This is a genomic window from Methylopila henanensis (assembly GCF_042681025.1).
GTDB lineage: Bacteria > Pseudomonadota > Alphaproteobacteria > Rhizobiales > Methylopilaceae > Methylopila > Methylopila henanensis.
This window is the reverse complement of record NZ_JBHUER010000003.1, coordinates 112,872-168,382: the sequence shown is the minus strand read 5'-3', so window position 1 is coordinate 168,382 and position 55,511 is coordinate 112,872. Positions and strand designations below refer to the sequence as shown.

51 protein-coding genes (2 of these 51 cut by a window edge) are annotated in these 55,511 nt (G+C 70.5%); 22 read left to right on the top strand and 29 right to left on the bottom strand.

Annotated features, from left to right (window positions below):
* The 5 genes from ACFSCV_RS05435 to ACFSCV_RS05415 all read right to left on the bottom strand — a co-directional run.
* Positions 1-136 carry the 5' portion of an AAA family ATPase gene (locus ACFSCV_RS05435; protein ID WP_378797759.1) on the bottom strand. The gene continues 929 nt to the left of window position 1, outside the view, so the window shows 136 of its 1,065 coding nt (coding positions 1-136); its start codon is at positions 134-136; its stop codon lies off the left edge, out of view.
* 251 nt (positions 137-387) lie between these two features.
* Positions 388-699: a methanol dehydrogenase gene (locus ACFSCV_RS05430; RefSeq protein ID WP_378797758.1), complete on the bottom strand. Its 312-nt coding sequence runs from the start codon at positions 697-699 to the stop codon at positions 388-390.
* A gap of 103 nt (positions 700-802) precedes the next feature.
* Positions 803-1,381, bottom strand: a complete 579-nt coding sequence (gene moxG, locus ACFSCV_RS05425) for a cytochrome c(L), periplasmic (RefSeq protein ID WP_378797756.1) — start codon at positions 1,379-1,381, stop codon at positions 803-805.
* A gap of 47 nt (positions 1,382-1,428) precedes the next feature.
* Positions 1,429-2,271, bottom strand: a complete 843-nt coding sequence (gene moxJ / locus ACFSCV_RS05420) for a methanol oxidation system protein MoxJ (protein ID WP_378797754.1) — start codon at positions 2,269-2,271, stop codon at positions 1,429-1,431.
* A gap of 158 nt (positions 2,272-2,429) precedes the next feature.
* Positions 2,430-4,322, bottom strand: a complete 1,893-nt coding sequence (locus ACFSCV_RS05415; protein ID WP_378797752.1) for a methanol/ethanol family PQQ-dependent dehydrogenase — start codon at positions 4,320-4,322, stop codon at positions 2,430-2,432.
* A gap of 466 nt (positions 4,323-4,788) precedes the next feature.
* Between ACFSCV_RS05415 and ACFSCV_RS05410 the strand changes: the two genes are divergently transcribed.
* From ACFSCV_RS05410 to ACFSCV_RS05375, 8 genes are all read left to right on the top strand, one after another.
* Positions 4,789-5,295 (top strand): hypothetical protein, encoded by a 507-nt coding sequence (locus ACFSCV_RS05410; protein ID WP_378797750.1) that lies wholly within the window; start codon positions 4,789-4,791, stop codon positions 5,293-5,295.
* Entirely contained in the window at positions 5,292-6,725 is a 1,434-nt protein-coding gene (locus tag ACFSCV_RS05405) for a histidine kinase (protein ID WP_378797748.1), read from the top strand. The genes ACFSCV_RS05410 and ACFSCV_RS05405 overlap by 4 nt, the downstream gene beginning before the upstream one ends.
* Complete coding sequence (locus ACFSCV_RS05400) at positions 6,722-7,363, top strand: response regulator transcription factor (protein ID WP_378797746.1); 642 nt, start codon at positions 6,722-6,724, stop codon at positions 7,361-7,363. Before ACFSCV_RS05405 ends, ACFSCV_RS05400 begins: the two co-directional genes overlap by 4 nt.
* Before the next feature lie 135 nt (positions 7,364-7,498).
* Positions 7,499-8,545, top strand: coding sequence for an acyltransferase family protein (locus tag ACFSCV_RS05395; protein WP_378797744.1), 1,047 nt, complete (start codon positions 7,499-7,501; stop codon positions 8,543-8,545).
* A 141-nt stretch (positions 8,546-8,686) separates the two neighbouring features.
* Complete coding sequence (locus ACFSCV_RS05390; RefSeq protein ID WP_378797742.1) at positions 8,687-9,079, top strand: c-type cytochrome; 393 nt, start codon at positions 8,687-8,689, stop codon at positions 9,077-9,079.
* A gap of 163 nt (positions 9,080-9,242) precedes the next feature.
* Complete coding sequence (polA, locus tag ACFSCV_RS05385) at positions 9,243-12,215, top strand: DNA polymerase I (protein ID WP_378797740.1); 2,973 nt, start codon at positions 9,243-9,245, stop codon at positions 12,213-12,215.
* Between the two features lie 122 nt (positions 12,216-12,337).
* Positions 12,338-13,447 carry an asparaginase gene (locus tag ACFSCV_RS05380; protein WP_378797738.1) on the top strand — a complete coding sequence of 370 codons (1,110 nt, stop codon included), beginning with the start codon at positions 12,338-12,340 and terminating at the stop codon, positions 13,445-13,447.
* Between the two features lie 759 nt (positions 13,448-14,206).
* Complete coding sequence (locus ACFSCV_RS05375; RefSeq protein ID WP_378797736.1) at positions 14,207-15,454, top strand: hypothetical protein; 1,248 nt, start codon at positions 14,207-14,209, stop codon at positions 15,452-15,454.
* Positions 15,455-15,463: 9 nt separating this feature from the next.
* On the opposite strand, the gene mscL is transcribed toward ACFSCV_RS05375, so the two are convergent.
* Positions 15,464-15,892, bottom strand: coding sequence for a large conductance mechanosensitive channel protein MscL (gene mscL / locus ACFSCV_RS05370; protein WP_378798072.1), 429 nt, complete (start codon positions 15,890-15,892; stop codon positions 15,464-15,466).
* Between the two features lie 149 nt (positions 15,893-16,041).
* On the opposite strand from mscL, the gene ACFSCV_RS05365 reads away from it, so the two are divergent.
* Complete coding sequence (locus ACFSCV_RS05365) at positions 16,042-19,536, top strand: hybrid sensor histidine kinase/response regulator (RefSeq protein WP_378797734.1); 3,495 nt, start codon at positions 16,042-16,044, stop codon at positions 19,534-19,536.
* Between the two features lie 194 nt (positions 19,537-19,730).
* Positions 19,731-20,624, top strand: a complete 894-nt coding sequence (locus ACFSCV_RS05360) for a sulfotransferase family protein (protein WP_378797732.1) — start codon at positions 19,731-19,733, stop codon at positions 20,622-20,624.
* Here ACFSCV_RS05360 and ACFSCV_RS05355 read toward each other — a convergent pair.
* Positions 20,614-21,279: a response regulator transcription factor gene (locus ACFSCV_RS05355; protein WP_271200679.1), complete on the bottom strand. Its 666-nt coding sequence runs from the start codon at positions 21,277-21,279 to the stop codon at positions 20,614-20,616. The two genes, ACFSCV_RS05360 and ACFSCV_RS05355, sit on opposite strands and share 11 nt — an antisense overlap.
* Positions 21,280-21,430: 151 nt before the next feature.
* Positions 21,431-21,865: a secondary thiamine-phosphate synthase enzyme YjbQ gene (locus tag ACFSCV_RS05350; RefSeq protein WP_378797729.1), complete on the bottom strand. Its 435-nt coding sequence runs from the start codon at positions 21,863-21,865 to the stop codon at positions 21,431-21,433.
* 148 nt (positions 21,866-22,013) lie between these two features.
* Between ACFSCV_RS05350 and ACFSCV_RS05345 the strand changes: the two genes are divergently transcribed.
* Complete coding sequence (locus ACFSCV_RS05345; RefSeq protein WP_378797727.1) at positions 22,014-22,973, top strand: alpha/beta hydrolase; 960 nt, start codon at positions 22,014-22,016, stop codon at positions 22,971-22,973.
* Between the two features lie 7 nt (positions 22,974-22,980).
* Here the strand turns inward: ACFSCV_RS05345 and ACFSCV_RS05340 are convergent, their stop codons facing one another.
* From ACFSCV_RS05340 to ACFSCV_RS05325, 4 genes are all read right to left on the bottom strand, one after another.
* A complete protein-coding gene (locus ACFSCV_RS05340; protein WP_378797725.1) occupies positions 22,981-24,033 on the bottom strand; it encodes a sensor histidine kinase in 1,053 nt (350 codons plus the stop codon).
* Positions 24,030-24,461 carry a response regulator gene (locus ACFSCV_RS05335; protein WP_378797723.1) on the bottom strand — a complete coding sequence of 144 codons (432 nt, stop codon included), beginning with the start codon at positions 24,459-24,461 and terminating at the stop codon, positions 24,030-24,032. Before ACFSCV_RS05335 ends, ACFSCV_RS05340 begins: the two co-directional genes overlap by 4 nt.
* Positions 24,458-25,957 (bottom strand): sensor histidine kinase, encoded by a 1,500-nt coding sequence (locus ACFSCV_RS05330; RefSeq protein WP_378797721.1) that lies wholly within the window; start codon positions 25,955-25,957, stop codon positions 24,458-24,460. The genes ACFSCV_RS05335 and ACFSCV_RS05330 overlap by 4 nt, the downstream gene beginning before the upstream one ends.
* A 165-nt stretch (positions 25,958-26,122) precedes the next feature.
* Positions 26,123-26,854 (bottom strand): lytic transglycosylase domain-containing protein, encoded by a 732-nt coding sequence (locus ACFSCV_RS05325; RefSeq protein ID WP_378797719.1) that lies wholly within the window; start codon positions 26,852-26,854, stop codon positions 26,123-26,125.
* Between the two features lie 199 nt (positions 26,855-27,053).
* Between ACFSCV_RS05325 and ACFSCV_RS05320 the strand changes: the two genes are divergently transcribed.
* On the top strand, positions 27,054-28,334 hold the full coding sequence (locus tag ACFSCV_RS05320; RefSeq protein ID WP_378797717.1) for a hypothetical protein: 1,281 nt from the start codon (positions 27,054-27,056) through the stop codon (positions 28,332-28,334).
* A 12-nt stretch (positions 28,335-28,346) separates the two neighbouring features.
* Here the strand turns inward: ACFSCV_RS05320 and ACFSCV_RS05315 are convergent, their stop codons facing one another.
* The 3 genes from ACFSCV_RS05315 to ACFSCV_RS05305 form a co-directional block, all read right to left on the bottom strand.
* Complete coding sequence (locus ACFSCV_RS05315) at positions 28,347-28,676, bottom strand: DMT family transporter (protein WP_378797715.1); 330 nt, start codon at positions 28,674-28,676, stop codon at positions 28,347-28,349.
* 77 nt (positions 28,677-28,753) lie between these two features.
* Positions 28,754-29,203, bottom strand: coding sequence for a GtrA family protein (locus tag ACFSCV_RS05310; protein WP_378797713.1), 450 nt, complete (start codon positions 29,201-29,203; stop codon positions 28,754-28,756).
* A 7-nt stretch (positions 29,204-29,210) separates the two neighbouring features.
* Positions 29,211-30,698, bottom strand: a complete 1,488-nt coding sequence (locus ACFSCV_RS05305; RefSeq protein WP_378797711.1) for a UbiA family prenyltransferase — start codon at positions 30,696-30,698, stop codon at positions 29,211-29,213.
* Between the two features lie 197 nt (positions 30,699-30,895).
* Between ACFSCV_RS05305 and mprF the strand changes: the two genes are divergently transcribed.
* Complete coding sequence (gene mprF / locus ACFSCV_RS05300; RefSeq protein WP_378797709.1) at positions 30,896-33,649, top strand: bifunctional lysylphosphatidylglycerol flippase/synthetase MprF; 2,754 nt, start codon at positions 30,896-30,898, stop codon at positions 33,647-33,649.
* Entirely contained in the window at positions 33,646-35,025 is a 1,380-nt protein-coding gene (locus tag ACFSCV_RS05295) for an AcvB/VirJ family lysyl-phosphatidylglycerol hydrolase (RefSeq protein ID WP_378797707.1), read from the top strand. Before mprF ends, ACFSCV_RS05295 begins: the two co-directional genes overlap by 4 nt.
* A 10-nt stretch (positions 35,026-35,035) precedes the next feature.
* On the opposite strand, the gene ACFSCV_RS05290 is transcribed toward ACFSCV_RS05295, so the two are convergent.
* A complete protein-coding gene (locus ACFSCV_RS05290) occupies positions 35,036-36,235 on the bottom strand; it encodes an acyl-CoA dehydrogenase (protein WP_378797705.1) in 1,200 nt (399 codons plus the stop codon).
* A gap of 145 nt (positions 36,236-36,380) precedes the next feature.
* Between ACFSCV_RS05290 and ACFSCV_RS05285 the strand changes: the two genes are divergently transcribed.
* On the top strand, positions 36,381-37,643 hold the full coding sequence (locus ACFSCV_RS05285) for a glycosyltransferase family 4 protein (protein WP_378797703.1): 1,263 nt from the start codon (positions 36,381-36,383) through the stop codon (positions 37,641-37,643).
* A gap of 152 nt (positions 37,644-37,795) precedes the next feature.
* Complete coding sequence (locus ACFSCV_RS05280; protein ID WP_378797701.1) at positions 37,796-38,266, top strand: PEGA domain-containing protein; 471 nt, start codon at positions 37,796-37,798, stop codon at positions 38,264-38,266.
* 78 nt (positions 38,267-38,344) lie between these two features.
* On the opposite strand, the gene ACFSCV_RS05275 is transcribed toward ACFSCV_RS05280, so the two are convergent.
* The 6 genes from ACFSCV_RS05275 to ACFSCV_RS05250 all read right to left on the bottom strand — a co-directional run bounded on the left by ACFSCV_RS05275 (position 38,345) and on the right by ACFSCV_RS05250 (position 43,114).
* On the bottom strand, positions 38,345-39,793 hold the full coding sequence (locus ACFSCV_RS05275) for a KpsE/RkpR family capsule polysaccharide export protein (RefSeq protein WP_378797699.1): 1,449 nt from the start codon (positions 39,791-39,793) through the stop codon (positions 38,345-38,347).
* Positions 39,790-40,404 carry an ATP-binding cassette domain-containing protein gene (locus ACFSCV_RS05270; protein WP_378797697.1) on the bottom strand — a complete coding sequence of 205 codons (615 nt, stop codon included), beginning with the start codon at positions 40,402-40,404 and terminating at the stop codon, positions 39,790-39,792. Before ACFSCV_RS05270 ends, ACFSCV_RS05275 begins: the two co-directional genes overlap by 4 nt.
* Positions 40,405-40,474: 70 nt before the next feature.
* Positions 40,475-41,257: an ABC transporter permease gene (locus ACFSCV_RS05265; RefSeq protein WP_378797695.1), complete on the bottom strand. Its 783-nt coding sequence runs from the start codon at positions 41,255-41,257 to the stop codon at positions 40,475-40,477.
* Between the two features lie 117 nt (positions 41,258-41,374).
* A complete protein-coding gene (locus ACFSCV_RS05260) occupies positions 41,375-41,761 on the bottom strand; it encodes a response regulator (protein ID WP_378797693.1) in 387 nt (128 codons plus the stop codon).
* A gap of 10 nt (positions 41,762-41,771) precedes the next feature.
* Positions 41,772-42,314 carry a hypoxanthine phosphoribosyltransferase gene (hpt, locus tag ACFSCV_RS05255; RefSeq protein WP_378797691.1) on the bottom strand — a complete coding sequence of 181 codons (543 nt, stop codon included), beginning with the start codon at positions 42,312-42,314 and terminating at the stop codon, positions 41,772-41,774.
* A gap of 17 nt (positions 42,315-42,331) precedes the next feature.
* Entirely contained in the window at positions 42,332-43,114 is a 783-nt protein-coding gene (locus ACFSCV_RS05250; RefSeq protein WP_378797689.1) for an MJ0042-type zinc finger domain-containing protein, read from the bottom strand.
* Between the two features lie 178 nt (positions 43,115-43,292).
* Here ACFSCV_RS05250 and ftsE point away from each other — a divergent pair, with 178 nt between their 5' ends.
* The 5 genes from ftsE (at position 43,293) to ACFSCV_RS05225 (ending at position 47,102) form a co-directional block, all read left to right on the top strand.
* On the top strand, positions 43,293-43,952 hold the full coding sequence (gene ftsE / locus ACFSCV_RS05245; RefSeq protein ID WP_378797688.1) for a cell division ATP-binding protein FtsE: 660 nt from the start codon (positions 43,293-43,295) through the stop codon (positions 43,950-43,952).
* Positions 43,949-44,920 (top strand): cell division protein FtsX, encoded by a 972-nt coding sequence (locus ACFSCV_RS05240; protein ID WP_378797686.1) that lies wholly within the window; start codon positions 43,949-43,951, stop codon positions 44,918-44,920. Before ftsE ends, ACFSCV_RS05240 begins: the two co-directional genes overlap by 4 nt.
* Positions 44,921-44,996: 76 nt before the next feature.
* Positions 44,997-45,704, top strand: coding sequence for a YdcF family protein (locus tag ACFSCV_RS05235; protein ID WP_378797684.1), 708 nt, complete (start codon positions 44,997-44,999; stop codon positions 45,702-45,704).
* Positions 45,705-45,721: 17 nt separating this feature from the next.
* The gene (locus ACFSCV_RS05230) at positions 45,722-46,507 is read left to right on the top strand and encodes a lysophospholipid acyltransferase family protein (RefSeq protein ID WP_378797682.1); all 786 of its coding nucleotides are present in this window, start codon (positions 45,722-45,724) and stop codon (positions 46,505-46,507) included.
* 100 nt (positions 46,508-46,607) lie between these two features.
* Complete coding sequence (locus ACFSCV_RS05225; protein WP_378797680.1) at positions 46,608-47,102, top strand: hypothetical protein; 495 nt, start codon at positions 46,608-46,610, stop codon at positions 47,100-47,102.
* Here ACFSCV_RS05225 and ACFSCV_RS05220 read toward each other — a convergent pair.
* Positions 47,003-47,545 (bottom strand): gamma-glutamylcyclotransferase, encoded by a 543-nt coding sequence (locus tag ACFSCV_RS05220; RefSeq protein WP_378797678.1) that lies wholly within the window; start codon positions 47,543-47,545, stop codon positions 47,003-47,005. The two genes, ACFSCV_RS05225 and ACFSCV_RS05220, sit on opposite strands and share 100 nt — an antisense overlap.
* A 172-nt stretch (positions 47,546-47,717) precedes the next feature.
* Here ACFSCV_RS05220 and ACFSCV_RS05215 point away from each other — a divergent pair, with 172 nt between their 5' ends.
* Positions 47,718-48,770, top strand: a complete 1,053-nt coding sequence (locus ACFSCV_RS05215) for a DUF2125 domain-containing protein (protein WP_378797676.1) — start codon at positions 47,718-47,720, stop codon at positions 48,768-48,770.
* 4 nt (positions 48,771-48,774) lie between these two features.
* On the opposite strand, the gene ACFSCV_RS05210 is transcribed toward ACFSCV_RS05215, so the two are convergent.
* The 6 genes from ACFSCV_RS05210 to ACFSCV_RS05185 form a co-directional block, all read right to left on the bottom strand.
* Positions 48,775-49,719, bottom strand: a complete 945-nt coding sequence (locus ACFSCV_RS05210) for a prephenate/arogenate dehydrogenase family protein (protein ID WP_378797674.1) — start codon at positions 49,717-49,719, stop codon at positions 48,775-48,777.
* Positions 49,712-50,842, bottom strand: a complete 1,131-nt coding sequence (locus ACFSCV_RS05205) for a pyridoxal phosphate-dependent aminotransferase (protein ID WP_378797672.1) — start codon at positions 50,840-50,842, stop codon at positions 49,712-49,714. Before ACFSCV_RS05205 ends, ACFSCV_RS05210 begins: the two co-directional genes overlap by 8 nt.
* Before the next feature lie 77 nt (positions 50,843-50,919).
* Complete coding sequence (locus ACFSCV_RS05200) at positions 50,920-51,681, bottom strand: chorismate mutase (protein WP_378797670.1); 762 nt, start codon at positions 51,679-51,681, stop codon at positions 50,920-50,922.
* Positions 51,682-51,795: 114 nt separating this feature from the next.
* Positions 51,796-52,875, bottom strand: a complete 1,080-nt coding sequence (locus ACFSCV_RS05195; RefSeq protein ID WP_378797668.1) for an alpha/beta hydrolase — start codon at positions 52,873-52,875, stop codon at positions 51,796-51,798.
* A gap of 231 nt (positions 52,876-53,106) precedes the next feature.
* Entirely contained in the window at positions 53,107-54,654 is a 1,548-nt protein-coding gene (locus ACFSCV_RS05190) for a L,D-transpeptidase family protein (protein WP_378797666.1), read from the bottom strand.
* A gap of 113 nt (positions 54,655-54,767) precedes the next feature.
* A protein-coding gene (locus tag ACFSCV_RS05185) for an acetyl-CoA carboxylase carboxyltransferase subunit alpha (RefSeq protein ID WP_378797664.1) crosses the window boundary here: on the bottom strand, positions 54,768-55,511 show its 3' portion. It continues 210 nt past the right edge of the window; only the last 744 of its 954 coding nucleotides appear in the window; its start codon lies beyond the right edge, outside the window; it ends in the stop codon at positions 54,768-54,770.

The following is a 55,511-nucleotide window of genomic DNA, read 5'->3' as shown; positions in this document are numbered from 1 at the left end:
CGTGCGGCTGGCCGACCACCGCGCGGGACACCTCGGCCTCGAACGCCAGCGCCTGGTCGCGCCAGGCGTCGAGCCCCTGGCCGTTGATCTCCGTCGCGCCGGCTCGGCGCTCGGAGGCGATCGTTGCAGCCGCCATGGATGAACCTCGAACTTCCGTGTCCTCGACAGGCGGCCTTTCGAAAAAGGCGGTCGCCGCGACGGGCTCCGGCATGCCGACGCCGGCCGCAGCGACCGCTGAGGTGCGTGTCGCCATCCCGTGGGGCGTTCGGAAGACATCCGCCCCGACGACGAGAGGGAGCGATCCGACAGCGATCGAACCGCGCGGGATTGCTGATCAGCGGGCGGGGCGCGCGGCCGCAGCCGCTACGCCCCGCCCGCCGTCGAGGATTACTTGGCGCCGATCTTCGACACGTCGTATTCGAACTTGCCGGTCTTGGCGAAGTTGTCGGCGCGCTTCTTGTTGCGCTCTTCCATCGCGGCGATCGAGGCCGACTGCTTGCCGATTTCCTTCGGGTCGTGCTTCGGGTCGTACTTCGAACCCTTGATCTCGTTCTTCGCGGGGTAGCCCGGCTTCGGCTCCCAGCACACGCCCGGCTCCTTGCACTTGGTGCCGTCATAGGCGAGCGCCGGAGCGGCGAGCGCGGCGACGGCGAAACCGGCGGCGGCGAAGAGGCGACCGTAGGCGGCGATCTTGGACATGGGCATTCCTCCTTGAGGCGTTGTCATTCGGGCTTTCCAACCGCGGACCGCGCGTCTTGGGCGCGCGCGTCCGTCCCGCGCCGGTCGTCGGCGGAGATTCGCGTCATTCCGAAACCTTGCAGGCCTCGGGGGTCTTGGCCGGGTCGGGCTTCGGGGCATGGCTGTGGCCGTCGTAGGGCTTGAAGTTCGCCTTCTGGGCGTCGTCGAGCCACTTCGCGTCTTCCACGCCGTCCTTGTAGAGGTGCCGGACCCACGCCATGATCTGGAGCATCTGGTCGGGGTTCACGGCGCCGTACATCGGTCCCATCTGGCCGCTCGCGCCGCCGAAGATGGTTTCGAACAGACCCTTGTCCGTGTTGTTGTCCGGATAGGTCCAGTAGTTGTCGTTGAGGCCGGGTCCGATCTTGCCTTCGGCGACGTGGCCATGGCAGCCCGAGCACATGCCGAGATAGAGCTGCTCGCCGTTGGCCAGGCAGTTCGGCTCGTTGTTGTAGGGGTTCTTCCCCGTCTCGATGAAGGACTTGAACGCCTCGGTGTCGCGGCCTTCCGGGCCGGCGTCGTCGAGGTTGAGCGGCTCGCCGGTCACGGTGTTGTGCAGCTCGATAGCGGCCTGCGTGGTCGCCGGGCCGCCGAGAAGGGCGAACGCGGCGACGCCGGCGGCCAGAACGATGCGATTGATCATCGAGAAACTCGCTTGAACGGTTGAGGACGGATCCCCGATCGCCACGCTCAGCCGTTGGGCTCGAGCGTCGGGATGCCTTCCGCGGAAAGCGTCTCGTCGATCTGGGACTTCGCCTTGTCGATCGCGGCGTTCAGCTCGTCGCGGAGCTTCGCATCGTCCTTGCGGACGCCGATCGCCTGGTCGAAGTGGAGTGGAATCTTCATGCCGTCGGAACGGGCGAAGTCGTCGCGGATCATGGTCATCCGCAGCGGCTTCGACGCCGACTTCACATAGCGCGCGACATCGGAGGCGAAGGCGATCGCCATGTCCGCGTCGCCGTTGACGACCTCGTTGACGAGCTTGTCGGCCGGAACCTGGGTGTACTTGTTCCGCTTGTCCTCGAAGTTCACCATCGAGAGGTTGTAGGAGAGGTTCTCCTCGTACTTGCCGGCGTACTTCAGGATCTGCTCGGCCGGAGTGCTGAACCTCACCGCGAAGCGGCTGTATTCGGGCTTGGCGGCGTCTTCCCAGCTCGACCCGATCTCGGGGCCGTCGGCGGGAGTGACGAACACGTAGCCGGTGCGGAAATAGGGCTTGGTTGCGAGCACCCGCTCGTCGTCGGAATCGACGCCGAAGACGACGTCGCAGGCGTTCTTGTCGAGATAGTCGCGGACCAGGTAGATCGCCGGCTTGTCGCTCCAGACGAACTCGGCCTCACGGCCCATGGCCTGGGCGACGGCGATCGCGATCTTGTTCTCGAAACCCTGGGCCTTGGCCTGGGAATAGGGCGCTTCCACGCTCGAGGCGCAGATGCGGAGGGGTTCGGCGGCCTCAGCCGCGGCGTACGGAGCGAGCGAAAGGGCTGCGGCTCCAAACAGCGCGGCGCGCGCGCGCGTCTTAAACACAGTCATCAACGTCGTCTCCCTGCGGCCCGGGTCGCTTCTCCACCGCCGGGGGCGTGCGGGGGGCGATCCCTTGGGACCTACGTCGTCATCGTCTGGGAACTGATCCCGCCGGCGGCGTCGCCGCCGGCGGGATCGTCATCGTGTCGGAATCGGAGATCCGGCGATCAGTTCGCCTTGCCGACCCACTCGCCGACGTTCGGATCGTCGTAGGGGTTCTTGCCGTTGAGCGAGAACACCTGAACGCCGCCGCCCATCTGGGTGTAGTGCTGCAGGTTCTTGAACGCGCCCACCGCGCCGAGACCGGCCGTCGGATCGGTCAGGTCGAACACGAGGCCCACGCCCGCCCAGCCGCCGACGCCGTAGTAGATGGCGACGTACTGGGTGCCGTCATGCGTGTAGGTCATCGGATGACCGATCACGCCCGAAGGCAGGCGGTACTTCCAGAGCAGGTCGCCGGTCTTCGAGTTGCGGGCCTTCAGGAAGCCGTCCAGCGTTCCGTAGAACACCAGGTCGCCGGCGGTCGCGAGCGTACCGCCCCAAACCGCGAAGCGCTCCATCTTCTCCCAGGCGTACTTGCCGGAGATCGCGTTGTAAGCCTTGATCTGGCCAAGGCCCTCGTAGTTCTGGCGATCGCCCTTCGGGCCGGGGTACATCCACAGGGTCGCGCCGACGAAGAACTGACCGGCGCGGTACGGGAGCATGAAGGGCTCCCAGTCCATGCAGATGTGGTTGATGCCCATGAAGAACAGCTGCTTCTCGGGATCGTACGAGTCGTGGCCCTGGTTGTGGTAGCCCATGGCCGACGGGCAGATCTCGGTCGCCTTGTGGTCCATGCGGGTGGCGAACTCGGGATCGCGGACCGGGATGCCGGTCTTCAGATCCACCTGCTTCACCCAGTTGACCGTGTCGTCGAGCTTGTCGGCCGAGATGAGCGTGCCGTCTTCGCGGTCGAGCGTGTAGACGATGCCGTTGCGGTCCGGATGGGTCAGCAGCTTGCGCAGCTTGCCTTCCTTGTCCTTCTGCTCCGACAGCATCATCACGTTGACGCCGGCGTAGTCCCACTCGTCGTGCGGGGTCTTCTGGTAGCCGAACTTGGCCTCGCCGGTGTCGATGTCACGACCCCAGATGGTCATCGTCCACTTGTTGTCGCCCGGACGCATCGTCTCGTTCCACGGCGCCGGGTTGCCCGAGCCGTAGTAGAAGAGGTTGGTGTCCGGATCGTAGGCGTACCAGCCCCAGTTCGTGCCGCCGCCGATCTTCCAGGCGTCGCCTTCCCAGGTCTTGTTCGTGCCGAGGCCGAACTGACCGTAGTGCTTGTTCGCCGAGTTGAAGTCCTTGGCGAGCAGCAGCTCCTCGTCCGGGCCGGTGGCGTAGGCGCGCCACTTCTGGGCGCCGGTCTTGACGTCATAGGCGGTCACGTAGCCGCGCACGCCGAGCTCCGCGCCGGACGAGCCGACCAGCACCGAGTCCTTGATCACGTAGGGAGCGATCGTCAGGGTGGAGCCGACCTTGATGTCGGAGTTCTCCATCTTCCAGACGAGCTCGCCGGACTCAGCGTTCAGCGCCACGATGTGGCCGTCGAGCTGGGTCTTCAGGATGAGCGCCGGGGTCTTGCCGTCGCCCGGCCAGTAGGCCAGACCGCGGTTCACGACGTCGCAGCACGCCACCGCGCGGGCGGTCGGAGCCTGCTTCGGCTTGTCCATCCACTCGATCTTGCCCGGCTCCTTGAGGTCGAGCGCGAACGTGATGTTCGGGAACGGGGTGTGGACGTACATGCGGTCGCCGATCACGAGCGGGGTGCCCTCGTGGCCGTGCAGCACGCCGGTCGAGAACGCCCAGGCCGGCTTCAGATCCTTGACGTTGTCGACGTTGATCTGCTTCGACGTCGAATAGTTCTGCGCGCTGTAGTTCTTGCCGGTCATCGGCCAGTTGGCTTCGCTCTTCGACAGCTCGACGAGCTTGTCGTTGGCGAACGCCGGGAGGCCCGTCGCGGCCACGCCCATCGCCGCCGTCGCGGCAAGCGTGAACGCCGAAACGGACGTTCGAAGGTTGATCATGTGGAACCCCTTGCGTTTCCCGTTCTTGTGGTGCTGGCGCCGACGTCCCTGAGGGCCGGCGCCTGCGGCGCGCTGCGACGCTGGACGGAATAACCGTGGCGAATGATCCGTCATTTTAATTGGCGCCTGACGCGCTTCTTGCGTTCTGCAGCGGCGCAACTCTTTCCGAAGACGTGACGACTGTCTCGGGCCAAAATGGAAAAATGGACCGGGAACATTTCCCCATTTATTTTCCATGTCATGGCGCCGCGGCGCACAAGCGTCAAAATTCGAGAAAATTCAATTCGCTCAGTTCTCTAAGGGAACCGCACCGAAGCGGCGCCGCGACGGCGGCGCCGGCTTTCGTCGGGGATGCGCGCCCTCTCGCCATCCATTAGACCAACGTTTATGAGCGGTTTCAGACCCTTCGCGACAGTCAAAAATCACCATGTCTCAATATTCACTTATTAAGAGAATTGGTTCGGCAATGATGTTGCCGGCGCTCTTCTGTCTCGCCGCCTGCGACGATCCTGCGCCGCCGGAGCCGCCCCACGACGTGGTCGCGACGCTCACCACGGAGACGCCGCTCGCGGAGCGGCGCTGGCTCGAGCTCAAGGACAAGGTCTCGCCCGCGCTCTGGCTCGCCAGCCGCGAGGCCGGCCGCGATCTGGACGAGCGCGCGCCGGAGGTGGACCGCATCCGCGCGTCGATCGCGACAGCGGACGCGCGCTTCACCGAAGGCCCGCGCATGATCGCGAACCGCGCCGTGCAGGTGCAGGAGATGCTGGCGGAGAACGGCGTGAAGGAAGCGCCGAGCGTGGTGATCGAATCGCTCGCCTCGCTCGCGACCGAGGCGGACGGCGAGCGCGCCGGATTCGGCGAAACCTGCCAGCACTACGTCACCTCGCGCATCTCCGGCCTGTCGCGCGAGGACACCCTCGCCGCGCTTCGCCGCACGCCGCTGCCTACCGCCAAGCCCGGCGACGAACGGTGACGGATCTCGCCTTGGCCGCGGCGTCGACGCCAGCCGAGGACGCGCCGGCGGCCGCTCCCCGGCCGGCCCGGTCCCTGCGGCTGCGGATTCTCGCCGTCGTCGCGGCGATCGACGTCGCCTGCTGCCTCGCCGCGGTCGCGGTGACCGTGTTCAACGCGCGCGAGGCCACGCGGGTCGAAATCGCGGCCTCGCTGGAGCTGGCCGAGCCGTTCGTGCGCGAGACGCTGCTTAGGCTGCAGCGCGACGTCGGCCGGGTCCGCTCGATCGAGGACGTGCAGCTCACCTTGCCCGGCATGCGCCATGTAAGGATCTCCGTGCTCGACGCCTCCGGCGCGCTCGTCGCCGCGCGCGAGCCGGAGCCGCTCCGCGCGCATGGTGAGGACGACGCGCCCGAATGGTTCGCGGGGCTGATCGCCTCCGCGCCCGAGCGCCGCGAGATTCCCGTGGTCATCAACGGCGAGGCCGCGGGAAGCGTCGTCATCCATGGCGAGGCCTCGGACGAGGTCGCCGAGGTCTGGGAGGACCTCGTCTCGCTCGCGGTCCTGTTCGCGATCCTCAACGTGCTCGCGCTCGCGATCTTCGCGGTCGCGCTCGGCCGCGTGCTCGCGCCGCTGGGCGCGCTGGCGGAAGGACTGTCCGAGCTTGAGCGCCGCAAGCTCGACCGCCGCCTGCCCACGCCGCCGAGCCTCGAACTCGCGGCGCTGGCGGAACGCTTCAACGCGCTCGCCGACGCCCTCGCCGCCGAGCGCGCCACCAACGCCCGGCTCTCCCGCCGCATGGTGACGCTGCAGGACGACGAACGCCGCCAGATCGCGAACGAGCTTCACGACGAGCTCGGCCCCTGCCTGTTCGGCCTGCGCGCGAACCTGGCCTCGCTCGAACGCGACGCCACGGCGCCGGCGGCGCGCGACCGGGTGCGCTCCATGATCGAAATCTCGGAGCGGCTGTCCGACGCCAACCGCCGCCTGCTGCGCCGGCTGCGCCCGATGGCGCTCGGCGAGGCGCCGCTCGCCGACGTTCTCGCCGGCCTGATCGCCGACTTCGAACGGCACCACCCCGAACGGACGTTCACCCTCGCGTCGGACGGCCTCGCCGACGGCTATGGCGAGGCGATCGACCTGACCGTGTACCGCTGCGTGCAGGAGGGCGTCACCAACGCGCTCCGGCACGGAGACGGCTCCCTCATCGAAGTCAGCGTCGCGATCGGCGACGACGACCAAGGAGATCCTGCGATCGTGCTGCGCGTGAAGGACGACGGCGACGGCGTGCCGGAGAAGACCCCGCCGGGATTTGGGCTCGTGGGGCTCGGCGAGCGGCTGCAGGCGCTCGGCGGGCGCTTCCGCCTCGAAGGCGCGCCCGGCGGCGGCGCGACCCTCGCCGTCACGGTGCCGCTCGACGGCGCGACGCCGCGCGGAGGACGCAGGCCATGAGCTCGGCGCTGATCATCGACGACCATCCGATCGTGCTCGAGGGCTGCCGCCGCGTTCTGTTCGACGCGGGCTTCGACAACGTGCTGGAGGCGGGCACGGTGCTCGCGGGCTTCCAGCTCTACCGCCGCGCCAAGCCCGACCTGATCATCGTCGACCTCGCCATCCGCGGCTCGGGACTCGCGGGGCTTTCGCTGATCAAGCGGCTCCGGGTGCGCGACGACCAGACGCCGATCCTCGTGTTCTCGATGCACGGCGACCCGGTGATCGCGAGCCGCGCGCTCAAGGCGGGCGCCACCGGCTTCCTCGCCAAGGACACCGGGCCGAAGACCTTCCTGGAGGCGATCGAGAAGGTGCGGCGGAGCCAGCCCTACATCGCCCACGACATGGCGGTTCAGGTCGCCCTGCTCGGCTCGCGCGCGAACCGCGACCGCAGCGACCTCACCGCGCGCGAGCTGCAGACGCTCGCGCTGCTCGGCGAGGGCAAATCCTACGCGCAGATCGCCGACGGCCTCGGCGTCAGCTACAAGACGGTCGCCAACACCTGCTCCAGCCTCAAGGAGAAACTGCGCGTCACCACGCTGCAGGATTTGGTGCGCAAGGCGGTGCTGAGCGGCGCGGGCCTCACCGACAACGCCTGACCGCGCCGGTCATGGTGAACGGTCCCTGACCGCGACGAGTCGGATTCTATCCGTCGTCGTTCACGGTTCCGAACGGCTTTTGCGGCATGATGGCCTGATCACGCACCGATCGGGCCGATCGCCGGGAGAGCCCCCATGCCCGCAGCCGCAGTATCCGCGAAGCCCCGCGTCGACTGGGTCGACGTCGCCAAGGGCGTCTGCATCGTCATGGTGGTGATGATGCACTCGACGCTCGGCGTCGAGAAAGCCGCCGGCGAGACCGGCTGGATGCACCACGCCGTCGCATTCGCGAAGCCGTTCCGCATGCCGGACTTCTTCCTGATCTCCGGCCTGTTCCTGGCGCTGGTGATCGACCGCGACTGGCGCACCTATCTCGACCGCAAGGTCGTGCACTTCGCCTATTTCTACGTGCTGTGGCTGCTGATCCAGGGCGCGTTCAAATGGCCCGGCCTCGCGCTCGAGGAGGGCTTCGGCGCGGTGGTCCACGCCTTCCTCATCGCGCTGATCGACCCGTTCGGCACGCTCTGGTTCATCTACCTGCTGCCGATCTTCTTCGTGTTCGCGAAACTGGTGCGGAAGCTGCCGCCGGCCGCCGTGCTGGGCTTCGCCGCGGTGCTGGAGATCGCGCCGATCGAGACCGGCTGGATGGTGCCGGACGAGTTCTGCGCGCGGCTGTTCTACGTGATGCTCGGCTGGTACGGCGCGCCCTACATCTTCGCGCTGGCGGAGAAGGCGCGCTCGCGCCGCGGCCTCGCCGTGGCCGGCCTCGTGGTCTGGGCGCTTGTGAACGGCGCGGCGGTGTATGGCGGCGTGTCGGAGCTGCCCGGCGTCGGCCTGCTCCTCGGCGTCGCGGGCGCCGTCGCGGTGGTCGCAGTCGCGGCGCTGATCGCGGGAACGACCGCGGCGGAGCCGCTGCGCTACGCCGGCGAGCGCTCGATCGTCGTCTATCTCGCCTTCTTCCTGCCGATGGCGGTCACCCGCACGCTGCTGCTGAAGCTCGGGATCATTCCGGACGTCGGAACGATCTCGCTTCTCGTGACGATCGCGGGCGTCGTGGCGCCGCTGATCCTTGAGTGGATCGTTCTGCGGACGGGCTGGGGAATGTTCCTGTTCCGGAGGCCACGGAAATTCCGCATCGACCGGCCGAACAGGAACGAAGGCCGCCTCGCGCCGGCCGAGTAGGACCAGAAACTCAATCCATCCGCGGCGAGAGGACGCACCGCTCCTTTTTAACTAGAAAAAGTTCACCTTCGAACCGCTCCGGATTGGTAAGAACGCCCTACCGTAGAGGTGAACTGCGTATCTAAGAAAAGGGAGATACCCATGAGGGCTTTCGGACTTCTCGCAGGCCTGATTGTCGGCGCCGCGGGCTTCGCCACCTCGGCTTCGGCCGCCGAGCCGGCGTTCACCCAGGCGCAGCTCGACAAGGGCACGTCCGAGTACAACACCCACTGCCGCACCTGCCACGCGGCCAAGGGCAAGGGCGCGCTCGGCCCGGCGCTGTTCGGCGACGTCTGGAAGGCCCGCTTCGGCGGCGGCACCGCGACCGACGCCCGCACGTGGATCCACGAGAACATGCCGCAGACGGCGCCGAAGTCGCTCAAGGACGAGCAGCTCGACCCGATCATGGCCTACATCTTGTCGCTGAACGGCTACACGGCCGGCGACAAGGAGTTCACCGCCGAGAGCGGCAAGGCGATCACCCTCGAGAAGTGACGGCTCCGCGCGCCGCGCGGAACCTTCGGAAACAGGCCGGACCGCCCCCGCGGTCCGGCCTGTTTCGTATCGCGCTGGCCTCCCGGGCGCGGCGTCGGGTTCCCTTCGGGCCGGCGGCGCTTATAGTCCCGGCCGCACCCTCCTCCGGGATCAGGCCGAACGCATGCCCAGCCGCCCCGTCGCCAAAGGCGACCACGTCGTCCTCGTGGACGGCTCGTCCTACATCTTCCGGGCGTTCCACGCGCTGCCCCCGCTGACCCGGCCGTCCGACGGCCTGCCGGTCGGCGCGGTCTCCGGCTTCTGCAACATGCTGTGGAAGCTGCTGCGCGACGCCGGCTGGGTCGACCCGACCCATCTCGCGGTGGTGTTCGACAAGTCGGAGACGACCTTCCGCAAGGAGGTCTACGCCGACTACAAGGCGAACCGCTCCGAGCCGCCGGAAGACCTGATCCCGCAGTTTCCGCTGATCCGGAACGCCACGCGCGCCTTCTCCATCCCCGCGCTCGAGCAGGCCGGCTACGAGGCGGACGACCTGATCGCGACCTATGCGCGGCTCGCCTCCGAGGCGGGCGCGGAGACCACCATCGTCGGCTCCGACAAGGACCTGTTCCAGCTCGTCGGCGGCGGCGTGACCATGCTCGATCCGGTCAAGGACAAGCGCATCGGGCCGGACGAGGTGTTCGAGAAGTTCGGCGTGCGCCCGGAGAAGATGATCGACCTGCAGGCGCTCGCCGGCGACTCGGTTGACAACGTGCCGGGCGTGCCCGGGATCGGCGCCAAGACCGCCGCGCAGCTGCTCGAGGAGTACGGCGACCTTGAGACGCTGCTGGAGCGGGCCCATGAGATCAAGCAGCCCAAGCGGCGCGAGAACTTGATCGCGAACGCCGAGCTCGCGCGCATCTCGAAGCGCCTCGTGACGCTCGACCAACACATGACGCTCGATGTGCCGCTGGAGGCGCTCGGCGTCGACGAGCCCAATCCGACCCGGCTCGTGGCCTTCCTGAAGGCGATGGAGTTCAACACGCTGACCCGCCGCGTGGCGGAGGCGACCGGCGTCGACATCGCGTCCGTCACGCCGGACGCGGAGATGATGTCGACCCGGCGCCCGGCGCCCTCCCCCTCCCCGGAGGCCGACGGCGCCGCGCTCGACGCCGAACCGGATTCGCCCGCAAGCCGCGCCGGCGAGATCGACCGGCTCGAGCGGGCCGCCGCGACGGCCGACGGCGCGACGCCGCAGGCGCTCGCCGAGAAGCTTCGGGCCGAGGCGGCGACCGTCGCCGTCGACCGCGCAGGCTACGACGTGGTGCGCGACCCGGAGCGTCTCGCCGAATGGATCGCGGCCATCCGCGAGCAGGGGCATGTCGCGTTCGGCCTCGAGGCCTCGTCGATCGACCCGATGCGCGCGGAGATCGTCGGCGTGTCGCTCGCCGTCGCGCCGGGGCTCGCGGCCTATGTCCCGCTCGGCCACGTCTCGGCCGGAGGCGACCTGCTGAGCGAGGGCGGGGCCGGGCCGGTCGAGGGCCAGATTCCGGAGGCGGAAGCCCTGACGCTGCTGAGCGACGTGCTGGAGGACGACTCGATCCTCAAGATCGGCCACGGCGTGAAGTTCGGCCTGACGCTGCTCGCGGAACGCGGCCGGGGCGTCGCTCCCTACGACGACGTGCTGCTGATGTCCTATGTTCTGGACAGCGGCCTCGGCGGCCAGGGCCTGGACGAACTCGCCCGCCGTCATCTCGGCCACGCGATGATCACGGCCGACGAGGTGACGGGAACCGGCCGCGCGCGGCTGCCGCTGGAGCAGGCGCCGATCGACAAGGTCGCGCCCTACGCCGCCGAGCGCGCCGATTCGAGCCTTCGGCTGTGGCGGCTGTTCAAGCAGCGGCTGATCGCCGAGCGCATGACGACCGTCTACGAGACGCTGGAGCGGCCTATGCCGGCCACGCTGTCGGTGATGGAGCGCCGCGGGATCGCGATCGACCGGGCGATGCTGTCGCGGCTGTCAGGCGAGCTCGCCCAGCGCATGGGCGCGCTCGAGGCGGAAATCCATTCCCGCGCCGGCGAGCCGTTCAACCTCGGCTCGCCGAAGCAGCTCGGCGACATCCTGTTCGGCAAGATGGGCCTGCCCGGCGCGAAGAAGACCAAGACCGGCGCCTGGGGCACGGCGGCCAACGTGCTGGAGGAGCTCGCCGCCGCCGGCCACGACCTCCCACGGCTGATCCTCGACTGGCGCCAGCTCTCGAAGCTCAAGTCCACCTACGCCGACGCGCTGCCGACCTACCTGCACCCGGACACGCGGCGGGTGCACACCAACTTCCAGCTCGCCGCGACCACGACCGGTCGGCTGTCCTCGACCGAACCCAACATCCAGAACATCCCGATCCGCACCGAGGAGGGCCGCAAGATCCGCCGCGCCTTCGTGGCGGAGGAAGGAAGGAAGCTGATCTCCGCCGACTACAGCCAGATCGAGCTGCGCGTGCTGGCCCATATGGCCGACATCCCGCAGCTGCGGCAGGCCTTCGCCGACGGCCTCGACATCCACGCCATGACAGCGTCCGAAATGTTCGGCGTGCCGGTCGAGGGCATGCCCGCCGACGTGCGGCGGCGGGCGAAGGCGATCAACTTCGGCATCATCTACGGCATCTCCGCCTTCGGCCTCGCGAACCAGCTCTCGATCGGGCGCGAGGAGGCCGGGCTCTACATCAGGACCTATTTCGAGCGCTTCCCCGGCATCCGCGACTACATGGAGGCGACCAAGGCGGCGGCGCGCGAGGACGGCTACGTCACCACCATCTTCGGCCGGAAGTGCCATTATCCGCTGATCAACGCCAAGAACCCGGCCGAGCGCGCGAACTATGAGCGTGCGGCCATCAACGCGCCAATCCAGGGCTCGGCCGCCGACATCATCCGCCGCGCCATGGCGCGCATGGAGGCCGCGCTGTCGGACGCCGGCCTGTCGGCGAAGATGCTGCTGCAGGTGCATGACGAACTGGTGTTCGAGGCCCCGGACGACGAGGTCGAGGCGACGCTGCCGGTGGTCGCCCGCGTGATGGAGCAGGCGCCGCTGCCGGCGCTCCAGCTCAGCGTGCCGCTCAAGGTCGACGCCCGGGCCGCGGAAAACTGGGACGAGGCGCACTGAGGCTTCGCCCGTTTCGCAGCCATGGCGCGCGTTCGGGCGCCGCGCCTCTCGCCTTGAGCCGCTCGCGGCCTAAACCCATGGGCTGAAGGCCGCGCCGCGGCCGCAGCACGGGGCCAAGGTTCATGTCCGCGACAATCGTCCGTTTCGCCGCCCCGCTGCTCGCCGCCGCGCTTCTGGGCGTCGCCCTCGCCGCTCCCGCCGTGGCGCAGGACGCCGGCGCGCCGGCTCCGCAGGCGCAGGCGACGGCGAAGCCGCGCATCGTGGTGATCGGCACCGGCGGCACGATCGCCGGCGCGGGCGCGTCGAGCGTCAACACCGGCGACTACGACAGCGCCAAGGTCGCGGTCGACAAGATCATCGCCGCCGTGCCGGAGATGAGCCAGGTCGCGGACGTCCGCGGCGAGCAGATCTTCCAGATCGGCTCCGAAAGCTTCAACGACGAACGGCTGCTGAAGCTCGCGAAGCGGGTGTCGGAACTGGTGAAGCAGCCGGATGTGGACGCCGTGATGATCACCCACGGCACCGACACGATCGAGGAGACCTCGTACTTCCTCAACCTGACGCTGAAGACCGACAAGCCCGTGGTGATCGTCGGCGCCATGCGGCCGGGAACCGCGCTGTCGGCCGACGGCCCGCTCAACCTCTACAACGCCACGGTGGTGGCCGCGAGCCCCGAGGCGAAGGGCAAGGGCGTGCTGGTGGCGCTGAACGACGAGATCCACTCCGCGCGCGACGTCACCAAGGGCCATGCGCTCAAGGTGGAGGCGTTCCGCTCGCTCTACGGGCCGCTTGGCGTGGTGGTGGAGAGCAAGCCCTATTTCTACCGCCTGCCGGCCCGCCCGCACACGACGGCGACGGAGTTCGACATCGACAAGATCGACAGCCTGCCGAAGGTCGACGTGTTCTACGCCCATGTGACCATGGACCCGAAGGCCCTGACGGCGATCGCCGATCTCGGCGGCAAGGCGCTCATCTACGCCGGCACCGGCAACGGCAGCGTGGCGGATTACATGGAGGCGCCGCTCGCCGAGGTCCGCAAGAAGGCGCTGGTGGTCCGCGCCACCCGCACCGGCGGGGGCATGGTGATCCGCAACGGCGAGGAGAAGGACGACGAGCAGGACTGGGTGACCGCCGGCGACCAGAGCCCGCAGAAGGCGCGTCTCCTGACGGCGCTGGCGCTCACCAAGACGGACGACCCGAAGGCCCTGCAGGAGATTTTCTGGAAGTACTGAGGCGCTTCGGGCCGCCGGCGGAGCCTCAGGCTTTCCGCGTTCGCGCCCGCCGCTTCGCCGGGGCCAGCTTCGCGCCGAAGGCGGCCCCGGACCAAAAGGCGACGCTCTGGCGCGTCGCTTCCTCGAACATGGCCGACTGCGCGCGCCGCATCTCGGCGGCTGTCAGGCCACGGGCGGCGCTCGCGAAAGCGTTGGCGCCGCTCAGCCACATGCTCATCCAGGGATTTTTCATGCCGCCTGCTCTCCGGGTTCGGATGTCAGGGGGCAAACGTTCCAGGCGCGGCTTCGTTGCAGCGCCCTTGGGCCGCTCAACGGCGGCGCTGGCCCTTCGCCTTCACGCGCACGGGCTGGGGACGCGGAGCGTTCGCGGCGGACCAGGCGAAAGCCATTGCGACCAGCAACACTCCAACGAAGGCGGACACTTCAAAACCCGTCACGGCGATGGCTCCTGAACTCGGTTCTACGCCAGTCCCAATCCAATGTAGGACTGAACCGCGAAAACGCAAACCGGCCCGCGCTCACCCTTGCGCCCAGAGCGCCGCGGGCGGGGCGTTCAGCCGCTCCCAATAGGCCGCGAAGCGCTCGGGTCCGGGCGTTTCGCCCCGCCATTCGTCCCGGAATCGAGCGGTGCGCGCGAAAATCGCTTCAACGCGTTCACGCGGCGCTCACCGTGCCGCGAGAATCCCGGCGGCCGGAAGCGCCGCGTTAAGCCGCGGCGCGCTTGGGTGAGGCCTTCGCATCAGCCGAGGCCAGCGACGGATGGCGCCGTCAACCGAGTTCACCCAGAAGCGCGGCGCGTTCCGCACGAGCTTCCGCTTCCGTCCCGACGCCCTCGAGCACACGCTCGAGCAGAAGCGGGAGCACGCCCGTCGCGTGAAGGTCCCGTGGCCGGAGATCGGCGCGCCCTCCAGCTACGAGCGCTTGATCCTGCCCGACGGCGCTTTGCGCTGGGTGATCCTCGTGCCGGCCGGGCTCGCGATCTTCGCCGCCTGGCGGGACGGGCCGCAGCCTGTCACGCTCGCCGTTCATGCGGCCGGGGCGCTCGTGCTGCTCGCGGGGGCGCTGCTCACCCGGCGATGGCGCGGCGGCGAGGTGACCCGCATCTTCGCCGGCGATCGCGTAATCACGGTGCTCGACGATCCGCAGCGCGCCACGCTGCTGGCGGAGATCGAAAGCCGGCGCGCGGGGGCCCTTCTCGCCGCCGAGGAGGACGACTCGCCGCAGACGGTCCGCGAGCGCCTGCGCCGGCTGGAACGCCTGACGCGCGCCGAAGCCATCTCCGCGGCCGAAGCGGAGGCGGAGCGCGCCCGGCTGATCGGCGCCGAGCCCGCGCCGGCGGCCGCGCCGGACCAGACCTTCCGCCAGCGCCGCGCCTTCGAGAGCGTGACGGTGACGCTCGCCCCGGACCGGCTCAGGTGGCGGGGAGACCATCTGTTCGAAGGCGGCCGCGAGATTTCGCTCGCCTACGCCGACCTGCCCGAGCCCGCCGCCGAGGACGACTACGACACGGGCCTCGATTTCGTGCTGGCCGCCGGCGCGATGCTGTGGACCTTCGCGATCGTCTCGGCGCTCGCCGCCATCGTCACCGCCGGCGTTCCGGCCGACCACTATGTCGGCGGGCCGGGGCTGCCGCGCGCGATCGCGGATTTCGGGCCGCTCGGCCTGATCCTGCTCGGCGGCGTCGCGCTTGCGAGCGTCGTGGCGCGCACCCGATACGCCGCGCCCTATCCGTGGATACGGCTGATCGCCGACCGGCAGGCGCAGACGATCGTGGCGGCGATCGACGCCCGGCGCCTCGCGGCGCTGCGGGCCTTCGCGCGGCCGAACCCCGCCCGGACCATCGAGGAACAGACCGACGTGCTCGACTGGCTTCGCCGCGACGGCGTCATCACGACGTCGGAGCACGCCAAGCTTCTGGAGGAGGCCCGCGGCGTCTGCGAGAACCCCGATCTCGACCGGCTGGTGGGGGAGCCGCCCGCCGCGACGGCGCGACGGGCGCTGCACTGAAGCCTCGCCTTAGAGGCGCGCCTGGGAGCCGGCCAGAAGGTCGCGGATCTCGCCGAGCAGCTTCACGTCCTGCGGCACTTCCGCGACCGGAGCCGGCTTCTCCTCTTCCTTCTTCTTCAGCCGGTTCACGGCCTTGATCACGAGGAACAGAATGAAGGCGATGATCAGGAAGTTGATGGCGATAGTCAGGAAGTTGCCGTAGGCCAGCACGGCGCCCTGCTTCTTGGCGTCGGCGAGCGACGTGGCCGTTACCGCCGACGACAGGCCGACGAAATAGTTCGAGAAGTCGAGGCCGCCGACGACCGCGCCGATGATCGGCATGAACACGTCGCCGACCAGGCTTTCGACGATCTTGCCGAACGCCGCTCCGATGATGACGCCGACCGCCAGGTCGACGACGTTGCCCTTCATCGCGAATTCTTTGAATTCCTGAATCATCGACATGTGACGCCCCGTAATGCATGGCCGGCCGAACCAACGGACAAATTGTCAGCCGAGCCGCCCGACGTTAACGAAGGATTGAAGCGCAAGGCAAGCAGCCCTCTCTCCGGTCGGCGCCGCGACGCCCGCGCGTGAGGAGCCGTTACGTGCAGTCCTGGGTCGTCGGCGCCGCCGCGCTTTATTTCGCCGTCCTGTTCGCGGTGGCCGTCTATGGCGACGCGCGCAAGCCCGCCTGGCTCACCGGCCGGCTGAGGCGCTGCTCCTACGCGCTCGGTCTCGGGGTCTACTGCACGGCCTGGGCGTTCTTCGGCGCGGTCGGCTACGCCGCCTCCGCCGGCTACGCCTATCTCGCGCTCGCGATCGGGCCGGCGCTGGCGATCGGCCTGTTCCACCCGCTGGTCGCGCGGGTGATCCGCGTCGCGAAGGCGCAGAACATCACCTCGGTCGCCGACTTCATCGGCGCGCGCTACGGCAAGAGCCAGCCGGTGGCCGGGCTGGTCGCGCTGGCGGCCATCGTCGGCGCGCTGCCCTACATCGCGCTGCAGCTCAAGGCGATCACCGCGGCGCTCGGCGTCGCGCTCGGCCCGCAGGCCTTCCAGTCGTTCGATCCCGCGCTCGCGGCGGCCCTCGGGCTCGCCTTGTTCGCCGCCCTGTTCGGCACGCGCCAGGTGGACGCGACCGAACGCCATGACGGGCTGATGCTCGCCGTCGCCACCGAATCCGTCGCCAAGCTCGCGGCCTTCGTCATCGTCGGCGGCTTCGTGCTGTGGGGCGCGTTCGACGGGCCGGCCGACCTGTTCGCCAGGGCGAGGGCAGCCGGCGTCTCGGCGCCGTTCGAGCAGGCGCCCGCCGCGGCGCCCTTCGCCGCCATGCTGGTGGTGTCGTTCTGCGCCGCGCTGCTGCTGCCGCGGCAGTTCCACGTCACGGTGGTCGAGGCGCGCGATCCGTCCGAGGCCCGCAAGGCCGCCTGGCTGTTCCCCGTCTACCTGCTGGCGATGGCGCTGTTCGTCGCGCCGGTCGCGCTGGGCGGCCTCGTCGTCTTCGCGCAGGCGCCCGGATCGCCGCCGCCCGATCTCTACGTCCTGGCGCTGCCGCTTGCGGTCGACGCGCCCGCGATCGCGGCGATCGCCTTTGTCGGCGGGCTTTCGGCGGCCACCGCCATGGTCGTGGTCGAGACGGTCGCGCTCGCGATCATGGCTTCGAACGACCTCGCCGTCCCCGCGCTGCTGCGGGGCGGCGGCTCCGCGCGGCGCGGCGACATGGTCCGCCGGCTGCTCACCATCCGCCGGGTCGCGATCGTCGCCATCCTGCTGCTGGCTTATGCGGCCCACCGGCTCGCCGGCGGGGCGGAGCTCGCGAAGCTCGGGCTGATCGCGCTCGCCGCCGCGGCCCAGCTCGCGCCGGCGTTCTTCGGCGGCCTGATGTGGCGGCGCGCGACCGCCCGCGGCGCAGTCGCCGGCCTGCTGGCCGGGCTCGCGGTCTGGGCCTGGACCCTGGTGATCCCGAACATCGCCTTCGCGGCGCGGCTGACGGCGGAAGGCCCGTTCGGCGTCGCCTGGCTGGCGCCTCAGACCCTGTTCGGCTTCGGGTTCGACGACCCCTTCGCGAACGGCGTGTTCTGGAGCCTCGCGCTCAACGCCGCGGCCTTCGTGCTCGCCTCGCTGAGCCGCGGTCCGAGCGCGATCGAACGCCAACAGGCGGAAAGCTTCGCCAATGACGGCGCGCCGCAGGATGCCGGCGTCTCGGCCGCGCCGTTCCGGCCCTGGCGAGCGCGCGTCACCACCGCGGACGTGAAGCACGCCGTCGCGCGCTACATCGGCGCGGAGCGCGCGGAGCGCGCCTTCCTCGGCTACGAGGCCGGCCGCGGCGGCGCCGTGGCCGAAGACGGCGAAGTGGACGTGCAGACGCTGCGTTTCGCCGAGCATCTGCTCGCGTCCGCGATCGGCGCCGCCTCGTCCCGGATGGTGCTGTCGATGCTGCTGAGCCGCCGGAACGTCACCACCCGGGACGCGCTCCAGCTGCTCGATGACGCCTCCGCCGCGCTGCAGTCGAACCGCGACGTGCTGCAGACGGCGCTCGACCATGCGCGCCAGGGCATCACCGCGATCGACAAGGACATGAAGCTCGTCGCCTGGAACCGCGAATTCCGCGAGCTGTTCGACCTGCCGGAGGAGATGATCTACCTCGGCGTCGGGCTCGACGACATCTTCCGCTTCAACGCCGCGCGCGGGCTGTACGGCCCGGTGCACGCCGAGGAGTTCGTCGCCGACCGCATCCAGCGCTTCGTGGTGCGGCTCGAGACCATGCGGACCCGCCTGCAGCCCTCGGGCCGGGTGATCGAGATCCGTTCGGCCCGCATGCCGGACAGCGGCGTGGTGACGACCTACACCGACATCACCGAAACGGTCGCCGCGCAGCAGGCGCTCGAGGTCGCGAACGAGAACCTCGAACGGCGGGTGCGCGAGCGCACCCGCGAGCTGACGCGCCTCAACCAGGAGCTCGCCCGCGCCAAGACCGTGGCGGACGAGGCCAACATCTCGAAGACGCGTTTCCTCGCCGCCGCGAGCCACGACATCCTGCAGCCGCTGAACGCGGCCCGGCTGTTCTCCACCAGCCTCATGGAGCGGATCGGACCCGACCGGGAGGAAGGCCGGCTGGCGCGCAACGTCGAGGCTTCGCTCGACGCGGTGGAGGAGATCCTGTCGGCGCTGCTCGACATCTCCCGGCTCGACACGGGCGCGATGCGGCCGGAGCTCTCGGCGTTCCGGCTCGACGACATCACCGCGCAGCTCGGCCGCGAGTTCGCGCCGGTCGCCGCGGAGAAGGGGCTGAAACTCAGCGTCATCGGGACCAGCCTCACCGTCCGGTCGGACCGCAAGCTGCTGCGCCGGCTGCTGCAGAACCTGATCTCGAACGCCATCAAGTACACGCCGCGCGGCCGCGTCATCGTCGGCGTCCGCAGGCTGAAGGGGCGCATCCGCGTCGAGGTCTGGGACACCGGCCTCGGCATCGCCTCGGGCCAACAGCAGCTGGTGTTCCGCGAGTTCAAGCGGCTGGAGCAGGGCGCGAAGGTGGCGCCGGGCCTCGGCCTCGGCCTCTCGATCGTGGAGCGCATCGCGCGCGTGCTCGACCACCCGCTGACGCTGCGGTCGCAGCCGGGCGTCGGATCGGTGTTCTCCGTCGAAATCCCGACCACCGTGGCGGCGCCTCCGGCGCGGGCCGTCGAAGGTCCCGCCGCCGCGAACAGCTCGCCGCTGTCGGGCCTCGTCGTGCTCGCGATCGACAACGAACCCTCCATTCTCGAAGGCATGTCGACGCTGCTGACGGGCTGGGGCTGCACCGCGCTCACCGCCGCCAGCCAGCGTGAGGGAGAACGCGTAGTCCACAAGCATAAGTTGACGCCTGATGTCCTGCTTGCGGACTATCACCTCGATGAGGCCGACGGCCTTGAGGCGATCGTGAACCTGCGATGGAAGCTGGGGACGCCGATACCGGCCGTGCTCATCACGGCGGACCGCTCGCCGGGGTTGCGGAATCTGGCGGCCGAGAAGGACATCCAGGTCCTGCCGAAGCCGATCCGGCCGGCGGCGCTCCGGGCGCTGCTGGCGCAGCTTCTCGCGCGGCGCGCGGCGGCGGAGTAGCCCGCGGCCGGGCGCCTCCGCCGCGCCGGATCGCGATCCACCCGCTGGCCGCCGCCGACCTGCGGATCGTCCGCTGGACGCTTCAGAACGACGACCGCTTCCGCCTGTCGCATCTCGGGCCCCTGCTCTGCTCCGCCCTCACGGAGCGGCTGCGGCGGCCCTGGATCGAGAAGGCGCAGGCGGCGGCCGCGGCCGTGCCCGACGACTGGAGCGTTACGCTGCCGCCGGTCCTCATCGTCGGGTTCTGGCGCAGCGGCACCACCCTGCTCCACGAGATGCTCGCGGCCGACCGGAGCTTCGCGGCGCCCTCGCTCATCGACGTGCTGTGCCCCGCGGACGCGCCTTATCTCCGCAAGGCCAAGCTGAGTCTCACCGGCGCGATCGCCACGCTGATGCCCGCGACGCGCGTGGTCGACAGCGTCGCCGTCACCCCGCGCAGCCCGCAGGAGGAGGAGGCCGCGCTCTGCCACCTCGGCGCGCCCTCGAGCTTCGCCGCGGCCTATTTCCCGAAGAGGCGTGAGGCGATCCTGGAGGAGGCGCTGTTCTTCGACGGCGCGCCCGACGCGCGCGAGCGCTGGCGCGCGGCGCACGACCACTTCATGCGCCTGTTGACGGTGAAGTATCCGGGCCGCCGCATCCTGTTGAAGAACCCGTCGAACTCGACGCGCATTCCCGACCTGCTGGCGCTCTACCCTCGCGCGCTGTTCGTGCGCATCGACCGGGACCCGGCCGAGGTCGTCCCGTCATTCCAGCGGATGACGGACGTGGCGAACGAGGCGTTCTCGCTTCAGGGCCGCGCGCCGCCGCTTGACCGCGAGGCCGCCATCCGCTTCCACGCGCGCGTCATGGCGAAGCTCGACGCGGACTGGCCGAAGATCACACCGGAACGGCGCGTGGAGGTGCGGTACGAGACGTTCGCGCCCTCGCCGCTGCGCGGCGTCGACGCAATCTACGAGAGTCTCGGCCTCGAACGGTCCGTGGAGGCCCGACGCCGGCAGAAGCGGTTCTGGCTGCGGCGCGGGCGGACCTGGAGCCCGCCGGCGATCGCCGCCGCTCAGGCCCGGCCGAGCCTGCCGCTCAGCCCGTGACGCGCTCCGGCCACTGGCCCGCCTCGATCTTCGAGGCCGCGATGACCGCCTGCGTGCGGCTCTCGACCCCGAGCTTGGCGAGAATCGCGGAGACGTGCGCCTTGACGGTCGCCTCCGACACGCCGAGCTCGTAGGCGATCTGCTTGTTGAGCAGACCCTGGCTCAGCATCATCAGAACGCGCACCTGTTGTGGCGTCAGCGAGCCGAGGCGGGACACGAGCTTCGCCGAGGCGTCGTCGCCGGCGCTGGAAAGATCGAGCTCCGGCGGCGTCCAGGTGTCGCCGGCGAGCACGGCGCGCACGGCGTCGCGCATCTTCTCGACGTCGAGCGTCTTGGGAATGAAGCCCGAGGCTCCGAAGTCCATGCAGCGGCGGATCGTGGTCGGGTCCTCGTTGGCCGAGACCACGACCACCGGCGTCGCCGGGTACTGAGCGCGCAGGTACATCAGCCCGGAAAAGCCGCTGACGCCGGGCATGGTGAGATCGAGAAGCACGAGGTCGAACGAATCGCCCTCAAGCGTCTTCGACGCGTCGTCGAACGAACCGGCTTCGACGATCTCCGCCGCTTCGCCCTTCACCGCCTCTTTGAGAGCGGTGCGGAAAAGCGGGTGATCGTCTGCGATGAGGAGGCGGAACGAGGATTCGGCTGTCGTCATGTAAACGTCTTAGCGCCCCGTCGATACCAAAGTCGATGCGTTAGAACGCCTCTCCGCGCAATGTTCAACACTTTACGCGACCAGAACCTAAAATTTCTACCCGATCGCAATTATGCAGGCTCCGCACCTTTGTTGCGCTGCAACGAAAGGCTTAGCCAAAGCCGTCCCGAAGGCCGTCATCGCGGGTTCCGATGAAGTGAATCACGATCTCCCGCTCGTGCGGACGGTCGCGATGCTCGACCAGATAGAGCGCCTGCCACTGGCCGAGCGCGGGCCTGCCGCCGAGAACGGGGACCGACAGCGACACTCCCGTCAGAACCGCCTTCACATGGGCCGGCATGTCGTCCGGGCCTTCGAGATCGTGCCGCCAGCCCGCGTCGCGCGGCGCGAGGCGGTCGAGGGCGTCGACGAGGTCGAGCCGCACCTCCGGGCTCGCGTTCTCCTGGATCGTCAGCGAGGCCGAGGTATGCCGCACGAACAGCGTCAGGAGCCCGTCGCCGGCCGCGCCCTCGCGCAGCGCCTCGGCGACCTGACGGGTGACGTCTGTGAGGCCGGGCCCGCGCGTGGCGACGACGACGCGGCGCATGACCTGATGCGGCGCCGGACCGGCCGCGACAGGATCGGACTGGGAAGATCGCTTCGACATGCGGCCAACATGGCGCGGTTCGGGCTTGCGGCGAAGCCCCCGCTCCGGGCTTGCTGCGGGGGAGCGACGAATCTCCCCGAAGGCCGCCATGACACGTCCGCTGATCATCGATCCCGCCCGCTTCGCGCCCGACGCCGCGCCTGCGGAGACCGACGCGCTGAACGCGCGGCTGATCGCCGAAGCGGCGCGTTCGGCGGACGCGTGGTCGATCGGGCCGGCGGCGGTGCGCGCGCGGCGCAGGCAGGGGCTGTCGCCCTTCATCGGCGAGCCGAAGAGCCAACGGGCCGAGATCGTCGAGATCGAGGGCCCCGGCGGCCCCCTTCCCCTGCGCGTGATCGCGCCGGAGCGTCCCCGCGGAGCCTATCTCCACATCCATGGCGGCGGCTGGACCTTCGGCTCCGCGGACCAGGACGATCCGCGGCTCGAGCGCCTGGCCTCGGGCCTCGGCCTCGCCTGCGTCTCGGTCGAGTACCGCCTCGCCCCCGAGCATCCCTATCCGGCCGCGCCCGACGACTGCGAGGCGGCCGCGCTTTGGCTCGCGCGCGAAGCCGCCGGACGGTTCGGAGCCGGGCGACTGCTGATCGGCGGCGAATCGGCCGGCGCGCATCTCGCCGTCGTCACCATGGCGCGGCTGCGGGACCGCCATGGGCTGACGCCCTTCGCGGCGGCGAACGTCACCGCGGGCTGCTTCGACCTCGGCCTGACGCCGAGCGCGCGCCGCGGCGCCGAGCGTCTGGTGCTGAGCGTCCGCGATCTGCGGATGTTCACGGCGATGTATCTTCAGGGCGGCGAGGACCGCGGCGCGCCGGACGTGTCGCCGCTCTACGCCGACCTCGCCGGGCTGCCGCCGGCGATCTTCACGGTCGGCGGGCGCGACCCTCTGGTGGACGACACGCTGTTCATGGCCGCGCGCTGGACGGCGGCCGGCGCCGGCGCCGAACTCCATGTCTGGCCGGGATCGGCGCATGTGCACGTGGCGCTGCCGGACCCGAACGCCGCGCCCGCGCTCGACGCCATCGAGGCCTTCCTGGCCGCGGCGCTGGCCTGAGCGGCGCTCAGTCCGGGAAGGCGAACACGACCCGCGTGCCCTTGTGCTGCGGATCGCGCTCCATCTGGGACTGGATGCTGGCCGCCATGGTCCGGATGATCTTCTTGCCGAGCCCGGTGCCGCGCGGCGCGACGTCGTCGGCCGAGCCGACGCCGTCGTCCTCGACCACGAGCGACAGCAGCGCCCCGTTCCGGCCAAGCCGGACGCGCACCGCGCCCTCGACGCCGATCGGATAGGCGTACTTGAACGCGTTGGTGACGAGCTCCGTCACGATGACGCCGATCGAGACCGCCCGGTCGGTCGCGACCTTCACGCGCTCGACGCTGACCTCGATGCGGTGCGGGCGGTCGGCGGTCTTCAGCGAGCTTTCGAGCTCCTCCGCGAGACCGCGCAGATACTCCTCCATGTCCACGGAGCGGACATCGTCCGAGGTGTAGAGCCGCCGGTGGATCTGGGCGATGGCGAGGATCCGGGCCTCGGTCTCCCGCATCATGTCGCGCGCCGGACCGTCAGGCACGGCGCCGGACTGCAGATGCACGAAGGCGGACACCAGCTGCAGGCTGTTCCCGACACGGTGGTTCACCTCGCGCAGCAGCGCCTCGGCGCGGTCGCGGGCCTCGACCACGGCGCGCTCCGCCGCCTCCTTGAGCCGGCGCGTCTCCACATGCTGGATCGCCTGGGCGACGGCGGCTCGCAGCAGCGCCATGAACTCGCCGGCGACGTCCTTGACGACGTAGTCGATCGCGCCCGCCTTCAGGGCCGCGATCGCGATGCGCCCCTCGTCCGATCCGGTGACGTAGATCACCGGAGGCGCTTCCGGCAGCGCGCCGATCGCGGGCAGCAGGTCGAGCCCCGTCTCGCCCGCGAGGTAATGATCCAGCGCGACCGTGTCGAACGAGCGTTCGCCGAGCAGCGCAAGCGCCTCGGCGCATGTGGCGACCGCCGTCACCTGGTAGCCCGCGCGCGTCAGATCCTTGGCGACGAGACGGCGCAGCGCCTCGTCGTCGTCGACATAGAGGACGCTGCGCGGGGCTCCCGGGGGCGCGGCCGCCGGGCTCATGCGTCGGGCACCTGCATGACCGACAGGAACAGGCCGAGCTGACGGATCGCGGTGGCGAAGGTGTCGTAGTCCACCGGCTTGGTGATGTAGACGTTGCAGCCGAGATCGTAGCAGCGCTGGATCTCGACCTTGTCGTCGGTCGTCGTCAGCACGACCACCGGCGCGCGCTTCAGGCGCTCATGCGTCTTGATCACGCCGAGGATGTCGATCCCGGTCATGTCGGGCAGGTTGAGGTCGAGCAGGATCAGGATCGGCCCATGCGCCGTCGTGTCCTCCGACTGCAGGAAGCGCAGCGCGGAGGTGCCGTCGGCGAAATGGCGAATCTCGTTGTTCACGCCGGCGCGGCGGACGTTCTTCTCGATCAGGCGGGCATGCCCCTCGTCGTCCTCGATCATGACGATCACGACTGGGCGCTGGTTGGCGGTCATGCGGCGTACGTCTCCGATTGCGGCGCCTTGTAGACGGCCGGAAAGCTCAGATGGAACGTCGAGCCCTTGCCGGGCTCGGAGGTCAGCGTGATGACGCCGCCGAGCCTGCGCACGCTCGCGCGCACGAAGGCGAGGCCGAGGCCCTCGCCCGGCTGGTCCTGGGCTCCGGCGCGGCGGAACAGCTCAAACACCCGCTCATGATCGCGCGGATCGATGCCGCGCCCGTTGTCCTCGATGTCGAATTCGGCGCGATGGCCGGCGTAGCGGCCGCGCACGACGATGCGGCCCGGGCGCGACCTGTCGAGGTACTTTACCGCGTTCTCGATCAGATTCTGCATGATCTGCTCGAACGAAAGCCGGTCCGTGACCAGCGTCGGCAGATCGCCGGCCACGACGATTTCGGCGTCGGCGCTTTCCGTCTGCTGGCGCAACGTCTGCGCGATCGCCTCCACCATCTGGTCGACGCGGATGGTCTCGGGCGTGATGACCCGCCGGCCTTCGCGCGACAGCTTCAGGATGGCGTTGATCAGACGATCCATCTTGGCCGTCGAGGCACGGATGAAGCCGATCGCCTCGGGGAGATCCTCGTCGACCGCAAGCCGGGCGTCCTCCGAAATCTGGTCGGGCGCATGGCGCGCCAGAACGTCCATCTGTTGCTTCAGCGTCTTGCGCGCGGCGTCGAGCTCGGAGGTGAAACCCATCACGTTGACGAGCGGCGCGCGCAGGTCGTGGCTCACGATGTAGGCGAAGCGCTGGATCTCGGCGTTCGCCGCGACGAGGTCGGAGGTGCGCTCCTGGACCGCGGCCTCGAGGCCGGCGTTCGCCTGCGCAAGTTCGCCATGCGCGGCCTTGATCGCGCGGGCCTGGCGCCGGACGACGAGCTGGGCCGCGAAGGCCAGCCCCGCCGCGAGCAGCAGGCCGAGCGTCACCACGGCGAGCTGGAGATTGGCCGTCCGTTCGGCCCGCGCGAGGCCGCTCTGGAAACGCTCGGTCTCGACCGCGACCATGCGGTCGGCATGGTCGCGCAGGCGCACCATCCTCTCGCGGCCTTCGCCCGTCCGCACCAGTTCGACCGCCTCGTCCCAGCGGCCAGAGCGCGCGTATTCGAGCGTCCGGGCGAGTTCGCCGAGCTTCTCGTCCAGCAGCCGGACGAGCTCGCGGGCCTCGTCCTGCCCGCCTTCCGCGGCCGCGTGGGCCAGCAGATCGGAAACACGCGCCTCGCGCCGCTCGATGGCCTCGTTGTAGGGCGCGAGATAGGTGTCCAGGCGCGCGAGCAGGAACCCGCGCTGGCCGGACTCCGCGTCCTGGGCAACGTCGAACACCCGGCGGATGTCGGATCGGTACTCGAGCGTCGTCGCGACCTGGCGGTTGAACGCGGCGTTGCGCTTGGCGAGCCAGACCGAGGAGGCCCCGACCACCGCGAGCGCGCCGAAGCCCAGCGCCAGAAGCAGGACCTCTTTTCGAGCCTTACGTTCGCCGGATGGCGCAGCGTCCATGACGTTCCCGCGCGATCGGCGCCTCACGGCGTCTCGCGACGCTCGCGGCGACGTCGCGTTCTGTTTCTCGCGAGCCCCTACGCTCCACATGAGGCCAACGGCGGACGGCGTCCAGCGCGAAGATGCATTGGCGGGATTTTTTCCCGGCGGTTTCGCCCGGGCTGCTTAACGCATGATCGAAAGCGACTGCGCCCCTGCGCGGTCGAGCGCCTTTCGCCGCACGTCCACGCTGCGCCAGTTGAACCGCATCCGCACCCGCCCGTTTGCGAGCCGGCGGACGCCCGGCGCCGTCGAGACGCCGACGGGCGCGCCGAAGGTCGCGACCGGCACTGAGCCGGTGAGCTTGAAGCCGCGGGCGGCGAGGATCGCCCGCACCCGCACGCAGTAGGCCACCGAGCGGTGGGAGAAACGGGTCTCGCCGTGGCCCGCGCGGTACTTCATGACCGTGCCGCAGATGTCCTCGCCGGTCATGCGCCAGGCGTCGCCGAGGTAGCGCACGCCGTAGCGGACGTTGGTCGCGGGATCGAACAGCTCGTTCAGCGGAGCGCGGAAGCCGAGCATGCGGGCGGTCGACGGCAGCACCTGCATCAGCCCGATCTCGCCGACGCCGCCGACCGCCTGCGGGTTGAAGCCGCTCTCGACCTCCGCGACCGCCTCCGCGAGCTCGGCCGGCACGCCGTTCTCGGCCGCGGCGACACGGATCAGGCCCCGGATCACGGCCTCGTCGCCCGCGGTCTCGGGAGCTTTGGGCGCGGCGACCGTCTCCTGCGGCGCCGGGGGAGCGACGGCGGGCGTCGCGAGGCCCGCGGCGGGGGCCGGCTCCGGAGCCTGGGGCGTCTCGGCCCGGACCTCCGGAGACGCGAGCCCCGCGAGGAGAACAAGGATGGCGGTCCGCATCATCGGTCGCGTGGAACCTCGTCGCGCGCGTGAGCCACCGGTATCGCATGACCTCCCCAGGCGGCGAAAGCGCGGCGGCGACGTCTCCCGAGCTTGTCATGTTCCGGCCTTTCGGCCTGCGGACGCGTTAGCGTTTCGCCAAAGCCTTGCTGTCATCATGCGGTCCGACCGCCGCAAGGCCTGACCGGAGCGCCGACCGATGACCGCGACCCACGCCGCAGGCGACACGCGCCGCTCGTTCCGGTTCGACCGCTGGACCGTCGTGACCGCGGTCGCCTTCGCGCTCGCCGGCGCCCTGCTCGCCGCGCTCGCCTACCGCGCCCTGCGGGAAAGCGGCGGCGGCAACAGCTACGCGCTGCTCGCCGACGCCTGGCTCCACGGCCGGTTCTGGAGCACGGCCTGCTTCGACAGCGACTGCGCGGTGTTCATGGAGAAGATCTACGTGATCTTCCCGCCGGTCCCGGCCTTCTTCGCGCTGCCCGTCGTGGCGCTGTTCGGCCCGAACGCCTCCGGCTTCCTGATCATCTCCGGCGCTCTGCTCGCGGTCACCGGCTGGACCTGGTGGACGATCGCCGCCCGCCTGGGCGCCGACCGCGAGGCGCGGCTCTGGACCACGCTCGCCTTCGTGTTCGGAACGCCCGCGATCTACGTGGCCCTGCGCGGCGACGCGGTTTGGTTCTTCGCGCAGGCGGTGGCGCTGCCGCTGGTGAGCCTCGCGCTGCTCGCGGCGCTCGACCGCCGGCTCTGGCTCGCAGGCCTGCTGATCGGACTCGCCTTCCTGTCACGCCAGATGGCGCTGTTCGTGGCGCCCTTCGTCTTCGCGCTGTCGCGCCCCAAGGACGAGCCGCTGATCGCCTTCGACCGCGAGACCATCGCCGACGCGCTCAAGATCGGCGCGCCCATCCTCGCCGCCATCGCCGCCTACTGTCTCTACAACTGGCTGCGCTTCGGCGCGCCGATGGAGACCGGCTACAAGTACATCGCCGCCTACCCCGCCGAGAACGACCGCAACTTCATCACTTGGCGGATCATCGACATCGGACTGTTCGCGAAGGACTACTTCGTCTTCAACGTCGCCCACATGTTCCTGCAGGGCTTCCACATCGAGTTCGGCGGCAAGTACATGACCGAGATCGTGCGGATGGACCAGATGGGGACGTCGATCCTCGCCGCGAGCCCGTTCGTGCTCTACGCCTTCTACGCCCGCCCCGACGCGAAGCTGCTGGTGGGCCTCGTCGTCGCCGCGGTGATCGGCGGGATCACGCTGTTCTACCACTCGAACGGCTTCTCGCAGCACAACGTGCAGCGCTACGCGCTCGACTGGCTGCCGGTGATCTACCTGCTGCTGATCGCCGGCGCTTTCACCGGCGCCGCCGACAAGGTCGCCGAGCGGCTGAAGCCGTTCAAGCTTCTGACGACCTACGCCATCGGCCTGAACGTCGCCGCCTTCGCGGTCGTGGCGATCACCAAGGGCGGGTGAGACCCTAGCGCGTCAATGCGCGCCCGCCTTCGAGAACAGGTTCAGCACCACGACGCCCGCCACGATCAGCCCGACGCCCGCGATCGCCGGCGCGTCGAGCTTTTGGCCGAAGGCGAGCCAGCCGACGAGCGAGATCAGCACGATGCCGGCGCCCGACCATACGGCGTAGGCTACGCCGATCGGGATCGTCCGGAGCGTCAGGGACAGGAAGTAGAACGCGACGGCGTAGCCGAGGATGGTCAGGATCGAGGGACCGAGCCTGGTGAAGCCCTCGGTCGTCTTCATCGCCGAGGTGGCGAACACCTCGCACAGGATCGCCGCCGTCAGGTAAAGCCAGTTCATCGTCCCGCTCCCGTCTTTGTCCGCGACGGGGCTTAGCACGGGATCGCCGGAGCGCGAGGCGGGACGCCCCCGCCCCCTCACATCCCCCGGAACGTCAGCAGACGGTGGCCGACATAACTCGTCGCCGCGCCGATGCCGATCGCGGCGGCGTGGGCGATGGGCTCGACCCAGAGCGTCCAGCCCACGGCCGGCGCGAGCCAGTGCACGAAGGCGAGCGCGAGCAGCCAGACCTCGACGGCGCCGACGAGGTTCACGACGACGAACTTCCAGAGCTGCGAGCGGGCGTCGCCCTCGCGCGCCTCGAACACGAACAGGCGGTAGAGGAAGAAGCCCACCACCATGCCGATACCGTAGGCGACCAGAACCGCGGCCGAGAACGGCATGATCTCGTTGAGCGGGAATCGCGCCGCCCAGTTCACGAAGGCCGCGAAGCCGCCCGCGAGCAGGAAGCGGCCGATGCGGCGAAGCTCCGCCGGGCTCATGCGGGCGCGCAGAGCGGGCGGCAGGACGGCGACGAGGCTCTGCATCGCCGCCTCACCACAGCCGGCCGACAGGGGCGATCGCCGCGACGAAGGCGAGCGCCATCACCGCGCCGAGCGCGATGCTCGGTCGGTCTCGGACCGCGAAGGCGACTGGGTCGTCGTGGAGTTCGTCGCGGCCCGAGAGCACCCAGACGCGGCCGAGCCACAGGAACAGCACGCAGGGGAAGGCCCAGAGCGCGCCCGGCGTCTGGTACATGCCGGCCGGGAACGCCTCGTTGAAGATGTAGAGCACCATGACCAGCACCGCCGACATGCCGGTGGCCGTGCCCATGCAGATCAGGAACGGCGCGTCGGCGGCGACGTAGCCGCGGCCCGCGGCCTTGTCCTTACCCGCAAGCGCCACCCGCACCATCTCGGTGTGGCGCTTGGCGAAGGACAGCGAGGCGAAGATGAACATCGAGAACACCAGCAGCCACGGCGACGCGACCACGCCCGCGAGCGCGACGCCGATGACGAGCCGCATCGTGAACAGGCCGGCGAGCGTGAACACGTCGAGCACCGCGACCTGCTTCAGCCGGAACGAGTAGGCGAGGGTCACGACGAGATAGCCGAGCAGCGCGAAGAACGCCCCCCACCCGATCAGCGCCGCGCCGCCGAGCGCGACGGCGATGCCGATAGGCGCCGCGGCGAGGCCGGCCGCGATCGGCAGCCGGCCGCTCGCGAAGGCGCGGTCGCGCTTCGACCAGTGCCGGCGGTCGTCATTGATGTCCCAGAGGTCGTTCAGCAGATAAGTCGACGACGCCAGAATTCCGAGCAGGACGAAGCCCGCGAGCGTCACCGCCCAGGTGTGGAGGTCGAGCGCCTCGCCGCCGAGGATCATCGGCACGAACACGAGGGCGTTCTTGGCCCATTGGTGCACGCGGGCGGCCTTGGCGACGGTCTTCACGCCGACCCTCGGGCGCGGGATGACGGCGAGCGGCGGACGGATGGCCTGCGCGGCCTTCAGCGTCGAGGCGCGCGCCCCGACCACCACGGTCTCCTTGGCCGCGCGCCACACCGGCAGGTCGGCGGCGGCGTCGCCGGCATAGGCGAAGCCGTCGGGAAAGCGCTTCGTCAGCGCGGCGGCCTTGGCCTCGCCCTTCAGGTTCGAGACGCCGTCGCTCGCGATCACGCCGTCGACGAATCCGAAGCGGGCGGCGAGCTTGGCCGCGACCAGCGCGTCGGAGGCGGTGGCGAGATGGATCTCGCGGCCCTTCGCGCGCTCCGCCTCGATGAAGGCCACGAGCTCCTCGTTGACCGGCAGAGCCTCCACGTCGATCTCGACGCTTTCGGACAGCCGCCGCTTCAGCGCGGCGCGCCCTTTCAGCATCCAGAACAGCAGCGTGAAGATGCGCAGCGGATTGCGCAGTAAGACGAGCGCCTGCTCGGCGAGCAGGTCGCCGCGGATCAGCGTGCCGTCCACGTCGACCGCCAGCGGCGCGAGGCCGGACGGCGCGGGGCGGCGGACCTCCTCGACCAGGGTCATGCTTGCGGCCCTCATGCCGGCCTCCGTTCGCGTGCGTCCGGTCGAGCGCGCCGGCGCCAGCCGGACGCCTGTCGTAAGACGCATGACGTTCTGCTATCGCGTTCGGGTTAAAATCCGCCCTATGTCCGCCGCGATTGTCGAGGCCTTCTCTCCGCGCCATACGTCGCGCGGCTTGCTTCGCGGCCCGCTTCACGCAATGTGCCACGGCTGACATGTCCCGACCGACCGAGACGGCCCCCGCCCCCGACGCGACGACGCCTGGCGACGCACCGCCCGACGACGCCTCCGCCGTGCAGGCGGCCACGTCGGACGACGGCGCCGCCCCAGGCGAGGCCCCGCCGCCTCTGGCCTTCCCGCGCCTTCGCGCCTGGGCCGCCACCGTGCCGTGGCGCACCGTCGGCGCGCTCGCCTCCCTGCTGCTGTTCGCCGTGGTGCTTTATGTGCTCCACGGCCTCGTCGAGGAGGTCAAGCTCGACGACGTCAAGAAGGCGATCGCGGCCACCCCGTGGAGCACGCTCGGCGTCGCGCTCGCCGCGACCGCCGCGAGCTACGTGGCGCTCACGGGCTACGACTGGTTCGGCATCCTGCACATCAAGCGCCGCGACGTCGGCTATCCCGTCGCCGCGCTCGCCTCGTTCACAGGCTACGCGCTGTCCTACACGATCGGGTTCCAGCTCGTGGTCGCGGGCGCCGTTCGCTACCGGATTTACGCCGGCGCCGGCCTCGGCGCGGCGGAGGTCGCCGCGATCACCGCGATCTCGGCGCTCACGCTGTGGCTCGGCATCTTCTTCACGCTCGCGATCGGCCTCGTTACCGAGGCGCCGGACGTCTCCCGCCTCGACGGCCTGCCGGTCTCGGTCAACATGGCGATCGGGATCGCGATCCTGGCGGCGCTGGCGTTCTATCTGCTTTGGATCTCGCGGCGCGAGCGGGCCGTCACGATCGAAGGCTACCGGCTCGCGCTGCCGGGCGTGAAATCGACCGGCGCCCAGATCGTCATCGGCCTCGTCGACCTGCTCGGCGCCTCCTTCGCGCTGTGGGTGCTGCTGCCCGCGGACGCCGTGATCGCCTTCCCGACCTTCGCCGCGCTGTTCGTGGTCGCGATGACGCTCGGCATGCTGAGCCACGCGCCGGGCGGCGCCGGCGTCATCGAGGCGACCGTGCTGATCGCGCTGCCGAACCTGCCGGCCGACGCGGTGCTGGCGAGCCTGCTGCTCTGGCGGGTGGTCTATTACCTCATTCCCTTCACCCTCGCGCTCGGGCTGCTCGGGGGCTCGGAGTTCGCCCGCCGCAAGGGCTACTTCCACCGCGCCGGCGTGATGCTCGCCGCCGTCATGCGGCCCGTGGCGCCCATCGTGCTGGGCGCGGCGGTGTTCCTCGGCGGCATCGTGCTGCTGATCTCCGGCGCGCTGCCGGCCGAGACCGACCGCCTGCACGTGCTGCGCGGCTTCGTGCCGTTGCCCTTCGTCGAGGCCTCCCACCTGCTCGCGAGCGTCGTGGGCGTGGTGCTGCTGGTGGTGGCGCGCGGCCTGCTGCGGCGGCTCGACGGCGCCTACCGCATCGCCCAGCTCCTGCTCGCCGCGGGCCTCGTGTTCTCGCTCGTGAAGGGCGTCGACGTCGAGGAGGCGATCGTGCTCGGCGTCGTCCTCGCGCTGCTGACCGTCAACCGCCGCGCCTTCTACCGCCGCGCCTCGCTGTGGGACCAGGACCTCGCGCCGGCCTGGCTCGCCGCGGTCGCGATCGTGCTGTGCGGCTCGGTCTGGCTCGGCTTCTTCGCCTACCGCAACGTCGAATATTCGAACGACCTGTGGTGGGACTTCGCCTATCGCGGCGACGCGCCGCGCTTCCTGCGCGCGAGCCTCGCGGCGGGCGTAGCCGCGCTCGCGATCGGCCTGCACGCGCTGCTGCACCGTCACAGCGCGCCGAAGGCCTCCGCCGACGCCGCCTCCGGCCGCGTCGCCGAGATCGTCGCCCGGTCGCCGCGGGCGGACGCCAACCTCGCCTTTCTCGGCGACAAGCGCTTCCTGTTCTCCGAGGCCGGCGACGCCTTCATCATGTACCAGGTGCAGGGCCGGAGCTGGGTCGCGATGGGCGACCCGATCGGCCCCGCGGACAAGGTGTCGGAGCTGCTCTGGGCGTTCCGAGAACTCGCCGACCAGCACGGCGGCTGGCCGGTGTTCTACCAGGCGAGCGTGGCGCGGCTGCCGACCTATCTCGACCTCGGCCTGTCGCTGCTGAAGCTCGGCGAGGAGGCGCGGGTCGAGCTCTCGAAATTCACGCTCGAGGGCAAGGCCGGCTACGAGTGGCGCTACGTCGACCGCAAGGCCTCGAAGGAGGGGCTGGAGGTCGCGATCGTGCCGCGCGAGCAGGCCGCCGCCCTGCTGCCGGAGCTGCGCCGCGTCTCCGACGTCTGGATGGCCTCCAAGAAGGTCGGGGAGAAGGGCTTCTCGCTCGGCTTCTGGTCCGAAAGCTACCTCCGCCACTTCGACATGGCGATCGTCCGGCACGAGGGCCGCATCGTCGCCTTCGCCAACATGTGGTACGGCGCGAACAAGGAGGAGGCCACGGTGGACCTGATGCGCTACCTTCCCGACGCGCCCAAGGGCGTGATGGACGCGCTGTTCGTGCGGCTGATGCTGCGCGCCAAGGCCGACGGCTACCGCTGGTTCAACCTCGGCATGGCGCCGCTGTCGGGGCTCGTCGACCACCCGCTCGGGCCGACCTGGAACCGCGTCGGCGCCTTCCTGTTCCGCTACGGCGACAACTTCTACAATTTCGAGGGCCTCAGGACCTACAAGTCCAAGTTCTCGCCGGTGTGGGAGCCGCGCTACCTCGCCTGCCCCGGCGGGTGGGTGCTGCCGCAAATCCTGCTCGACGTCACCGCGCTGATCGGCGGCGCGCCGAAGCGGGCGGACGAGGCGATGCGCGCCGCGCTGCTGGCCGAGCCGAAGGAGAGCGCCGCGTGACCGCCCGGCGGCTGCTTCTGGCGCTCGCCTGCGCCGCCGCGCTCGCTGGCTCCGCCTCCGCCGACGACCTCCGCCGCGCGACCGCCGGCAACGAGACCGTCGCGAACGTGCCCATCGTCGCTCCCGCCGACGAGCCGGAGGCGATCGTGGCGCTGATCTCTGACATGGACGGCTGGACGCCGGCCCGCGCCGCCGAAGCCGAGGCGCTCGCGCGCCAGGGCGCGCTGGTGATCGGGGTCGACCTGCCGCGCTGGCTCGAAGGGCTCGGGCGCGAGAAGGAGGACTGCGTCTTCCTGCCCGGCGACGTCGAGGAATGGGGCCGGCTCGCCGGCAAGGAGCTCGGCCTGAAGCGCTACCGCTTCCCCGTGCTGCTCGGCGTCGGCCGCGGCGCGGACGTCGCCTATGCGGCGCTGTCGCAGGCGCCTGCCAACATGTTCACGGGCGCGGTCTCGGTAGGCTTCACGGGCAAGGTCCCGCTGGCGAAGCCGCTCTGCGACGGCCCGAAGACCGAGACGCGCGACGGCGCCAACCTCGTCCTCGGCTCCGACACGCCGGCGCCGCTGCAGGGCGAATGGCGCGTGCTGACCGACGGGCCGGCGCCGCAGGCGGTCAAGGATTTCGTCGCGCCGCTGCCGACCGGCGACGTCGTCGAGCAGCCGGCGGGCTCCGACATGGCCGCGGCCGCCCGCGACGCGGCGCTCGACATCGGCGGAAGCGACGCGGACGCGGTAAACGACCTGCCGCTGGTGCTCTACCCGCCGAAGCAGCCCGATCCGAAGGGCCTCGTCGTGATCTACGCCGGCGACGGCGGCTGGCGCGATCTCGACAAGACGCTCGCCGAGGAGTTCCAGACGCGCGGCTACGGCGTCGTCGGCGTCGACACGCTGCGCTACTTCTGGAACGAGAAGACCCCGCGCGAGATGGGCGAGGACCTGGAGGCGATCCTCGGCCGCTACGGGCCGGAGTGGAAGGCGCCGAAGACGCTGCTCGCCGGATACTCCTTCGGCGCCGACGTCATCCCCTTCGCCTGGGGCCGCATCTCGAAGCAGACCCGGGATTCCGTGCGCCTGATCGCGCTGCTCGGACTGTCCAAGACCGCCGATTTCGAGCTCAGCGTCTCGGGCTGGCTCGGCGTCAAGTCGGGCGAGCACGACGTGCTGAAGCCCGCCGCGGCGCTGCCGATGGACCGGGTGCTGTGCATCTACGGCAAGGACGAGCTCAAGGACGCGGACAACGACGTTGCTTGCGCCACCGACACGTTCCCGCCCTCCGCGCGGCTGGAGGAGCCCGGCGGGCACCATTTCGACGAAAACTACGAGGCGCTGGCCGCCAAGCTCGACGACGCCTTCGCGACCCGCGCCGCGGCGGGACGCTGACGCTCGTTCTCTACGAGAACGCCTGCAGCCCGGTCTGGGCGCGGCCGAGGATCAGCGCATGCACGTCGTGCGCGCCCTCGTAGGTGTTCACCGCCTCGAGGTTCTGGGCGACGCGCATCACGTGGTACTCGTCCGAAATGCCGTTGCCGCCGTGCATGTCGCGCGCGACGCGGGCGATGTCGAGCGCCTTGCCGCAGGCGTTGCGCTTGATCAGCGAGATCGCCTCCGGCGCGAGCCGGCCCTCGTCGAACAGCCGCCCGGCCCGTAGCGCCGCCTGCAGCCCGAGCGCGATCTCGGTCTGCATGTCGGCGAGCTTCTTCTGCACGAGCTGGGTCTGGGCGAGCGGCCGGCCGAACTGGACGCGCGCGAGCGTGTAGTCCCGCGCCGCCTTCCAGCAGAACTCCGCCGCCCCCATGGCGCCCCAGGCGATGCCGTAGCGCGCGCGGTTGAGGCAGCCGAACGGCCCCTTGAGGCCCGAGACGTTCGGCAGCAGCGCGCTCTCCGGCACCTCGACGCCGTCCATCACGATCTCGCCGGTGACCGAGGCGCGCAGCGCGAGCTTGCCCTCGATCTTCGGCGCCGAGAGGCCTTTCGCGCCCTTCTCCAGCAGGAAGCCCCGGATGCGGCCCTCATGGGCGGCGCTTTTCGCCCAGACGACGAAGACGTCCGCGATCGGGGCGTTGGTGATCCACGTCTTGGCGCCGTTCAGGCGGTAGCCGCCGTCGATCCGGTCGGCGCGGGTGCGCATCCCGGCCGGGTCGGAGCCCGCGTCCGGCTCGGTCAGGCCGAAGCAGCCGACCGCCTCGCCGCGGGCGAGCTTCGGCAGGAAGCGGCGGCGCTGCTCTTCGTCGCCATAGGCCCAGATCGGATACATCACGAGCGAGGACTGCACGCTCATGGCGGAGCGGTAGCCGGAATCGGCGCGCTCGATCTCGCGGGCCGCGAGGCCATAGGCGACGTAGCCGAGCCCCGCCCCGCCATAGGCTTCCGGCAGCGTGGCCCCGAGCAGGCCGAGTTCGCCCATCTCCGCGAGGATCTCGCGGTCGAAGCGTTCGTGCCGGTAAGCGTCCCGCACCCGCGGCATGAGCCTGTCCCGCGCGTAGGCTTCCGCCGTGTCCTGCGCCAGCCGCTCGTCCTCGGTGAGCTGCGAGCGCAGATCGAACGGGTCCTCCCAGTCGAAGGCGGGGGCGGGCGTTTCCGGCGGCGTCATGGGCGGGTCCTTTGGCGTCGTCATCGGGCGAAAGATCGGCCGGAAGCGCGCCGCCGCCAAGGCCCGCCGCGCCGCGGGCCGACGGCGGCGCATGTTACGCCGCGACAGCCCACGCCGTCCGGCCCCAGAGCATCCCCGGCCCGCCATGCCCCGCACCGTCCTCGACGTCACACGCCTTCTGACGCGCGCGCACCATCCGGTCGCGACTGGCGTCGATCGGGTCGAGCTCGCCTACGCCCGCCGCATGCTGGAGCTGCCGCCCCAACGCACGGGCTTCGCCGCGATCACGGGGCGCGTCGCAGGCCGGCTGCCGCGCAGCCGGGTGGCGGCGCTGGTGGAGGCGCTCGACCGGCGCTGGAGCGAAGGCCGCGGCGACGCCGCTGCGGCCCGCAAGCTCGCCGGAAGGCTGGGGGCGCCGACGCCCGCCGCATGGGACGCCGCCTCCAAGCATGACGAAGGCGAGGACGCGACCAGACTCGCGCTCAGCTTGCGGGCGATCGCGCTCGCGGGCTTCGCCTTTCCCCCGGTCGCGCCCGGCGACACCTATGTCCACGTCTCCCACATCCGCCTCGACCGCACGGCGCCGTTCGAGGCCATCCGCGCAGCGGGCGCGGACCTCACCGTGCTGGTCCACGACCTGATCCCGATCCGCTTTCCCGAATACGGCCGCGCCGGCGAGGACGCGCGTCACCGTCGGCGCATGGCGACCGCGCTCGAGTTCGCGACCACGCTGATCGCGAACTCTGAGGACACGGCGCGCGACCTCGCCGCCTTCGCGATGGAGACGAAGCGGTTCGCGCCCCCGATCGTGCCAGCGAGACTTGGCGTCGAGAGCGGCTTCCGGCGCGACGTCGAGCCGCTCGCGGCGACGAAGCCCTATTTCGTCGCGCTCGGCACCATCGAGCCGCGCAAGAACCACCTGACGCTGCTCCACGTGTGGCGCCGGCTCGCCGAAAAGCTGGGCGAGGCCACGCCGACGCTGGTGCTGGTCGGCCGCCGCGGCTGGGAAAACGAGATGGTCGTCGACCTCCTCGAACGGTGCCCGGCAGCGCGCGCCCACGTGATTGAGACCAACGACCTGCCGGACGCGGCCCTCGTCGCGCTGCTGCGCGGGGCGCGCGCGCTGCTGTTCCCAAGCTTTTCCGAAGGCTTCGGCCTGCCGCTCGCGGAGGCGCTCGGCCTTGGAGCGCCGGCGGTCGCTTCCGACCTCCCCGCGTTCCGCGAGGTCGCCGGCGACGCCGCGGACTATCTTGATCCGCTGGACGGGCCCGGCTGGGAGCGCGCTGTGGCCGCGTTCATGCGCGACCCGTCTCCGCGCCGGGACGAGGCGCTCGCGCGCGCGGCGGCCTACGCTCCGCCGACCTGGGCCTCGCATTTCGCCAGGGTCGACGCCGCGCTCGGGCTCTGACGCGCGACGAGAGAGCTCGATGACGCACGGAAGACACGGGGCCGCGCGATCGAAGCCCTATACGCGTTTGCCCTAATGTCGCCGGATTTCAGCAACCCATACGAGCATATCTCCGGTCGTCGCAAGGAACGGCCGCTGGAGATGATTCGCGAATGCGCCTTCTTTTCGCAGCGGCTCTGACGCTGCCTCTCGCCGCCTGCGCCTCGATCACTCGCGGGACGACCGACCAGCTCACGATCACGACCACGCCGCCCGGCGCCGCCGTGAAGACCTCCATGAACCATTCCTGCCAGAGCCCGTGCACGCTGACGGTCGGCCGGAAGGACGAGTTCGTCGTCACCGCGTCGATGCCCGGATACAGGGACGCCACCACGCCGGTGAAGACGCGGCTCGCCGGCTCGGGCGCGGCGGGTTTCGCCGGCAACGTGCTGGTCGGCGGCGTGATCGGCATGGGCGTGGACGCGGCGACCGGCGCAACGCTCGAGCACTATCCGAGCCCCGTCGCTCTCGTCCTCGAACCGCATGCCGCGGCGCCTGCGCCCACCCCCGCCAGGCCCACGCGCAAAAAGACCACGGCGCCGAAGCCACTGGCCTTCAAGCCCGAAGCCGCCCCGGAAGGCTGACGGCGCGGAGCAAACGAAAACGCCGCGCCGGGCTTCCGAAGCCGGGCGCGGCGCGAACTGTCGTCGGACCGTGCGCGATCAGGCGCTGTGGTCGCGGATACCGTAGAAGACCAGGACGCCGATCGCCCAGGCGATGGCCGCGCACAAGGCCACCAGAAGGATGCTCTGCATCCGCAGCGGATACATCGAGTCTTCCGGCAGGCGCGGCTCCACGAAGGTCGCGAGGTAGCGCGACTGGCGCTCGGCGCGCATGCGGGCGCTTTCGACGGACGCCAGCGCCGCCTCATAGGACTTCTGCGCGAAGTCCCGTTCGGTCTGCAACTCCTCGAACTCCGAGAACGACGTCGACAGCAGGGGGCGGGCCGTCTCCTTCTTGGCCTGCGCCTCGAGCGAACCGATCTTGGCGCGCTCGATCTCGATCCGCCGCTTCAGCGCGTCGATCTTGTTGCGCATGACGCGCACGGTCGGCGCGTCCTTGCTCAGGAAGGCGGTGGCGGAGGCCATATCGGCCTCCTGCTTCGCAAGATCCGCCTCAAGCGTCGAGACGATGGTGAGCTGGGATTCCGCGCTCTTGGCCGGGTCCACCGCGCCCTCGCGGTCGCGGAAGTCCTGGATCGCCTTCCGGGCGAACTTGAGCCGGAGTTCGGCCCGCGACAGCTCCTGCTTGCTGTCGAAGATCGCGTCCTCGCGGGCGCGGGCCGACAGCTTGTTCACGAGTTCTTCGCTTTCGCGCACCGTCTCGCGCGCGATCTTGAGCGCGTCCTCGCGGGTGAAGGCGCGGACGTTGAACGAGATGATGCCCGAGATCGGCTCGTAATAGACGTGCGAGACCGAGTTCCAGTACCCGGCGAGATGCTCGGACGTGTCGTCCGTTCCATACGGCCGGTAACGCGCGAGGAAGTCGGCGCCGTCGCGCGTGTAGGCGGAGCGCAGGTCGACGGACTTCTGCAGGCTGTCGACGAGCTGCCGGCTCTCGACGAACTGCGCGACGATGAAGCTGTCCGACGCGGTGGAGGCCGCGGTCGAAAGCCCCGCGAGCTGGCTCAGGCCGCCGGCCATGGCGCCCGCGCTGCTCTCTTCGGCGCCGCGCACCGCGAACTTCGCCTCGGCGATGTACTGAGGCGAGGCGATCAGGCCGTAATAGACGGTCGCGAGCGCCGTCGGCAGGCCGATCGCGAGCATCGCCGAGATCTTGAGCAGGCTTCTCTTGGCCTTGGCCGCCACCGGCCGCGCCGCCGGGCGGGGGAGTTGCCCCTCGCTCGGCTTCGGCGCGCCATTGCGCTGGCGGCGAGGCAGCGCGACGATCTTGCCGGGAGCGGGTTCGGCGGCGGGCGCCGCCGCGACCGCAGCGCCCTGGGAAGCGGGCGCCGGCGCGGCATCGGCCGCCGGCGCGACGCTCGGCGTGGCGGGCGCGACCGCTGCGGCGCGCGCAGGCGCATTTTCGGCGAGCGATTTCAGTATGGTGCGGGCGCGAGCCCCGAGCTGGGTGGCCGGCCCCCCGGACCGCATAACGTTGGTATCGGTCATTTACGCTTCGAGCCCTCGTTCTGAGCCGCGGCGACGTATGCTTCCGACGCTTCCGCTAACGTATCATAAAAAGTCAATTTTCCGCGATGCAGAACCAGCCCTGCGTCACAATACCCTTCAAGGAACGAAGAGTCACTCGTCGCCCAGATGACCGACGCGCGCTCGAAGCGGTCCGCGATCACGCTGTCGATGATCGGCCCCTGATCCAGCGGAGGGGGCGGAAGGTTGTCGTCGACGAAGTACCAGTCGAACTGCACCGCCAGCGAGAAGCCGAGCATGAGCGCCCGTTTCTCGAGCGTCGTGTACTTGCGGAACGGCTTGGCCGCCCCGACCTTCACGCCGCTCAATTCGGCGGCGATCGCGGCCACCTCCTTGCCGTCGACCTTGTAGAGGTGCTCGAAAAGAAGGCCGTTCTGCAGGATGGTCGAGTTCTTTTCCATGAAGCTGCCGTAGTTGAACGGCCAGCACCGCAGTCCGGTCGCCCTGACGACGCCCTGATCCGGCTCTTCAAGCCCGGCGAGTATCCGCAGCAGGGTGGATTTGCCCATGCCGGGCGCGCCGAGCAGCGCGATCCTGCGTCCACGCGGCAGGACGAGGGTGGCGCCGCCCACCACCACATGGCGCTTCCGGCCGGAGCCGAACGCCTTCCAGACGTTTCGCAGCTCGATCATGCGCCCCCGGTCAGGCTGCGGGCGCCAGCGCGCGACGACGGAAGGCCCTTTCGCCCACGAGGCCGATCAGAAGGCAGATGACCGTGAAGGTGAAGACGTATTCGAGGTCGAGGTTCGCGCAGTCGTATCCGGGATAGAACCCCTCGCGGAACCACTCGATGAAATGCACCAGCGGATTCCACGAGATCACGTCGCGCCAAGCCGGCGGTATCCGGTCGAGCACGGTCGCGAAGCCGGAGGTGAAGAACATGATCATGAAGACGATGCTGCGGAAGTGCGACATGAACGGCGCGACGAATATGATGACCGCGAAGAAGGCGGCGAAGGAGAGTGTGAACACCGTCAGCGCGAAATAGGTGATGATGCAGCTCAGCAGGTCGGCCGGCATGGAATCCATGCCGAAGATGCCGAGCAACGTCAGGATCACGATCAGCACCACCCCGCCGGTGATCGATTCCATCGCCCAGATGGCGTAAGTCTGGTCCAGGCGGCTGAAGACCGGGAAGGTCTTCCGGGGCGGCTTCATCAGCGGGCCCATCACCGTGGCGGAGGCTGAGCGCCACATGCGCGCCAGCGTCACCCCGGTCGCGAAGAACACCTCGTAGCTGGTTCCGATCGGCGGCAGGTTGCTGTGGCCCGCGAACGCGAACTTCAGAACGAACACCCAGGCGAGCGGCTCGATGATCGCCCAAGCGTAACCGGCGCGCGACCCGGCGTAGCGCGTCCGGAAGCGCTTCAGCATCAGGGTCTTGATCGAGCGGAACTGCAGCGCCGCCGAATCTGCGATGCTCATGTGATCTGACGGCCTGCTCGACAGGTTGGACGGACGGGCGCGAGACGAGGCGCAACCACAACGCCGCGATCGCGGCGAGATGATGACTCCTCGCCAAGGCGCGTCAACCGGGCGCGCTCACGCGCTGAGCCGCTCGGCGCGCGAGCCGAGGGCGTCCGCCACCGCGGCCCGGATCTGGGCGAGCGAGAACGGCTTCGTCACCACGTCGTGGATCAGCGCGTCGAGCCCGGCCGCCCGCTCGCGCTGATCGGCGTAACCGGTCATCAGCAGGATCACCGTCTCCGGGTGATCGCGCGCGGCGGCGAGCGCGAGCGCGACGCCGTCCATCATCGGCATGCGGATGTCGGTCAGCAGCAGGTCGTAGGGCGTCCGCGCGGCGCCGAGCTTGTCGAGCGCGTCGGCGCCATCGAACGCCTGCGTCACCTGATGGCCGTCCATCTCGAGCGCGCGCTGCACGAAGCCGCGCACGGCCTCCTCGTCGTCAGTCAGCAGAATACGGGCCATGAAGCCTCCTTCACGTCTGTCCGTCGTCGACCTCGACCACGCCGACGAACGGCAGCTGACGGTACGCATGGGCGACGTCCATGCCGTAGCCGACCACGAAGTAGTCCGGGCACTGGAAGCCCACATAGTCGGCGCCGATCGTTACCGCCCGCTTGCCGGGCTTCTCCAGCAGCACGCAGGTCTCGACCCGCCGCGCGCCGCGCGCAGCCATGAGATCCTTGGCGTAGGCCAGCGTCCGTCCGGATTCGAGGATGTCGTCGATCAGGAGCACGTCGCGTCCCGCGACCTCGCTTTCGATGTCGTGGACGATGCGCACCGTGCCCGAAGACACCGTGCCGTCGAGATAGCTCGACAACGACAGGAATTCGATTTCCGGCGCGAGGCCCGCCTCGTGCAGCGCACGGATCAGGTCCGCCGCGAACACGAAGCTGCCCTTGAGCACCACGATCGCGAGCAGACGCTCGGGACGCGACGCGGCGATCTCTTCCGCCAGCTCGGCGTTGCGCGCGGCGATCGTCTTGGCGTCGTACAGCACGTTCACGCGGCGGCTCATCGTCGGGGTCCCCGGAATCACTTGGTCTGCAGCAGGTCGCGGCGGGCGAGGAAGCGCACCTGGATGCGCCGCCCTTCCGCCGGAGGCGACGCCAGCCGCGAACGGAATGGAGCCGCCTCGCCGCCCTTGAGAGACGAGCGGCCGAGCACGGTCGTCCATGCGTAGATTTCCCGGTCGTCTCCGGCAAGCACCGCGAGCCGCAGCCGCGGCGGCTCGATGGCGTCCCCGGTGACGTTCGACACCACGCCGGTGACCATCAGCACCGGCACGCCGTCCTCGATCTCCTCGACCGAAGTGAGGGCGGAGATCTCCAGCCCGCGGACATTTACGGGGAAGCCGGCGAGCGCGAACAGCGAGCCCGTAGCCGGCGCATGCCTGACCACGTCCGCCCGCGCCGCGAAACCCGCGACCAGAGCCGCCGACCCGAGCGCCGCGACCACGGCGGCCGGGCGCAGCCTGCGCAGGCGGGAGACGCTTCTTGCCCGGCGGAGCCGCGGCGCCTTCTCCTTGCGCGTCCGGCCGCCGGGCCGGGGCGCGGCGGCGCCCGCCGCCGGATCGGCCTCTCCGGAAGGGCCCGCCGCGTCCAGCGCGTCGATGACGTCATCGTCATCCAGCGCCTGGATCGGCGGCTGGGCCGCCCCGGACTCCGGCTCCTCGGCCGGGGACCATTCCGCGTCCTCGACGTCCGACGCCGCGAACCACTCGGTGCGGCAGCGCGCGCAGCGGACCGTGCGCCCGGCGCCGAGGGCGTCGGGCTCGATCCGGTAGGACGAGGCGCAGGAAGGGCAGACGATCAGCATCGCAGTCTGTATGACGGACGAAGGACGGGATGCGCAGCGGCGATCGCGCGGCGGGCGGGTCCGGGCGCGCGCCCTCCACGACCACGCCATCTTATCGTTAATGGATCGTTAAAATAATCGGCGCGACAACGGGGCGATCGCCCCGACAAGCCCGCCACGACCGGAGATGACGGCCGCCATGCTGCGTTTCGAGAATGTCGGCCTGCGCTACGGGCTCGGTCCCGAGGTGCTGCGGGACCTGACGTTCCAGATCGAACCGAACTCGTTCCAGTTTCTGACCGGGCCGTCCGGCGCGGGCAAGACGACCCTGCTGCGCCTGCTGTTTCTCGCGCTGAAGCCGACCCGCGGGCTGATCTCGGTGTTCGGGCGCGACATCGTCACGCTGCCGAAGCGCGAGCTGCCGTCGCTCCGGCGGCGCATCGGCGTCGTGTTCCAGGACTTCCGGCTGCTCGATCACCTGACGACCTACGAGAACGTCGCGCTGCCGCTGCGCGTCGCCGGCCGCGACGAGAGCGCGTACCGCGCCGAGGTGGTGGAGCTGCTCGGCTGGGTCGGGCTCGGCGACAAGCTCGACGCGCTGCCTCCGGTCCTGTCCGGCGGCGAGAAGCAGCGCGCCGCGATCGCGCGCGCCCTGGTCGCCCGGCCCGAGATGCTGCTCGCGGACGAGCCGACCGGCAATGTCGACCCGCAACTGGCCCGCCGCATCCTGCGGCTGTTCGTGGAGCTGCACAAATCCGGCACCTCGGTGGTCATCGCCACCCATGACATCGCGCTGATGGACCTTTACGACGCCCGGCGCCTCGTGCTGCATGACGGCCGCCTCCACGTGTACGAATGACCGCGAAGCCCTCCCCCAAGCCGCCCGGCGCCACGAAAGACCGCCGCGACGAGGCGCCGAAGCCGCGCGCGCGCCGGCAGGGCCCAATTGTCCCGTCGTCCTCGGTGTCCGGCCACACGCTCGTGATCGTGATCGCGATCATGACCTATCTCGCCGCGCTGACCGTCGGGGCCGTCGACCTCGTGCGCGCGACCGCGGCGGGCTGGGAGGCCGACGTGGCGCGCGAGACCACCATCCAGATCCGCCCGGCGGAGGGCCGCGATCTCGACGCCCTGGCCGCGCGCGCCATCGTCCTCGCGCGGGCCGCGCGGGGCGTCGTCGACGTGCGCCCCTACAGCGACGACGAGACCGCGCGCCTGCTCGAGCCCTGGCTCGGATCCGGCCTGTCGTTCGACGACCTTCCGATCCCCCGCCTCGTCGTGCTGCGGCTTTCGGAGACCGAGCCCTTCGATCCCTCCGCGCTCCGGTCGGCGCTGGAGAAGGAGGTGCCGGGCGCCACGCTCGACGACCACAGGCGCTTCCTCGACCGGCTGGTGACGATGGCCAACACGCTGGTCGGCCTCGGGCTCGGCGTTCTGGCGCTCGTGCTGACCGCGACCGTGCTGTCGGTGGTGTTCGCCACCCGCGGCGCCATGGCCGGCAACCGCGACATCGTCCAGGTGCTGCATTTCGTGGGCGCCCGCGACGGCTATATCGCCGGCCAGTTCCAGCGCCGCTTTCTGCGTCTCGGCCTGAAGGGCGGGCTCGCGGGCGGCGTCGCCGCCGTCGCGACCTTCCTGATCGCGGAGTTCTCGGCCGAGCAGAGCGTGGGCAGCGCCGCCGCCGACCAGATCGACGCGCTGTTCGGCAATTTCCAGATCGGCCCGACCGCCTACGCCGGCGTCGCGGCGATCGTGGCGCTGATCGCGATTCTGACCGCCCTGACCTCGCGCGCCACCGTCTATCGAACCCTGCGCACCTTCGACTGAGAGCCGCCGGGCGCGCGACCCTTGCGGGACGCCGCGTCCGGACGCATTTTCGTACGGAAACGAATGCGTTGTGACCATGAGCACTGAAGCCGACCTCGGCGTGCGGAACGACGGCGGCGACCGCCCGGCGGCGCACGGCGCATGGCGCGCCGTGCGCACGCTCGTGGTCGTGTGCCTGGCCGCCGGAGCGCTGACGGTCGCCGGCTTCGCCGGCTTTCTGACGCTGGTGCCCGCCGGCGAACGGCAGGCCGAGGCGGTTCACGGCGAGGGCATCGTGGTGCTGACCGGCGGAGCCGAACGGCTACCGGACGCGCTGCGGCTGCTCGCCTCCGGCAGCGGCAAGCGGCTGCTGATCTCCGGCGTGCACCCGGCCACCACCGAGAGCGAACTCGCCCGCGCGCTGCCGGATTTCGCGGCCTATGCGCGCTGCTGCGTCGATCTCGGCCGCCGCGCCCTCAACACCGCCGGGAACGCGATCGAGACCCGCCGCTGGGCCGAGCGCCATCATTTCCGTTCGCTCGTGGTGGTGACTTCGGGCTATCACATGCCGCGCACGCTCATGGAGCTCGCGCGCGAAATGCCGAACGTCGATCTCGTCCCCTACGCCGTCGTGACCGAACGCCTGCGCGGCGAACCGTGGTGGCGCGACTGGTCCACGGCCAAGCTTCTCGCCGGCGAGTATGTGAAATACGTCGCCGCTCTGGTGCGCGTGCGCCTCGCTCCCCGCCTCAGCGCCACCGAGACCGCCGCGACGGATCGCGGCGCGCCCCCGTCGCGCTCCTGACGGAACCGCCCAGACCCGTGACCCAGTCCGTTCTCCGCCGTCGCGCCGGCGACGTCGTTTTTTGGCGTTCGCTCGCCTTCAACGTCCTGTTCGCCCTTCAGCTCGTCGTCATCGCGCTCGCGACGATTCCCGTCGTGCTCTTCTTCCCGCGCCGGCACGTGCTCGGCGTCGCCAAGTTCTGGTGTCGCGCCAATCTCTGGCTGCTCAAGACGGTCGTCGGCGTCGAGGTGGAGATGCGGGGGCTCGAACACGCGCCGCACGGGGCGGCGCTGATCGCGGCGAAGCACCAGTCGGCGCTCGAGACCTTCGCGATCGTCCCCTACATCGACGACCCGCTGTTCGTGCTGAAGCGCGAACTGACGTGGGTGCCGTTCTTCGGCTGGTTCCTGATGCGGCTGAAGATGATCGCGATCAACCGCTCCGCCGGCGGCGACGCGCTGTCCCAGATGCTGTCGCAGGCGCGGACGGCCGCCGCGGACGGGCGGCAGATCGTCATCTTTCCCGAAGGCACGCGCCGCCCGGTCGGCGTCGAGCCGCGCTACAAGCAGGGCATCGTCCACCTCTACGCCGAGCTCGGCCTGCCCGTGACGCCGGTCGCGATCGACACCGGCGTGTTCTGGCCGCGCGGCACACTGAAGCGCCGCAAGGGGCGCGCGGTCATCCAGTTCCTGGAGCCGATCGCGCCCGGACTGCCGCGGGCGGCGTTCGAGCGCCTGCTCCGCGACCGCATCGAACAGGCGTCGAACGCGCTGGCCGCGGAAGCGCTGGGCGCCGACGCTCCCGGCGTGCTCGAGCGTCGGTGACGGACCTTTGAACCGGGCCGGAAAGGGCGGTTAAGCCGCTGACTTGACAGCGCTCTGCTCATAGGAGGTACGATGGTGACGCTAACGAGGCGCAGACCCAATGTCTGATTCGTTTCCATCGGCAACCCTGATCGAGCAGATCGCCTCCCGCGCGTCGGGAGCGGCCGACCCTGCGGACCAGGGCCTCGCCCATGTGGCGCGCGAGGCCGGGTTCGGGGAGCGCTACCGCGTGTGGCGCGGCCGATCCGGGCGGCGCTATCTGGTGACGGTCATGCCGCTCGGCGAAGCCCTGCGGACGGAGGACGCCGTGATCCTGGTCGTCGCCGTCGGCGCCGACGGGACGCGCCGCGTGATCTGGGCCGGCGAGCCGGGCGACGGGCTTCCCGCCCTTCAACTGTCGGCCGGGCAGCAGATCGAGGCCCATGTCCACCTGATCGCCTCGATCCCCGCGCGGCGGCGCGCCGCGATCGAGGACCTCGTGTCCGCGACCCAGAGCTACTCGTCGGTGCTCACCGCCAACGCGGCGGCGAGCCAGGCGAGCGTCGGGTCGGTCACGCCCAACTTCTCCAACTCGCGCACGGTGTTCAGGACGTAGTCGGGGTTGGGGCCCGCGGCCCCCACGCTGCGCCTGACCCGGTGGAGCGTCTCCTCGAGCGGCAAGTCGCCGACATATTGCGGGTGGCGCGGATCGGCGACGTAGGTCACCGCCCGCACGACCCGGCCGTCGGCGAGCCGCGTCGGCAGCAGCACCTCGTGATAGACGTGGCTGACCAGTTCGCGCTCGCGCAGGTAGGCCAGCGCGTCGGCCACCCGCTCGGCCGGCACGCGGAAGGCGACGCCCTCGCACGATCCGCCGGCGTCGAGGCCGAGCACCAGTCCGGGACGCTCCGGCGTGCCGCGGTGCCGGTGCGACGCGATGCAGAGCGCGCGGTGATAGCCGTCGACCGTGGCGGGCTGCTGCTCGGCATGGTCGAAGCCGGGGCGCCACATCAGCGAACCGTAGGCGAACACCCATAAGTCGACGTCGGTCGGAATCATGTAAACACGGCGATCCTTGCAGGCGTCCGATCTTGGGCGATGGGGGCGGGACGAGGCAAGATCGCGCGCCATATCCGTCGGGCCTGCGTCCCCAAGAGATCGACATGATCCGGGACGACGGTCACGGGCCGGCGCAGGCGGATCGCGCAGGCGCGAACGGCGGAGCGGAAGCATGACGAGCCAGGACGACCCCACCAGACCGGCTTCGCGATCGCGCTGGATGATCTACCTGCCGACCGCGCTGCTGCTGCTCGCGGCCGCGCTCTGGTCCGTCTTCTGGAACGTCGCCGCGGGGCGCGCGGAGCAAGCGGTCGACGCCTGGATCGCGCGCGAGGCGACGAAGGGCCGCGTCTACGCCTGCGGCTCGCGGCGCGTCGAAGGCTACCCGTTCCGCATCGAGCTGATCTGCGACGCGCCGACCATGACGGCGCCCGGCGACGGCGGCCCGGTGGTCGCGACCGCCGCGCGCTTCACCGGCGTCGCGCAGATCTACGATCCGCGCCGCATCATCGGCGACCTGCAGGGCCCGATCGCCTTCACTGACGCCGCCGGCGGCCGCGCCGACCTGTCCTTCGCGACCGCGCAGGCGAGCGCCGCGGCCGGCTCCGACAACCGCTTCGACCGCGCATCGATCGCGCTCGCGGCGCCGCGCCTGACCGCGGACGGCGTCGAGATCGGCGCCGCGCGCCGGGTCGAGGTCCACATGCGCCGCGCCCCGGCCTCGACCGACGGCGTCTACGACCTCGCCGCCAGCGCCGACGACGTGGTATCGCCCTTCGCCGACGCCCTGCCGGTCGGCTCCGGCCCGGTCTCCGGCGAGCTGCAGCTTCAGGCGCAGGGCGTGCCCGACCTCCGCCCCGGCCCGACCTCGGAGCGGCTGCGCGCCTTCGCGGAGGCCGGCGGCAAGCTGCACGTGGCGCTCGCGCGGCTGACCCGCGGCGACGTCGCGGCGGAGGCGAAGGGCGATGTCTCGCTGGACACGGAGGGCCGCGTGAACGGCGACCTGCGGCTGACGGCGCGCGGGGTCGACGGCGTCGTCAGCGGCCTGCTCGGCGGCGGCGGACGCGATAACCTGCTGTCGTCGCTGCTCGGCGCCGGCGCGCAGATGCTCGGCAAGCCCGCGCGGCTCGACGACAGGCCGGCGACCGCCTACCGCGTCCGGATCGACGCCGGGCGGATCGAGATCGGCCCGGCCCGGCTCGGGCGGCTGCCGCCGGCGTTCTGACGCCTCAGCGCTCGCCGGCCGAAGCCGGCGGCGTCGCGCGGCGGCCGAAATCGGGCGCGGCGGTGTCCTGGCCCTGCTCGACGATCGAGCGGCGGATCGCGCGGGTGCGGCTGAACAGATTGAACAGCGCGTCGCCCTCGCCCCAGCGGATCGCCCGCTGCAGCGCCTGCAGGTCCTCGGTGAAGCGGCCGAGGATCTCCAGCACCGCGTCGCGGTTGTTGAGGAAGATGTCGCGCCACATGGTCGGGTCGGACGCCGCGATGCGGGTGAAGTCGCGGAAGCCCGACGCCGAGTACTTGATCACCTCGGACTGGGTGACGTCCTCGAGGTCGGCGGCGGTGCCGACGATGTTGTAGGCGATCAGGTGCGGCACGTGGCTGACGATCGCGAACACCAGATCGTGGTGCTCGACCGTCATGGTGTCGACGTTCGCGCCCATGCCCTCCCAGAACCGGCGCAGCCGCTCGACGTCCGCCTCGTCGGCGGGCGACAGCGGCGTCAGGATCGCCCAGCGGCCTTGGAACAGCTCCGCGAAGCCGGCGTCGGGGCCGGAATCCTCCGTGCCGGCGATCGGATGGGCGGGGATGAAGGCCGCGTGCGCCGGCACGTGGCGGCCCATATCGCGCACGACCGCGCCCTTGACCGAGCCGACGTCGGAGAGCACCGCGCCCACCTTCAGCTTCGGCGCGATCTCGGCCGCCACCGCGCCGCAGGCGCCGACCGGCGTGCAGACGATGACGAGATCGGCGCCCTCGACCGCCTCGGCCGCGGACGCCGCCACCACGTCGGCGATGCCGAGCGCCGCGACCCGGGCCGCGACCGCTTCGTCGCGATCGTAGGCCACGATCGATCCGGCGACGCCTCCCGCCCGCGCCGCGCGCGCGATCGACGAGCCGATCAGGCCGAGCCCGATGATCGCGACCCGTTCGAAGGGAGCCGCCTCAGCCACGTTCGTCCCTCATGAAGTCCCCGAGCGCCGCGATCACGGCGCGGTTGGCCTCGTCGCTCCCGATGGTGAGCCGCAGGGCGTCCGGCAGGCCGTAGGAGGCCACCGAGCGCAGGATCAGCCCCCGCTCGGTCAGGAAAGCGTCGGCCTCCTTCGCGGTGCGGCCGGGCTCGTCGGGAAAACGCACCAGCACGAAGTTCGCGACGCTCGGCGTCACGGCGAGCCCGAGCGCGCCGAGCGCCCCGGTCAGCTCCGGCAGCCAGCGGGCGTTGTGGTCGACGGCGGCCTCGATGTGGGCGCGGTCGGCGATCGCCGCGGCGCCCGCCGCGATCGCGGGACCCGACAGGTTGAACGGGCCGCGGATGCGGTTCAGCACGTCGACCACGCCTTCCGGCCCGTAAAGCCAGCCGATGCGCAGGCTGGCAAGCCCGTAGACCTTGGAGAAGGTGCGCGTCATCACGACGTTCTCGGCCCCCGCCACCAGCTCGATCCCGGCGGCGTAGTCGTTGGCGCGGACATATTCGGCGTAGGCCGCGTCCAGCACGAGCAGCACGGTCTTCGGCAGGCCGGCGTGCAGACGCTTCACCTCGTCGAACGGCAGGTAGGTGCCGGTCGGGTTGTTGGGGTTCGCGAGATAGACGATCCGCGTGCGCTCCGTGACGCGGGCGAGGATCGCGTCGACGTCCGCGGTCAGGTCGGTCTCGGGCGCGACCACCGGAACGCCGCCCGCGGCCAGGATCGCGATGCGGTAGACGAGAAAGCCGTGCTCGCAGAACACGCCCTCGTCGCCGGGCTCCAGATAGGCGTAGGCGAGCAGCGACAGCAGCTCGTCGGAGCCCGCGCCGCAGACGATGCGGTCCGGGTCGAGGCCGTTCGCGCGGGCGATCGCCTCGCGCAGCGCGCGCGACTGGCCGTCGGGATAGATCTCGAGGCCGTCCGCCGCGGCACGGAACGCCGCGATCGCGGCCGGGCTGGGCCCGAGCGGCGTCTCGTTCGAGGACAGCTTGTGCAGCCGCACCCCGGCGGGAGCCTTGCTCTTGCCGGGGACATAGGCCTCGATCGCGAGGGCGCTGGCGCGCGGGAGGGGGCGCGTTGCGGCGGGGGTTGCGGGAGACGCGGACGTCATGGCGGCAAGCTCCGGATGAGCGGTCGAACCGCGGGCTTCAGCCCTGCGGCGACGGAAGAGGGAGAGCGGCGCGGCGTTCAGCCGGCCGGGAGGGCGTAGCCGCCGAGCGGCCGCGCATGCGGCGCGGGCGGCTCGGCGCCGGGATGCGCGACGAGGCGATGTCGGCGCCCGTTGCGCGTGACCGCGGCCAGCGTCTCGGCGCCCTCGGGGAGCGCAACGTCGCCGTCGTCGTCCACCGCCCAGACCGAAACCTCGGACGAGGCGGCGTCGCCGAGCGGGCGCGCGAGCACCAGCGCGGGAGTCGGCGTCGGATGTCCGGCGGCGGACAGGAACGGCAGCCGCGCCATCACCTGCGGGCCGGCGCCGCCGAGCGCGTCCCACCAGATCGCGGCCGGCGCGGGATCGATGCGCACGAGGCCGAGATCGCCGGTCGACTGCGCGACGGCCGCGGCGACGCGCGACGGCGTGCCGTGGCCGACGAGCGGCACGTCGAAGCCCACATGAAAGCGGGCGAGATCGTGCATCGCGAGGGCGTCCGAACCCTGCTCCACATGCAGCGTGAACGGCGCCTGGACATGGGTGAAGGTGGCGATGATCGTGCGCCAGAGGTGCTCGGCGGTCGCGACCGGCAGCCGGCCGCCATGACGGGCGGCGATGCGGCGCATCATGTCGGCCTCGCGGCCCGGCCGGAACGCCGATCCCGTCTCCGAGGTGCGCTTGATCTCGACCAGCCGGTCGATGACGGCGCCGCGCTCCATCAGCAGGAGGTGCATGGCCTCGTCGATCCGGTCGATCTCCCGGCGGATTTCGGTCAGCGGATCGGAGGGGGCGTCGTTCATGGGGCGTCGTCTTGGGATGATCGCGCGGCGCGCGGAGGCTCGCGGCCTCCGCGGCGCACTGTCATAGACGAGCCCGCAGGCCAAAACAAACGGCGGACCGTCCGCCGGGGCCGTTCAGAGCGCGCGGCCGACCCGCGTCCAGCGCTCGTCGCGCGCGAAGGCGCAGGCGAGGTCGCGCACCACCGCCTCCTGCGCCAGCCGGGCGTCGCGCGCCACCTCGCCCATGCCGAAGAAGCCGTGCGTGGCGCCTTCGTAGTCGATGGCGTTCACGGAGACGCCGGCGTCGCGCAGCTTCTCGGCGAGCGCCCAGCCCTCGGAGCGGAGCGGGTCGATCTCCGCGGTGACGAGCGTCGCGGGCGGAAGCCCGGATAGGTCGGCCTTCCCCACCAGATCGACGCGCGGATCATCCTGCGCCTGCGCGTCCGGCAGGGCGTGGCCGAGGAACCAGCCGACCATCGCCTTGTTCAGGGGCCGCGCGTGCTCGTTGACGGCGTAGGAGGGCGTCTCCAGATCGACGCCCGCCAACGGGCAGATCAGCGCCTGGTGGACCGGCGTGGGCAGGCCCTCGCCGCGCGCGGCGACGCAAACGTGGAGCGCCAGCGCCGCGCCGGCGTCCTCGCCCATCACCGCGACGCGCGCCGGATCGCCGCCAAGCGCGGCCGCCTCCTCCAGCACCCAGCGATAGGCCTCGACCGCGTCGTCATGGGCCGCGGGGAACTTGTGCTCCGGCGCCAGCCGGTAGCCGGCCGAGACCACGACCACGCCCGCGCGGGCCGCGATCGCCCGCGGCGTGGCGTCGTAGGCGGCGACGCCGCCAAGCACGAAACCGCCGCCGTGAAAATACAGCACGATCGGAAGCTGGCCCTCCGCCCCCGCAGGCCGGTAGACGCGGGCCGGCAGGTCGCCTTCGGCGGCGGGATAGCTCACGTCATGCGCGAACGCCTCATGCGGCGCAGGCTCGTCCGCGACCTCCGCGCGCACGGCGCGCACCGCGTCGGCGACGGTCGGCTGGCGACGCGCCTCCTCGGGCGTGAGATCCTCGATCGGCTGCTGGCTGAGCGCCTTGAGCTGATCGACGACCAACGCGATGTCGAGATCGGCGCGCGCGTTCGGATCGCGCGTCACGACGCCGATGAAGCGGCGGCCCCGTTCGAGCAGGCTGGGATGAACGTGTACGTCAGCGTGGTCATGCATGGACATAGCGCGTCTCCTCGATGAGGACGAACGCTGTCGACGCCGTTGGCCGCGTCTTCGAAGCGCCGTCGGTGTCTACGCAGAATACCGTAGATCAGGCGCCTGAGAAGCAAATCCCGTTGTGCGGCGCCGCGCGACGACGCCGGATCGGCCGGGCCGGACGCTCACATGTGCCGGCCGCGGCCCATCAAAAAGCGGATAGTGCGCCGCCAGATCGCGCGACTTAAGACTTCAGTCGAACGCGGCGAAGGCCGAGGTAATGCGCGGGTCGAGCCGGTGCTTCGGCTGGAACTGCTCCGGCATGCGGGCCGAACGATCGCGCGGACGCGGCGCGGGCGACACGGTCGTCGCCGCCGGCTGGACCGTCGCGGGCGCGGCGACCGGAGCGGCCGCGGGCTCCTCCGAACGGCCGCCGAACAGGCCGCCGACGCTGCGGACCCATCCGCTGACGCCGCCGGAAGCCGGCTTCGTCGCCGCGGCGGGATGCTGGCTGACGGAGGACGCCAGAACCGGCTCCTGAACCACGACCTCGCGACGGGCGGGCGGGACCGGCGCGCCGGCTCTCGCGGCGGAAGCGGTCGCGACCTCGGCGGCGGGCGCCGCCGTCGGGGCCGCGGGCTCCTCGGCCTGGAACAGGCGGGTGAACAGGCCGCGCTCGGCCTTGTTGGCCGCGACCTGCACCGGAGCGGTCGGCTCGGCCGCGGGGGACGGAGCGGCGGCGGATCGGGCGGACGCGGCGGCGGCCGGCGCGGGCTGCGTGGCGGCGACCGAGGTGGTCGTCCGCAGCGCGACCGTCGACGCGCCTTCGGCCTCCGCCGCGGCGTAGGCCGGCGCGGACGCCGGCGCGGCGGCCGCGACCTGGGTCAGCGGCTCGTCGAGCGAGCGGCGCAGACGGCCGTTCTGAGCGACATATTCGGGGGCGGGCTCGTGCGCCTTGGACAGCGCCGCGATCACCATGTCGTCGGCGCGCTTCTTGGCGGCGACCGCCCGGGCGATCTCCGGCTGCACCGTCAGGCTCGGGCACGGCGCAGAGGCGTTCATGCTGGAGAGCGGGCCGGCCGAGGCGTTGAAGACATACTTCCGGCCGCAGGCGTCGACCCTCGGCTCGGCCTTCGTGACCTCGAAATGGTCGGAGCCTTCCTTGAGGTTCCGCCAGAACGCGATGTTCGGGTTGTTGCGGCGGCGCGCCATGTTCTCCGGCGTCATCCGGAAGGGCAGCGCCTGGACCTGGAACGACTTCTGGCCGCCGGCGAAGGCCTCGCGGGCGAGCGCGTAAATCTCGGCCATCTGCGCGTCGGTCATGGCGTAGCAGCCGGCCGACAGGCAGTCGCCATGCACCATGAGGTGCTGACCGGTGCGGCCGAGCGCCTGATCGTACTTGTTGGGGAAGCCGATGTTGAACGAGAGGTAGTAGCTCGAGCGCGGGTTCATCTGCGCCGGGCCGACCGAGTAGAACCCTTCAGGCGCCTGCTTGTCGCCTTCCTTGATCTTCGGGCCGAGCTTTCCGGAGAACCGGCAGATGTCGTAGGTCTTGAGCAGAGCGTAGCGGCCGTCCGAGCGGCGCTTCTTCCAGACCTCGGCCTTCGACTCCTCCTTGTAGATGCGCAGCAGGATCGGGTCCTGCTTCGTCATCCCCTTCTCCTGCATAAGAGAGACGGTCTGGATCGAAAGCGGCTGGACGCTGCGCGCCGTGGTGGCCTGCTCGTCCTTCTGGCAACCGGCCGTCGCCAGCGCGGCCGCAGCCGCCAGGCCGATCAGGCTCGCGCGCAGTGCGGACATGGCTGTCTCCCCGAAAGGCAAGTGCGGGCTTCTCCCACAGAGATAAACGCCCGATACCGTTACGCGAAAGTTACCACAGCTTCACGGCGCCCGTCATCCGTCACGAGCGGTATTCAGAGGCTCCTGCCGATGGCGAGGAATTTCGCGCGGCGCTCCGCGCGAATCTGGTCCGGCGACATGCCCGCGAAACGCTCCAGTCCGTGGGCGATGGCGTCGCCCGCGGCGGCGATCACGGCGTCCGGCTCGCGGTGGGCGCCGCCGAGCGGCTCCGGCACCACGCCGTCGATCACGCCGAGGCGCATCAGGTCGGCGGAGGTGATCTTCATGTTGGTGGCGGCGTCCTGCGCCTTGGCGGCGTCGCGCCACAGGATCGAGGCCGCCCCTTCCGGCGAGATCACGCTGTAGATGGCGTGCTCCAGCATCAGCACGACGTTGGCGGTCGCGATCGCGATCGCGCCGCCGGAGCCGCCCTCGCCGATGACCAGCGCCACGTTCGGCACCGTCAGGTTGAGGCAGGCCTCGGTCGAGCGCGCGATCGCCTCGGCCTGGCCGCGCTGCTCGGCCTCGATGCCGGGGAAGGCGCCGGCGGTGTCGACCAGCGCGATGATCGGCAGGCCGAAGCGGTCGGCGAGCTCCATCAGCCGCACGGCCTTGCGGTAGCCCTCCGGCCGCGCCATGCCGAAATTGTGCTTGAGCCGGGAGGTGGTGTCAGCGCCCTTCTCATGGCCCATGATCAGCACCGGCTGGCCGCGGAACCGCGCCAGGCCGCCGACGATGGCCTCGTCGTCCGAGAAGGCGCGGTCGCCTGCGAGCGGGGTGAAGTCCTCGACCAGACCGGCGACGAAATCGGAAAAATG

What these genes read in the sequence shown, in the direction of transcription:
- ACFSCV_RS05285 (WP_378797703.1), top strand. Translation starts at nt 36,381, where the DNA reads ATGCCCCGCACCGTCCTCGACGTCACACGCCTTCTGACGCGCGCGCAC.
- ACFSCV_RS05375 (WP_378797736.1), top strand. Translation starts at nt 14,207, where the DNA reads ATGGCGCCGTCAACCGAGTTCACCCAGAAGCGCGGCGCGTTCCGCACG.
- moxJ (WP_378797754.1), bottom strand. Translation starts at nt 2,271, where the DNA reads ATGACTGTGTTTAAGACGCGCGCGCGCGCCGCGCTGTTTGGAGCCGCA.
- ACFSCV_RS05195 (WP_378797668.1), bottom strand. Translation starts at nt 52,875, where the DNA reads ATGCATGACCACGCTGACGTACACGTTCATCCCAGCCTGCTCGAACGG.
- ACFSCV_RS05275 (WP_378797699.1), bottom strand. Translation starts at nt 39,793, where the DNA reads ATGACCGATACCAACGTTATGCGGTCCGGGGGGCCGGCCACCCAGCTC.
- ACFSCV_RS05220 (WP_378797678.1), bottom strand. Translation starts at nt 47,545, where the DNA reads ATGATTCCGACCGACGTCGACTTATGGGTGTTCGCCTACGGTTCGCTG.
- mprF (WP_378797709.1), top strand. Translation starts at nt 30,896, where the DNA reads ATGTCCCGACCGACCGAGACGGCCCCCGCCCCCGACGCGACGACGCCT.
- ACFSCV_RS05430 (WP_378797758.1), bottom strand. Translation starts at nt 699, where the DNA reads ATGTCCAAGATCGCCGCCTACGGTCGCCTCTTCGCCGCCGCCGGTTTC.
- ACFSCV_RS05390 (WP_378797742.1), top strand. Translation starts at nt 8,687, where the DNA reads ATGAGGGCTTTCGGACTTCTCGCAGGCCTGATTGTCGGCGCCGCGGGC.
- ACFSCV_RS05200 (WP_378797670.1), bottom strand. Translation starts at nt 51,681, where the DNA reads ATGAACGACGCCCCCTCCGATCCGCTGACCGAAATCCGCCGGGAGATC.
- ACFSCV_RS05395 (WP_378797744.1), top strand. Translation starts at nt 7,499, where the DNA reads ATGCCCGCAGCCGCAGTATCCGCGAAGCCCCGCGTCGACTGGGTCGAC.
- ACFSCV_RS05400 (WP_378797746.1), top strand. Translation starts at nt 6,722, where the DNA reads ATGAGCTCGGCGCTGATCATCGACGACCATCCGATCGTGCTCGAGGGC.
- ftsE (WP_378797688.1), top strand. Translation starts at nt 43,293, where the DNA reads ATGCTGCGTTTCGAGAATGTCGGCCTGCGCTACGGGCTCGGTCCCGAG.
- hpt (WP_378797691.1), bottom strand. Translation starts at nt 42,314, where the DNA reads ATGAGCCGCCGCGTGAACGTGCTGTACGACGCCAAGACGATCGCCGCG.
- ACFSCV_RS05340 (WP_378797725.1), bottom strand. Translation starts at nt 24,033, where the DNA reads ATGAGCCCGGCGGCCGCGCCCCCGGGAGCCCCGCGCAGCGTCCTCTAT.
- ACFSCV_RS05350 (WP_378797729.1), bottom strand. Translation starts at nt 21,865, where the DNA reads ATGCGCCGCGTCGTCGTCGCCACGCGCGGGCCCGGCCTCACAGACGTC.
- ACFSCV_RS05250 (WP_378797689.1), bottom strand. Translation starts at nt 43,114, where the DNA reads ATGCTGATCGTCTGCCCTTCCTGCGCCTCGTCCTACCGGATCGAGCCC.
- ACFSCV_RS05260 (WP_378797693.1), bottom strand. Translation starts at nt 41,761, where the DNA reads ATGGCCCGTATTCTGCTGACTGACGACGAGGAGGCCGTGCGCGGCTTC.
- ACFSCV_RS05330 (WP_378797721.1), bottom strand. Translation starts at nt 25,957, where the DNA reads ATGGACGCTGCGCCATCCGGCGAACGTAAGGCTCGAAAAGAGGTCCTG.
- ACFSCV_RS05215 (WP_378797676.1), top strand. Translation starts at nt 47,718, where the DNA reads ATGACGAGCCAGGACGACCCCACCAGACCGGCTTCGCGATCGCGCTGG.
- ACFSCV_RS05320 (WP_378797717.1), top strand. Translation starts at nt 27,054, where the DNA reads ATGACCGCGACCCACGCCGCAGGCGACACGCGCCGCTCGTTCCGGTTC.
- ACFSCV_RS05310 (WP_378797713.1), bottom strand. Translation starts at nt 29,203, where the DNA reads ATGCAGAGCCTCGTCGCCGTCCTGCCGCCCGCTCTGCGCGCCCGCATG.
- ACFSCV_RS05235 (WP_378797684.1), top strand. Translation starts at nt 44,997, where the DNA reads ATGAGCACTGAAGCCGACCTCGGCGTGCGGAACGACGGCGGCGACCGC.
- ACFSCV_RS05265 (WP_378797695.1), bottom strand. Translation starts at nt 41,257, where the DNA reads ATGAGCATCGCAGATTCGGCGGCGCTGCAGTTCCGCTCGATCAAGACC.
- ACFSCV_RS05410 (WP_378797750.1), top strand. Translation starts at nt 4,789, where the DNA reads ATGATGTTGCCGGCGCTCTTCTGTCTCGCCGCCTGCGACGATCCTGCG.
- ACFSCV_RS05335 (WP_378797723.1), bottom strand. Translation starts at nt 24,461, where the DNA reads ATGACCGCCAACCAGCGCCCAGTCGTGATCGTCATGATCGAGGACGAC.
- mscL (WP_378798072.1), bottom strand. Translation starts at nt 15,892, where the DNA reads ATGATTCAGGAATTCAAAGAATTCGCGATGAAGGGCAACGTCGTCGAC.
- ACFSCV_RS05240 (WP_378797686.1), top strand. Translation starts at nt 43,949, where the DNA reads ATGACCGCGAAGCCCTCCCCCAAGCCGCCCGGCGCCACGAAAGACCGC.
- polA (WP_378797740.1), top strand. Translation starts at nt 9,243, where the DNA reads ATGCCCAGCCGCCCCGTCGCCAAAGGCGACCACGTCGTCCTCGTGGAC.
- moxG (WP_378797756.1), bottom strand. Translation starts at nt 1,381, where the DNA reads ATGATCAATCGCATCGTTCTGGCCGCCGGCGTCGCCGCGTTCGCCCTT.
- ACFSCV_RS05380 (WP_378797738.1), top strand. Translation starts at nt 12,338, where the DNA reads ATGTCCGCGACAATCGTCCGTTTCGCCGCCCCGCTGCTCGCCGCCGCG.
- ACFSCV_RS05355 (WP_271200679.1), bottom strand. Translation starts at nt 21,279, where the DNA reads ATGACGACAGCCGAATCCTCGTTCCGCCTCCTCATCGCAGACGATCAC.
- ACFSCV_RS05280 (WP_378797701.1), top strand. Translation starts at nt 37,796, where the DNA reads ATGCGCCTTCTTTTCGCAGCGGCTCTGACGCTGCCTCTCGCCGCCTGC.
- ACFSCV_RS05290 (WP_378797705.1), bottom strand. Translation starts at nt 36,235, where the DNA reads ATGACGCCGCCGGAAACGCCCGCCCCCGCCTTCGACTGGGAGGACCCG.
- ACFSCV_RS05205 (WP_378797672.1), bottom strand. Translation starts at nt 50,842, where the DNA reads ATGACGTCCGCGTCTCCCGCAACCCCCGCCGCAACGCGCCCCCTCCCG.
- ACFSCV_RS05305 (WP_378797711.1), bottom strand. Translation starts at nt 30,698, where the DNA reads ATGAGGGCCGCAAGCATGACCCTGGTCGAGGAGGTCCGCCGCCCCGCG.
- ACFSCV_RS05415 (WP_378797752.1), bottom strand. Translation starts at nt 4,322, where the DNA reads ATGATCAACCTTCGAACGTCCGTTTCGGCGTTCACGCTTGCCGCGACG.
- ACFSCV_RS05225 (WP_378797680.1), top strand. Translation starts at nt 46,608, where the DNA reads ATGTCTGATTCGTTTCCATCGGCAACCCTGATCGAGCAGATCGCCTCC.
- ACFSCV_RS05345 (WP_378797727.1), top strand. Translation starts at nt 22,014, where the DNA reads ATGACACGTCCGCTGATCATCGATCCCGCCCGCTTCGCGCCCGACGCC.
- ACFSCV_RS05190 (WP_378797666.1), bottom strand. Translation starts at nt 54,654, where the DNA reads ATGTCCGCACTGCGCGCGAGCCTGATCGGCCTGGCGGCTGCGGCCGCG.
- ACFSCV_RS05315 (WP_378797715.1), bottom strand. Translation starts at nt 28,676, where the DNA reads ATGAACTGGCTTTACCTGACGGCGGCGATCCTGTGCGAGGTGTTCGCC.
- ACFSCV_RS05325 (WP_378797719.1), bottom strand. Translation starts at nt 26,854, where the DNA reads ATGCGGACCGCCATCCTTGTTCTCCTCGCGGGGCTCGCGTCTCCGGAG.